Annotated in this window: 41 protein-coding genes, 12 tRNA genes and 1 rRNA gene; 9 read left to right on the top strand and 45 right to left on the bottom strand. The window is 46.7% G+C overall.

The features are described from left to right. From AC1DLM_RS24630 to AC1DLM_RS24620, 3 genes are all read right to left on the bottom strand, one after another. Positions 1–219, bottom strand: a 219-nt coding sequence (locus AC1DLM_RS24630) for a transposase (RefSeq protein ID WP_477571441.1), incomplete at its 3' end; no start/stop codon positions are given. A gap of 285 nt (positions 220–504) precedes the next feature. Further along, complete coding sequence (locus AC1DLM_RS24625; RefSeq protein WP_477571440.1) at positions 505–3,759, bottom strand: response regulator; 3,255 nt, start codon at positions 3,757–3,759, stop codon at positions 505–507. Between the two features lie 77 nt (positions 3,760–3,836). Then, positions 3,837–5,075 carry a GGDEF/EAL domain-containing response regulator gene (locus AC1DLM_RS24620; protein WP_477571439.1) on the bottom strand — a complete coding sequence of 413 codons (1,239 nt, stop codon included), beginning with the start codon at positions 5,073–5,075 and terminating at the stop codon, positions 3,837–3,839. Positions 5,076–5,375: 300 nt separating this feature from the next. On the opposite strand from AC1DLM_RS24620, the gene AC1DLM_RS24615 reads away from it, so the two are divergent. From AC1DLM_RS24615 to AC1DLM_RS24600, 4 genes are all read left to right on the top strand, one after another. Next, a complete protein-coding gene (locus tag AC1DLM_RS24615; protein WP_171637030.1) occupies positions 5,376–6,089 on the top strand; it encodes a response regulator transcription factor in 714 nt (237 codons plus the stop codon). Between the two features lie 174 nt (positions 6,090–6,263). Continuing rightward, positions 6,264–6,890, top strand: a complete 627-nt coding sequence (locus tag AC1DLM_RS24610; RefSeq protein WP_477571438.1) for a hypothetical protein — start codon at positions 6,264–6,266, stop codon at positions 6,888–6,890. Between the two features lie 63 nt (positions 6,891–6,953). After that, positions 6,954–7,160 (top strand): MarR family winged helix-turn-helix transcriptional regulator, encoded by a 207-nt coding sequence (locus tag AC1DLM_RS24605; RefSeq protein WP_477571443.1) that lies wholly within the window; start codon positions 6,954–6,956, stop codon positions 7,158–7,160. A gap of 403 nt (positions 7,161–7,563) precedes the next feature. Beyond that, positions 7,564–7,848, top strand: coding sequence for a hypothetical protein (locus tag AC1DLM_RS24600; RefSeq protein ID WP_477571437.1), 285 nt, complete (start codon positions 7,564–7,566; stop codon positions 7,846–7,848). A 368-nt stretch (positions 7,849–8,216) separates the two neighbouring features. Here the strand turns inward: AC1DLM_RS24600 and AC1DLM_RS24595 are convergent, their stop codons facing one another. The 3 genes from AC1DLM_RS24595 to AC1DLM_RS24585 form a co-directional block, all read right to left on the bottom strand. After that, complete coding sequence (locus tag AC1DLM_RS24595) at positions 8,217–9,524, bottom strand: voltage-gated chloride channel family protein (protein ID WP_477571436.1); 1,308 nt, start codon at positions 9,522–9,524, stop codon at positions 8,217–8,219. A gap of 27 nt (positions 9,525–9,551) precedes the next feature. Next, entirely contained in the window at positions 9,552–10,994 is a 1,443-nt protein-coding gene (locus AC1DLM_RS24590) for a SulP family inorganic anion transporter (protein ID WP_477571442.1), read from the bottom strand. Positions 10,995–11,170: 176 nt separating this feature from the next. Next, the gene (locus AC1DLM_RS24585) at positions 11,171–12,661 is read right to left on the bottom strand and encodes a DHA2 family efflux MFS transporter permease subunit (protein ID WP_477571435.1); all 1,491 of its coding nucleotides are present in this window, start codon (positions 12,659–12,661) and stop codon (positions 11,171–11,173) included. A gap of 229 nt (positions 12,662–12,890) precedes the next feature. Between AC1DLM_RS24585 and AC1DLM_RS24580 the strand changes: the two genes are divergently transcribed. Next, positions 12,891–13,463 (top strand): TetR/AcrR family transcriptional regulator, encoded by a 573-nt coding sequence (locus AC1DLM_RS24580; RefSeq protein ID WP_477571434.1) that lies wholly within the window; start codon positions 12,891–12,893, stop codon positions 13,461–13,463. 105 nt (positions 13,464–13,568) lie between these two features. On the opposite strand, the gene AC1DLM_RS24575 is transcribed toward AC1DLM_RS24580, so the two are convergent. The 11 genes from AC1DLM_RS24575 to AC1DLM_RS24525 all read right to left on the bottom strand — a co-directional run bounded on the left by AC1DLM_RS24575 (position 13,569) and on the right by AC1DLM_RS24525 (position 28,881). Continuing rightward, the gene (locus AC1DLM_RS24575; RefSeq protein ID WP_477571433.1) at positions 13,569–15,218 is read right to left on the bottom strand and encodes an extracellular solute-binding protein; all 1,650 of its coding nucleotides are present in this window, start codon (positions 15,216–15,218) and stop codon (positions 13,569–13,571) included. Positions 15,219–15,397: 179 nt separating this feature from the next. Next, on the bottom strand, positions 15,398–16,318 hold the full coding sequence (locus tag AC1DLM_RS24570; RefSeq protein WP_171638509.1) for a carbohydrate ABC transporter permease: 921 nt from the start codon (positions 16,316–16,318) through the stop codon (positions 15,398–15,400). A 27-nt stretch (positions 16,319–16,345) separates the two neighbouring features. Further along, positions 16,346–17,305: an ABC transporter permease gene (locus tag AC1DLM_RS24565; RefSeq protein ID WP_441991472.1), complete on the bottom strand. Its 960-nt coding sequence runs from the start codon at positions 17,303–17,305 to the stop codon at positions 16,346–16,348. Between the two features lie 191 nt (positions 17,306–17,496). Next, on the bottom strand, positions 17,497–18,897 hold the full coding sequence (locus AC1DLM_RS24560; protein WP_477571432.1) for a Sapep family Mn(2+)-dependent dipeptidase: 1,401 nt from the start codon (positions 18,895–18,897) through the stop codon (positions 17,497–17,499). A gap of 38 nt (positions 18,898–18,935) precedes the next feature. After that, positions 18,936–20,009, bottom strand: a complete 1,074-nt coding sequence (bglB, locus tag AC1DLM_RS24555) for a beta-galactosidase BglB (RefSeq protein ID WP_441991474.1) — start codon at positions 20,007–20,009, stop codon at positions 18,936–18,938. Positions 20,010–20,102: 93 nt separating this feature from the next. Then, positions 20,103–21,737: a response regulator transcription factor gene (locus AC1DLM_RS24550; protein WP_477571431.1), complete on the bottom strand. Its 1,635-nt coding sequence runs from the start codon at positions 21,735–21,737 to the stop codon at positions 20,103–20,105. Beyond that, positions 21,734–23,524, bottom strand: coding sequence for a sensor histidine kinase (locus AC1DLM_RS24545; protein ID WP_477571430.1), 1,791 nt, complete (start codon positions 23,522–23,524; stop codon positions 21,734–21,736). Before AC1DLM_RS24545 ends, AC1DLM_RS24550 begins: the two co-directional genes overlap by 4 nt. Before the next feature lie 109 nt (positions 23,525–23,633). Continuing rightward, on the bottom strand, positions 23,634–24,977 hold the full coding sequence (locus tag AC1DLM_RS24540; protein WP_441991477.1) for a DUF455 family protein: 1,344 nt from the start codon (positions 24,975–24,977) through the stop codon (positions 23,634–23,636). Between the two features lie 31 nt (positions 24,978–25,008). After that, positions 25,009–26,859, bottom strand: coding sequence for a heparinase II/III domain-containing protein (locus tag AC1DLM_RS24535; RefSeq protein ID WP_477571429.1), 1,851 nt, complete (start codon positions 26,857–26,859; stop codon positions 25,009–25,011). A gap of 58 nt (positions 26,860–26,917) precedes the next feature. Further along, entirely contained in the window at positions 26,918–28,069 is a 1,152-nt protein-coding gene (locus AC1DLM_RS24530) for a trans-sulfuration enzyme family protein (protein WP_477571428.1), read from the bottom strand. 14 nt (positions 28,070–28,083) lie between these two features. Beyond that, positions 28,084–28,881, bottom strand: a complete 798-nt coding sequence (locus AC1DLM_RS24525; protein WP_056618113.1) for a phytanoyl-CoA dioxygenase family protein — start codon at positions 28,879–28,881, stop codon at positions 28,084–28,086. Positions 28,882–29,060: 179 nt separating this feature from the next. Here AC1DLM_RS24525 and AC1DLM_RS24520 point away from each other — a divergent pair, with 179 nt between their 5' ends. Beyond that, a complete protein-coding gene (locus AC1DLM_RS24520) occupies positions 29,061–29,945 on the top strand; it encodes a helix-turn-helix domain-containing protein (protein ID WP_477571427.1) in 885 nt (294 codons plus the stop codon). A gap of 34 nt (positions 29,946–29,979) precedes the next feature. On the opposite strand, the gene AC1DLM_RS24515 is transcribed toward AC1DLM_RS24520, so the two are convergent. From AC1DLM_RS24515 to AC1DLM_RS24505, 3 genes are read right to left on the bottom strand one after another with little or no spacing between them, the layout of a single operon-like run. Then, complete coding sequence (locus tag AC1DLM_RS24515; protein WP_477571426.1) at positions 29,980–32,826, bottom strand: family 78 glycoside hydrolase catalytic domain; 2,847 nt, start codon at positions 32,824–32,826, stop codon at positions 29,980–29,982. Between the two features lie 26 nt (positions 32,827–32,852). Beyond that, complete coding sequence (locus AC1DLM_RS24510) at positions 32,853–33,566, bottom strand: SGNH/GDSL hydrolase family protein (RefSeq protein WP_477571425.1); 714 nt, start codon at positions 33,564–33,566, stop codon at positions 32,853–32,855. Further along, positions 33,563–34,573: an aldo/keto reductase gene (locus tag AC1DLM_RS24505; protein ID WP_441991484.1), complete on the bottom strand. Its 1,011-nt coding sequence runs from the start codon at positions 34,571–34,573 to the stop codon at positions 33,563–33,565. The genes AC1DLM_RS24510 and AC1DLM_RS24505 overlap by 4 nt, the downstream gene beginning before the upstream one ends. A gap of 204 nt (positions 34,574–34,777) precedes the next feature. Between AC1DLM_RS24505 and AC1DLM_RS24500 the strand changes: the two genes are divergently transcribed. Beyond that, a complete protein-coding gene (locus AC1DLM_RS24500; protein ID WP_441991485.1) occupies positions 34,778–36,004 on the top strand; it encodes a BNR-4 repeat-containing protein in 1,227 nt (408 codons plus the stop codon). Between the two features lie 481 nt (positions 36,005–36,485). On the opposite strand, the gene AC1DLM_RS24495 is transcribed toward AC1DLM_RS24500, so the two are convergent. The 3 genes from AC1DLM_RS24495 to AC1DLM_RS24485 are packed head-to-tail and all read right to left on the bottom strand — an operon-like array spanning position 36,486 to position 40,040. Next, positions 36,486–37,355: a hypothetical protein gene (locus AC1DLM_RS24495; RefSeq protein WP_477571424.1), complete on the bottom strand. Its 870-nt coding sequence runs from the start codon at positions 37,353–37,355 to the stop codon at positions 36,486–36,488. Between the two features lie 19 nt (positions 37,356–37,374). Continuing rightward, positions 37,375–39,828, bottom strand: a complete 2,454-nt coding sequence (locus tag AC1DLM_RS24490) for a heavy metal translocating P-type ATPase (protein WP_477571423.1) — start codon at positions 39,826–39,828, stop codon at positions 37,375–37,377. Between the two features lie 11 nt (positions 39,829–39,839). Beyond that, positions 39,840–40,040 (bottom strand): copper ion binding protein, encoded by a 201-nt coding sequence (locus AC1DLM_RS24485; protein ID WP_477571422.1) that lies wholly within the window; start codon positions 40,038–40,040, stop codon positions 39,840–39,842. A 343-nt stretch (positions 40,041–40,383) separates the two neighbouring features. Here AC1DLM_RS24485 and AC1DLM_RS24480 point away from each other — a divergent pair, with 343 nt between their 5' ends. Continuing rightward, on the top strand, positions 40,384–40,542 hold the full coding sequence (locus tag AC1DLM_RS24480; protein WP_171638530.1) for a hypothetical protein: 159 nt from the start codon (positions 40,384–40,386) through the stop codon (positions 40,540–40,542). 86 nt (positions 40,543–40,628) lie between these two features. Here the strand turns inward: AC1DLM_RS24480 and AC1DLM_RS24475 are convergent, their stop codons facing one another. Beyond that, on the bottom strand, positions 40,629–40,952 hold the full coding sequence (locus tag AC1DLM_RS24475) for a metal-sensitive transcriptional regulator (protein WP_441991489.1): 324 nt from the start codon (positions 40,950–40,952) through the stop codon (positions 40,629–40,631). Between the two features lie 228 nt (positions 40,953–41,180). Here AC1DLM_RS24475 and AC1DLM_RS24470 point away from each other — a divergent pair, with 228 nt between their 5' ends. Next, positions 41,181–41,309 carry a hypothetical protein gene (locus AC1DLM_RS24470; protein WP_441991490.1) on the top strand — a complete coding sequence of 43 codons (129 nt, stop codon included), beginning with the start codon at positions 41,181–41,183 and terminating at the stop codon, positions 41,307–41,309. A gap of 83 nt (positions 41,310–41,392) precedes the next feature. Here AC1DLM_RS24470 and glmS read toward each other — a convergent pair whose 3' ends face one another. The 21 genes from glmS to rrf all read right to left on the bottom strand — a co-directional run bounded on the left by glmS (position 41,393) and on the right by rrf (position 54,058). Beyond that, the gene (glmS, locus tag AC1DLM_RS24465; RefSeq protein WP_477571421.1) at positions 41,393–43,222 is read right to left on the bottom strand and encodes a glutamine--fructose-6-phosphate transaminase (isomerizing); all 1,830 of its coding nucleotides are present in this window, start codon (positions 43,220–43,222) and stop codon (positions 41,393–41,395) included. A 457-nt stretch (positions 43,223–43,679) separates the two neighbouring features. Further along, positions 43,680–45,020 carry a phosphoglucosamine mutase gene (gene glmM / locus AC1DLM_RS24460; RefSeq protein ID WP_477571420.1) on the bottom strand — a complete coding sequence of 447 codons (1,341 nt, stop codon included), beginning with the start codon at positions 45,018–45,020 and terminating at the stop codon, positions 43,680–43,682. Positions 45,021–45,050: 30 nt separating this feature from the next. Then, the gene (locus AC1DLM_RS24455) at positions 45,051–46,295 is read right to left on the bottom strand and encodes a CdaR family protein (RefSeq protein WP_441991493.1); all 1,245 of its coding nucleotides are present in this window, start codon (positions 46,293–46,295) and stop codon (positions 45,051–45,053) included. Further along, positions 46,288–47,109 (bottom strand): diadenylate cyclase CdaA, encoded by an 822-nt coding sequence (gene cdaA / locus AC1DLM_RS24450; RefSeq protein WP_173119988.1) that lies wholly within the window; start codon positions 47,107–47,109, stop codon positions 46,288–46,290. Before cdaA ends, AC1DLM_RS24455 begins: the two co-directional genes overlap by 8 nt. Before the next feature lie 168 nt (positions 47,110–47,277). Next, positions 47,278–47,883, bottom strand: coding sequence for a zf-HC2 domain-containing protein (locus AC1DLM_RS24445; protein ID WP_477571419.1), 606 nt, complete (start codon positions 47,881–47,883; stop codon positions 47,278–47,280). A gap of 69 nt (positions 47,884–47,952) precedes the next feature. After that, complete coding sequence (sigW, locus tag AC1DLM_RS24440; RefSeq protein ID WP_441991495.1) at positions 47,953–48,549, bottom strand: RNA polymerase sigma factor SigW; 597 nt, start codon at positions 48,547–48,549, stop codon at positions 47,953–47,955. An 80-nt stretch (positions 48,550–48,629) separates the two neighbouring features. Continuing rightward, complete coding sequence (locus tag AC1DLM_RS24435; RefSeq protein WP_477571418.1) at positions 48,630–49,499, bottom strand: DMT family transporter; 870 nt, start codon at positions 49,497–49,499, stop codon at positions 48,630–48,632. Between the two features lie 118 nt (positions 49,500–49,617). Further along, positions 49,618–52,404: a phosphoenolpyruvate carboxylase gene (ppc, locus tag AC1DLM_RS24430; protein ID WP_477571417.1), complete on the bottom strand. Its 2,787-nt coding sequence runs from the start codon at positions 52,402–52,404 to the stop codon at positions 49,618–49,620. 448 nt (positions 52,405–52,852) lie between these two features. Further along, positions 52,853–52,923, bottom strand: a tRNA-Gly gene (locus tag AC1DLM_RS24425). A 16-nt stretch (positions 52,924–52,939) separates the two neighbouring features. Then, positions 52,940–53,013, bottom strand: a tRNA-Pro gene (locus AC1DLM_RS24420). Between the two features lie 26 nt (positions 53,014–53,039). Next, positions 53,040–53,116 (bottom strand) — tRNA-Arg (locus tag AC1DLM_RS24415). A 9-nt stretch (positions 53,117–53,125) separates the two neighbouring features. Continuing rightward, a tRNA-Gly gene (locus tag AC1DLM_RS24410) sits at positions 53,126–53,200 on the bottom strand. A gap of 38 nt (positions 53,201–53,238) precedes the next feature. Next, a tRNA-Leu gene (locus AC1DLM_RS24405) sits at positions 53,239–53,318 on the bottom strand. 19 nt (positions 53,319–53,337) lie between these two features. After that, positions 53,338–53,413: transfer RNA gene (locus AC1DLM_RS24400), tRNA-Lys, on the bottom strand. A gap of 18 nt (positions 53,414–53,431) precedes the next feature. Continuing rightward, positions 53,432–53,506: transfer RNA gene (locus AC1DLM_RS24395), tRNA-Gln, on the bottom strand. 9 nt (positions 53,507–53,515) lie between these two features. After that, positions 53,516–53,588 (bottom strand) — tRNA-Thr (locus AC1DLM_RS24390). 12 nt (positions 53,589–53,600) lie between these two features. Beyond that, positions 53,601–53,676: transfer RNA gene (locus AC1DLM_RS24385), tRNA-Val, on the bottom strand. A 15-nt stretch (positions 53,677–53,691) separates the two neighbouring features. Then, positions 53,692–53,766 (bottom strand) — tRNA-Glu (locus tag AC1DLM_RS24380). Between the two features lie 16 nt (positions 53,767–53,782). After that, positions 53,783–53,858 (bottom strand) — tRNA-Thr (locus tag AC1DLM_RS24375). A gap of 2 nt (positions 53,859–53,860) precedes the next feature. Next, a tRNA-Asn gene (locus AC1DLM_RS24370) sits at positions 53,861–53,936 on the bottom strand. Positions 53,937–53,941: 5 nt separating this feature from the next. After that, positions 53,942–54,058: ribosomal RNA gene (gene rrf / locus AC1DLM_RS24365) — 5S ribosomal RNA — on the bottom strand. Between the last annotated feature and the right edge of the window lie 15 nt (positions 54,059–54,073).

Here is a 54,073-nt window from a genome sequence, read left to right as displayed (position 1 = left end):
TTCTTTCTCTTTCAAGAGCTGCTCCAATTGACGGACCTTCTCAGGACTGGCAAGGGATTCACTTTCAAATTGGCGATACTTCGCCACCCATTGATGAAGCGTTCCCGCAGGAATGTTAAGCTCTTCAGCTATTTCCGTTACCGATTTCGTTTGTTCTTGAATAAATTTTACCGTTTGTTGTTTAAATTCATCATTGTACCTTTGCCGTTGTTCACCCATTGTGAACACCTCCTCGTTATGTCTATTATCTTAAATCTGTTAACGAGGTGTCCACTTTTATTCTAGCTGCAGTTCTCCATCTATTAAGTCATTGATCGGAAAATCTCGAAATATAACTGTATAAAATCCATCTATTTGCTTGGAGCACCATATATTTGCGAAACTTACAGCCAGCATATACGCATCTTCACGCCCTATGGCGAAAAAACAGAAGCCTGATGTACGTCTACCGTCTACTCGGTATCAACGTCAACATCAGGCCTCTTAGCCGCATTTTTCACATGCTCAATGAGCTTCACTTAACACGATGCTAGGATTGTTGCCCTGTCCAAGAATTGCATCGATCTCATGCTGAATTTGCTTCAGAATGTGTAAGGCTTCCTGTGGATGGGTGCCATTCTCCAGTTCCTTCTCCATAGCGAGCACCTCCGTCACCAGCGCATCTGCGTAGAAATTCACAGCGATCCCTTTCAGGGTGTGGATCTTTCTTCTAACGGCAACAAGCTCCCCGCCATCTATAAATGGGATCAACTGATCATAGAAGTGATGGTAATCCTGCTTAAATTTCTCCATCATATACTGGAAAATATGCAGCTTCTGATCAATATTCTGCAGCAATTGCTCCACACCAACGCCTGGGTATTGGTTCAACAAGCTCAATTGATTCCATTTCCCTAACATATCTGTCAGCTGCCGTTCCGTAATCGGTTTAATTAGCAAATCATTCATGCCGAGCTTCAGTAGCTGCATGCGATCCTGCATAAGCATATTCGCCGTGAGTGCTACGATCGGCACGAGATTCAAATGCTTGCGCTGTCTCAGCTTCTGGGTAGCCTCATAGCCATCCATCTCTGGCATATGTACATCCATGAGAATCAGCTTCCATGGCTGGCTGTCAGCTAATTCTAAAGCTTCGAGGCCATTCTGTGCGATCACCGTGTGATAGCCCAATTGCTTCAATTGCTCAGAGATGACGAGTTGATTGATCTCATTGTCCTCAACCACGAGAATGCTCCCTTTGGACTCCGTTGCCTGCTCCGCTTCCGTGTGAGTCATGGGAGTAGTTTCCGATGCAACCGTTCGGACCTCCCTCTGAGCTAACTCCTCGATAGCCAGCTTCAGATTCGATCTACTTACAGGCTTCACGAGCACAACATCCGCTTGCAAAGCCTCTGGTAGCTCTGACATCCATTCTCTGCCATCTAGTGTCGTATAAGCGATTATCTTCGTACGTGAACGGTCAATAGGCGCGATCACTCGCTCTAACCCATCCTGGTACTCGAGATTTTCCATTTGCATATCGAGAAGCACATAGTCAACAGGCGAGTCGTTCCACGCATCCTTTTCTAACGCAGCTACTAATTCCGACGCTGTCGCTACGCGATCTGTCTTCAAGTGCATCGCTTCGAGTAATTCCGCGATATGCTTAGCAACTAGAGGATGATCTTCGGCAATCCGAATTCGCTGACTCTGACAAGAATTAAGCTTCGTCTGTACGTTAGCAGGCTGCAATTCCTCTTCGGCATGGACTTTCCCTAGCACTAAATTGAAATAGAATCGGCTGCCTTGACCGATGGTCGATTCAACTTGCAGGACACCGCCCATAGACTGTACTAAATGTTGGCAGATGACAAGCCCTAAGCCTGTCCCCCCATATCGCCGACTCATCGACGTATCTGCTTGCGAGAACGGAACGAAGAGCTTCGAGAGCTGCTCCTTAGAGATTCCGATGCCCGTATCCTCCATGGAGAACGAGAGTAAATAACCCTCATCTGATCTTTCCTCTAGAGCGACTTTCAATCGCAAATAGCCCCTCTTGGTAAACTTAATGGCATTATTCGTTAGATTAATGAGCACTTGCTCTAACCGAAACGGATCCCCACTGACGCGATCAGGCAGGTCCTCCGACGTTTCGAGTATAATCTCGATTCGGTTTTTGCCTAGCGATACACTCGTCAGATCAACTACCTTTTGGAGTGATGCCTCCAGAGAGAAATCTACCGTTTCAAGTGACATTTTACCCGCTTCAAGTTTCGAGAAGTCAAGAATATCATTAATCGTAGCCAACAGAACGTTAGAGGATGAATCGATTTTGCTTAAATAATCCTGCTGAATGGTCGTTAGCTCTGTCCTTTGTAAAAGCAAAGACAAACCGATGATCCCGTTGAGCGGCGTACGTATTTCATGACTCATCCTAGCTAAGAACTGACTCTTCGCCCTGTTGGACTGATCCGCTTCTTCCCGCTTCTTCAAATCCGTAATATCGTGGACCGTTCCCGTCACACCATCAATTTCCTTCTCACCTTCCGTGAATAGAGGCGACAACGTCACATTATAGGCATGCTCGGACCCATCCGGATGCAGGAGGTGAATACCGAACTGTTGCGTTTTTCGCTCCAGAATGGTTTGCTCGAACCCTATTTCCCATGTTTCTGGCTCGTCCATTTGGACCAATTCTGTTAGCCGTTTTCCTTTCACCTGGTCGGCATCCAACTGATACGTCAGATACATCTTACTATTGGACGAAGCAATGGTACCATCCAATTGAAATCGAAATATGAAATCTTCCGAGTTTTCTACCAAAGTCCGATACTGTTCATCCCTTGCTCTTGCTTTAATTAATGCAGCGCGTTGCTCCGTAACATCACAAGCAGAAGCGATCAATTCAATCACGTGACCATATTTATAGATGGGCTGTAGACTGACTAGGATTGTAAAACCGTTATAGTCATACTCATAATTGACTCGTTCGCCCTGCCATGCCTTTTCGTAATATTGTTGGATACGAGCCATAAAAGATTCGTTAAATACATTCACTTCACTGAATTTCTTGCCAATAAATTGGCTGGGTTTCAGACCTAACATCTCCAGCAGCTGTCCTTCAATAACGATATACACGAATTCATCGCGGTGTTTATGCAGCTTAAACGTGAATCCCGGTTGAAACCGCAGCATGTCCAGCATCTCTTCCTCAACCTGTCGAATCTGCCCTTTATATTCCCGATTTCGAAGCATATACCGCATGAAGCAAGCGATTACAAAAACACACATGAACTGATAACTGACGTATTTCAAGATAACATCCAGCGATGTCCCGAATACGAGCCATATCATGGCATAATAAAAGACAAAAAAGAACGTAGACGCATACAGCCATCTCATCCAATACGTTTTTACTTGGGCGAAAATGATGCCAGTTCCAGTAATCGCTGCAAGGCCAATGAACAAAAGCGGCAACGAAATCGCACCTTCGACGACAAACCTAGCTATCCATACGCAAGCAAACGTAATGAATAGAGAAACTATTCCTCCCATATAGGCAGCTAGCAGCAGACCGACACCACGGAAATTCAGACTCACCTGTGGCGCCATTTGAATACTGAAATTCATCAAGATGACCACAAGCGCACCATGTGCCAATCCGATATAGACTTTATGTAACCAGGTTGGCCTCTGATCCAGCTTCATGACAAGGAAGAAATGTTCCACAACTACGACAAAGACCGTTATTAACGCAAAATTGACAATCAAATCACGCAACAGAACAATCACCAACCCGTTTCTGACTCTAGTGCGGATACGCTTCTAACTTATCCTTCATCATTCTATCATTTCGGTTAGGCTAGTTGATACAACATTTCTTCAATATGTCTAACTTCCACTGGTTTGCTAAAATAATAGCCTTGAACGAAGCGGCAGCCATACTCGCGCAGCACCTGCAATTCTTCTTCGGTTTCAACGCCTTCTGCAACGACAGAGAGGTTCAACTGCTTCGCCATGGAGAGCATGGTACTCACAATAATTGCGTTCACTTGGCCGTGTTGTAACCCTTTAATAAAAGATTGATCTATCTTTATTTTATCCACCGGGAGGTCACGCAGGTAGCCAAGCGAGCTATAACCTGTTCCGAAATCATCCATGGCAATGCGCAGACCCAGCTCTTTGAGTTTCCCTATTGTGTCCGCGGCTAGTCTGGCATCCACACTTAGGCTCTCTGTAATTTCAATTTCTAAGTACTGGGGCTCTAAGCCGGTTTCCTCCAAGATCGTTGCTATGATTCCACTTAAGCGACAATCATTGAACTGCTTGCGTGATAAATTAACAGCTACAAACATCGGTGGCAAGCCCGAAAGCTGCCATTTTCGGTTCTGTCTGCATGCTTCTCGCAGCACCCACTCTCCAATATCGTGGATAAGCCCGCTTTCTTCAGCAATCGAAATAAATTCCGAAGGCGGGACAAAGCCGACATCAACATTGTCCCAGCGTAGTAGACACTCCATCCCGACAACACAACTTGTACTAATATCAACAACAGGTTGATAGACAAGATTAAATTCTTCCTTCGAGATGGCATGTCGAAGATGCGATTCAATATCCATCCGTCTCTGCAGTAATGCGCCATTAATTAACGGAGCACCCGGCTGCAAGCTATCCATGTAACCGTCTGTGTGTGTGGTTGCAGGATATACGCCTTTAACGCCATTTTGAACGGCAAGCTTGCAACGTTCGAGGAAGTAGGTGACTACCCCTCCTCCCTCCAAACCCGAAACCAACATCTCTTTATGGAAATAATCGACTGCGCCAAAACGCATCGCTTGGATCGTTTGAGCCGAGCCTTCTGATGTCAGTGTACTTAATATGATTACAGGAATAGGACTATGGTCCATGATTAATTGAAGCGCCGAAAGTCCCAGTAAATCAGGTAAGTCCATATCAATGAGGATCAAGTCCGGCCTGTCACGAAACACACATGCTAGTGCGGCACTGCCATCTGCTACAACCTCTGACAGTATAAGCTGTTCATCCTGCTTTAATATGGTCGCAATGACCCCCTGCGTTCGTTCCAACCTACTCACTAGTAGTACTCCATGCCTGCCTATCAGACTCATTTTCCCCGCCACCTCTTCAAGCCATTCTTACTTATACTACCAGTATACTTTCCACTTATTAGGTTACTTACTTAAATCTTATGAATTTCACACCTCCTTTTCGCTAATATTTTACTAACATTTTTTTGAATTTCCTAGATGAAAACGGTTTACTCTTAAAATTCGACAGCGTATAATAGAATTATTAGCTAAATATTAGCAACATCACTCACCTCATCACTTTTACGAATTTCAAATTAGAAAACTATGCGTTAGGGGGAACTTCTAATGGACAGAGTTCTATTAATTGAGGACGATGATATTATAGGTGAGATGATCTGCATGTATCTGAAGGAGGAAGATTTCTTAGTTCTCAGGTGCCACAATGGACAGGAGGGTCTAACGGCCTTACACAATTTCCAACCCGATCTGATTCTACTTGATCTTATTCTTCCAGACTTTGAAGGTACAGAGCTATGCAATTCCTTACGAGGGCTAACACCTGTTCCGATTATTATCATCTCCTCTAATTCCAAAGTCAGCGAGAAAATCGAAGCCTTTACCGTTGGTGCCGATGATTATTTATGCAAACCATTCAGTATGCATGAAATGAAGGCACGCATCCAAGTCCTATTACGCCGCTTCAAAAAGGAACTACCCGCTGAGCAGCAACTTGCTACTCCTACCCCGATTCGCCAACGGATTACCGTTCCCGCCATGGAGCTCCAAATTAATTTAGAGAAACGAACCTTGCACGTACGAGGTGAATCGATCGAAATGACCTTCTCTGAGTTTGAGCTCATTCGATTGCTAGTTGAACATCCTGAACGGGTATACCGTCGCGAGGACCTGATCAATGCTTTACGCGGATTCGACTCCTACATAAATGAACGGGCGATCGATGTACATATTACGAATTTGCGCAGGAAAATCGAGATCAATCCCAAAGAGCCAAAATATATTAAGACCGTATGGGGCGTAGGCTATAAATTTGTCATCTAAGCCAATTACATATTGACCTGATCCAAGAGTGGATTGGGTCTTATTTTTTGTTTTAATTATTAAAATTAGTAAAAAATGGGTTGACTTTCCAGTTCCATACCTTTATCATTTAAATTCTGAACCGCTGCCGTAAGCGGTAATTATAACTATGTAACTTACAGGTGAGGTATTCGAATGCACAATGATAAGTACATGAGGAAGCTAGATACGCTAGGTCAAGAAAAGAACAAATTATCCGATTTGTTAGCCGACAGCACAGTGCACGCTGAGCATAGAACGGAAGATCATCTAGCTGCTCTGAAGAAGCCTGTCTGGGCTGCAGGAATTCCGAACCATCTCGATATCATTCATGTGGGGGAAAATCATATACATATCTTGAGCTCCTCACTAGAAACCCTCCATGTCATTCCCAACKGCATCCTCGATCTGAATCATCAATTCAACTTACGAAGGGCTCCTAACCAAAGGCAGATCGCACTGTGTATCAAATGGCTGTCTTGTCGCTTGCCGCCTACCTTACAGACTTTCGCTTGTATCGGCAGAGGACTTCATGCCCTGCAACAATCAGCCATTGAGCTTGAACAGGATCGCTATTGCTTACGCGAGGATTTCCTTCTATTTGCGCAGCAATTGGCCCTTCAAGAGTTTCATACCTTTGCTGCTAATTCCCCTTCGAAACCAGTATGGGTGCAGGAGATTATTGCCTTGCACTGCGTTATTCTAGCGGGATTGTTCAAATCAGGTGCCTCTAAATTCATGCCACACACGTTGGAATCCAATTCATTAACGGGGCTAATCTAAGTAAATTCAACACGGGAATATGCGTTGTTAAAGTCACTTGTCAGGGTGGCTTTTATTTTGTGCATGTGGACATTCGGGGATGGACTTACGCAGAAAGTGTTGCATGAGAAGCTTCAGATCCGTCCAGCCTCCTTGACCAATCTGATCGACACGCTCGTTGCAGGAGGCTGGGTGTTACGCAAGTCTGATGATCAAGATGCACGGGTAAAGCGCGTCTATTTAACTGAAACCGGGCATGGCCATGATCACCGAGCTGGAGTAGCATCTTAGGGATAGCTTGCACCAGAGGAAGCGTCCCTCCTTCTTGTTTGGATGAAGAAGATCCACGCACATCTTCCGAAGGATTCTTAATGGACCCTATCTGCGATAGAACCAGCCTTAAACGAGGTCGTTTATTGGGAATGACCTCGTTTAAGGTATTTAATTAACCAGGTATTTCTCCGCCCCATTATTTAGGTAAGCTAAATATAAGTAGGGAATTATGAGACAATTTCACAATCTCAAACCCGCACCAAGTCTAGCTTTTTTCTCACAAAAAAAGGGACTACCTCCCCAAATCTCGAAGTAAAAGGCGTCGAAACCAACAACCCGAGATGAAGAAAGGTATTCCCTATGTATTCTATTCAACAGCAAGAATTGTTTTCCATCCAACAATTACTGGAAATTAAGCCCGATGACTGGTACGCTCCCATACTTGAACATCTGGATCCCTACTCCCGCTCATAGCGCAGGGCAATTGACCTTGCTGCTGCCGAAGCAAGGCGGCGTGATGTTCGCCGCGGATGCAGCGGCCAATATGATGGGCCTTGGCTGGAGCATCGGCCGCGAGAACTTCGCGCAAGCGAAGCAGGACTTGATCCGCCTAGGGAAGGCGGAGTTAAATGTCGCTTGCTTCGGCCACGGCAAGCCGTTGCTCGAGAAGGCTTCGCAAACGTTTCGAGCCAAGAGGGTTCACTGAAGCATTAGAGTTAGTCGATTATTTCGACTAACTCCTCTGCATTCGCTCTGTTACGCCCGAGATAGTCGATTATTTCGACTATCTCCTCTGCATTAGTTCGATTTTGCCGAATTAATCTCACCGCGCGCGCCAATAAATCTCAATTAGTCCGAAATGACCCAACTAAATCGCCTCAAACAACCCACACGCCAGGAAAATGGCTAAATAGTTCGGCATAATCGGACTATTCCTCCATTTTCACAAGCAATCTTCGTTTTAGTTCGGAGAAATCGGACTAAATCGAGGATTTCAACAAATAAAACAGGCCATCCACAAGTAGACTTCTCTACTTTACAGGACGACCTGTTACCACTCAATCACTCAATCACTCATTCCTTCTTCTTCACCTTGATTGAAGCCAGTGTGGCTCCCTCAGGCACAGCGTGTCCTCTCGATTTGGACAATCCGATTCGCTGTGACGTGTAGATTCCTGAGTGGCCGGAGAACAAATAGCTCACGATGCACGCCATGAACATGTAAAGGATCCCCTCGGAACCGAACAGCTCCACGCCCATGATGAAGCATGCTAGCGGCGTGTTCGTCGCGCCACTGAATACCGCGATTAGCCCAAGCGCTGCTAAGAATGGCGCGGAAAGCCCCAACAGATCGGCTAGCGAATTGCCCAGCGTAGCGCCAATGACGAACAGTGGGGTTACTTCCCCGCCGAGATAACCAGCACCGAGAGTAAGCGAGGTGAACAACGTTTTCCATAAGAAGGCCAAATGCGCAACGGGCTCTTCAAAGGATTGCTGCAGCAGCGGAATGCCCAGCCCCAGGTAATCCCTCGTTTTGAATACCGCAACAAGCGCAATAATCACAAGGCCGCCGACAAACGCTCGCAGCACTGGGTTCGCAAATAGCCGCGTATACAGCTTTTTCACCCCATGCGTTAGCTCGCTAAATAGGATGCTGGCTAATCCGAATAGAATTGACGCCATCACGACCTTGAGTATAACCCCTGTGGATAACTCAGGGACGCTCCCCATCACATAGTGAATATGCTGAATCCCCCCTGCCGTGGTCACGAGGTGGGCCACCAAGCTGGCAATAAAACAAGGGATCAGCGCCTGATATCTCACCATCCCAATGGCGACCACTTCCAGGCCGAAGACAGTTCCCGCAAGCGGCGTCCCAAACACAGAGCCAAACCCGCTGCTAATGCCGCAAATGAGCAGGATTTTCCGATCAGCCTCATCCACTCGGAAGATGCGCCCTATCCATTCGGCGAAGCTTCCCCCCATTTGAACAGCCGTCCCTTCGCGACCTGCTGATCCGCCAAATACATGCGTGACAAGGGTCCCTATGAGAACCAACGGTGCCATCCGGAAAGGAATCACTTCCTTGCCATCATGCAGCTGTTCGAGGATCAGGTTATTCCCCCTGCCCGAATTTTTGCCCATTTTCAGATAGACATAAGCCATCAGCGCCCCGCCTAAGGGTAATAGAAACAACAACCACGGATGGTGCAATCGTTTCTCAGTTACAAGGTCTAAGCTGGCTAGGAACAGCGCAGAAGCGGAACCCGTCACAATGCCGACTAGGCTTCCATAGAAAATCCATTTGATGAATGAACCTATTAATGCAACATGTAGGAATGTAGCAGCATACTCTGCGAGTGCCTTTAGACGATGTTTCAACGTAATTCTCACCCCTCATTGAAAGGCCTAGTGTTGCAAGGGTCCGACTCGATCCAACAGATGCTTGCTTTCCGCGTTCAAGCCAATCATCGTTACGGTTTTATTGATTTGCTCGTATCTTTGCATGGTTTTGGCAATCGCCGTCACGGCCGAATGATCCCAAACATGAGATGAGCTGAAATCGATAACGATGGATTCCGGGTCATTTTTATAATCGAAAAGCTCAACGAAATGCGCCATCGTACCAAAAAACAACTGTCCCGTGATACGATATACCTTGGTCCCATTTTTCTCGATCGTCGTGTGAGCCTTGATTCTTGCTGATCGCCAGCCGTACACCAACGCGCTTAATATTACGCCTGATACAACACCAATCGCCAAATCGGATGTGGCCACAACGATGGCAACCGTCACAATCATAATAAGCGCATCACTCCGTGGGATTCTAGCCAATGTTCTTATCGAGTTCCAATCGAAGGTCCCGATGGATACCATGAACATCACGCCAACCAGCGCCCCCATAGGAATTTGCTTCACGACATCGCCGAGAACAAGAATAAGGAAGAGCAGAAACACCCCGGATACGAACGTCGATAACCGCGCTCTTCCTCCGGATTTCACATTAATAACCGTTTGCCCGATCATGGCACAGCCTGCCATCCCGCCAAACAACCCTGAGACCACGTTCGCGATCCCTTGGCCTTTTACCTCTTTGTTTTTGTCGCTTTTGGTCTCTGTCATTTCATCCACAATCGTGGCCGTCATCAGGGATTCCGTCATGCCGACAACCGCAAGTGCTAAGGAGAACGGCAGCATGCGCCAGATCAGTTCGAAAGACAATTCAATTTGTGGAATATGGAAAAAAGGCAGCTCTTGCGTAATTTTGCCCATATCTCCTACCGTCCGAAGATCTAGATGCAAACTCGTAGAAATGATAGTCATTACAATGATCGCCACAAGTGGCGAGGGCACCGCCTGTGTGAATCTCGGCAATATATAGATAATCGCAAGGGTACCAGCAATCATCAACGGCATTTGCCAATTCGCCCCTTCAAAGCTTGGGATCTGCGCCATAAAAATAATGATCGCCAATGCATTCACGAATCCCGTCATGACCGAATGGGGGATAAATGTAATGAATCTGCCAAATTTCAAAAGCCCCATCACATACTGGAGAATGCCCGTAAGTATCGTCGCGGCGAATAAATACTCGATCCCGTATTTCGCCACAACAGGTCCCATCAACGAAGCCATTGCCCCTGTAGCAGCCGAAATCATTCCTCTACGCCCGCCTACAATAGATATCGTAACGGCAATACAAAAAGAGGCGTACAACCCCACCATCGGGTCTACACCCGCTAAGATCGAAAAGGCAATAGCCTCAGGAATCAGCGCTAAAGCCACCGTTATGCCTGCGAGAACATCCTTACGGACGTTCGAGAACCACGCCATTTTAAACTGCTGAACCAACAACCTATCTCCACTCCTTCCACGTACTTCTTGACCTTTCAGTCTCAGAAAAGTCGGGTCCGTTCGTCAACTTGTCTCATTATACACAAATATTCGACATCCCTCTAGATGAAAAAGAAAAAGCACAGCACACTCCAAAGGAGCGTACTGTACTTATCCGCGAGCTTCTATTTGTCTTACGATGCACGAACTGGTTTGCGATTTGTAACAACTTCTGTTTCTTCTTCCGCTTGACCTACACGTTTGATAAAGAAGGAAAGCACCAAGCCAACAACTCCGATTCCAATAATAACGAGATAAGAATCATTAATACCCTGAATCGATGCTTCTTTAATCATTTCTTTCGTAGCAGTCGCTGCTTTACCTGTCGTCATGATCTCGATGAGATGAGATTTCGTTCTAGTTGTCATAACGGTAATCAATAGTGCCGTACCAACGCCTCCCGCCACTTGCTTGATGGTATTGGATATCGCCGTACCATGCGCATTCAGCCTTGCAGGCAATTGATTGAGTCCCGCCGTCGTGATCGGCATTAAGAATAGCGCCATCCCGAAGCGTCGACCTGTCGACATGAGAACTAAATAGGTATAACTTGTAGAATCCGTCAAATTGATGAATCCTAGTGTGGTTACGATCGTAATGACCATACCGATAATGGACAACCACTTCGCTCCGAATTTATCGAAAAGCTTACCAGCTATTGGCATCATCAAGCCCATAAGCAGTGCGCCAGGGAGCATAAGGATACCTGATTCCAACGCGGTATAGCCGCGAGCATTTTGCAAATACAACGGAAGCAGCATCATATCCGCATACATGACCATTGTTACTGCGATGTTGATTAAAGTGGTCAAGGTAAACATGTTGTGTTTAAACGCTCTAAGATCTAATAGTGGTTCTTTGATAACGAGTTGACGCCATGTAAATAGAATTAAGGCAACTACACCAACAATGATAGATACGATAACTTCCGCACTGGACCAGCCTTTGCCACCAGCACTGCTGAAACCGTAAAGAAGGAAACCGAATCCGACGGTTGAAAGAATGGCACCCCACGTATCAATTTTGGGATACTGACGTTCAGAAACATTTTTCAGATAGATAAAAGCAACAGCAATAACTAAAACAACAATAGGGATGATACCATAGAAAAGAGTACGCCACGAATAATGTTCCAAAATATAACCAGCAAGAGCAGGGCCGACTGCAGGGGCAAAAATGATTGCCAATCCAACCATGCCCATAGCTCCTCCACGCTTATCTGCCGGGAAGATCGTCAAAATAACATTCATCAGAAGCGGCATGATAATACCTGCCCCAGCTGCTTGAATCAGACGACCCGTCAACAACACCTCAAAGCCTGGCGCCACGGCTGATACAATGGTTCCAATGAGGAAAATAATCATGGACGCTTGGAACAGCTCCCGCGTCGTAAAGCGTTGCATCAGGAACGCTGTGATCGGAATCAAAACACCGTTAACCAACATATAACCAGTGGTCAACCATTGTCCTGTTGAAGCGGCAATATTGAACTCGACCATGAGTGGCGGCAAGGCAACGCTCATAATCGTCTGATTCAGAACAGCGATGAATGCCCCCAGAATCATAACAAATAATAGGGGACCTTTTTTAATAGAACTAGGGTCAAATGCTGCAATTTTACTCATTTCACATATTCCTTTCAAATTCAATTTCTAACTAATTGACAATGTGTTGTATAATAAACTCGATGTAAATAGTATTATAGTCATCAATCCTTATGTTCACAAGCAACAGCTTTTTTATAAATGTTTATTAGTTAACAGTTTTTTATTAATGTGTCGTCTACTCTATACATAATCCACAAATATTGCAGGAATTGTCGTCTATCCTTAGGTAAGAAGGAAGTGTTTAATTATGTCAACAAAAGTACAACGAACTGATCCTCGTGTGCTTCGTACGAGGCTTTTGATCCGAGAAGCATTCATTGAATTACTTCAAGAGCTTGAAGTTGAGAAAATAACCGTGAATCGCATTGCGGAGCGAGCGACGATCAATCGCGTCACCTTCTATCTTCATTATCGAGATATTCCAGATATGATTGATAAGTTAGCAGATGAGATGATCCATGAAATCCATGAGATTTTGCATGAAGCTCCGAACTTGAAAGGTTTTAACATGCAGATCATCATCAACATACTCGAACATATCGCGGTGAACTCGAAATTTTACAAGATCTTGCTAGCTTCCAAGCGGATTCCCGTGTTCACAGAACGACTCATGAAGCTCATCTCTGACTATATCACTAGTCGCATAGACAAGTTGGAAACATCCTCCACTTTGAACGTCCAGAAAGATATCGCAATCTGGTACGGCTCCTCTGCCATCATTGGTACGATTGTCTTCTGGCTCCGCAATGATTTGCCCTACACGCCAGTATTCTTGGCTGCACAGCTCGCTGAGCTTCTGCATTTGCCCAAACCCGAATAGTCCATCATTCATCCGGGCATATTATTTGGCAGACACATTAACAGCAGTTTGTAAAAACAAAAGGAGCGAACCAGAAATCTGTTCGCTCCCCTGCATGCAACCTCGTTACTTCTTCATCGTTTTATAAGCTTCGCTAATCTCTTTGTCGTAATCTTTTCCTCCGGCTCTTTCCCATGCGCCAAGCATCTCCGCATACGTCTTCTCGAAATCCGTAGAAATAATCACTTTGGAAACCCCTTCATACAGGCTCTTCTCGATGGTTGCAACGGTCTTCTGAGCTACAGGTCGTGGTGAGTCGATCACCGTGTTCGGTTTGCCGAATTTCTTGAAAATATCATAATAGGTTACGAATGAATTGGCATACTCTTCTCGCTGCTTCTCATCCGGAAGTGAAAGGGCTACTGACTTAATGAGTTGTTCTTTGTTTAATGCGGGTCCCCCTTGTTGAACAATAGCAAGGTCTCCCGCCAGAGATACCCATGTAGTTTTCTTATTCAGTTCAGGATCAATCTGGACTTTAACGCCACCGTCATCCTTCCAGTTCACTCCCTCAATTCCGCTTTGTACGGTCGCAAGGTTCTTCGGTTGAACCATCCAGTTCAGATACTTCAAGACAGCATCCGGATTCTTGCTGGATTTCGGAACTGCGACAAGCATAGAGAAATCCGATACCTTTGACATAAGCTGAGTTCCGTCCGGACGTTTAAAGGGTTCTACAGGTACCCAATTGGCTGTTGGGACCGATTTGCGTGTGGCCACATTCAGGTTCCACGGTGTGTCATTGGAATCTACGAAGCCAGCAACACCACTATTAACCTGTTGCGTAAACTGCTGAGAGTTCACATCCGTGACAAATTCCTTGGAAATCAGCCCCTCTTTGTACACTTTGTTCATCCATTGGTAATAGGCTTTACCTTCAGGTGTAGCAACGGAAGAGGTGAAGACACCATTCTTATAGTTGCCATCTGGTGCATAGAACTGGTTACTCGGGCCGTCCATATTGACGCCGAAGCCAAACATCGGACCATAGTAGAATGCTTTCATAGATTGGTTGATGGCAGGAAGCGCCCATGGGATTACTTTGTCTTTCCCTACGTTGCCCGGGTCTTTCTCTTTAAAGGCTTTCAGTACCTGATATAATTCTTCGTTCGTAGTCGGATTCTTCATCCCTAGCGCATCAAGCCAGTCTTTACGAATTTTCATGTTGGGGCCGGAGTATGTGTTCGCCTTCAGGGCAGGAATCGCATACCTTTTACCTTTGTACATGCCCACTTGGTCAAGCGCTAGTTTGTTATTCTTAATCAAGTCTGGATACTTGGCTAGATAGGAATCCAGCTCCCATAATCCGCCTTGTTCCGCGTATTTGAAGATCGTATCCATGGAGTAGGTTAGAATAATGTCAGGTGCTTCACCGGAAGCCATCCATACGTTCAGTTTCTCCGATTCCTGCGCTCTAGGCAGGGAGACGAATTCCACGTCGAGACCTACCTTCTTCGTTTCATCAATAACATATTTAATAATCGGGTTATTGCCTAGGTTTTGCCCCTCTGGCGCATTCGCGCGGTCCCACAATGTGACACGGATTTTGGCTGGTTTTTCAGGTTCCTTGCTTGGTGTTGTTGTGTTACTGCCACTAGGTGAAGTTGTTGCTGTGCTTCCGCCCTCATCTTTGTTGGAGCAAGCAACCAAGAAACCCGAAAGCATGAGCATAACAGCCATACTTCCTAATACCCCTTTTTTAAGTACCTTTACCATAACGCTTCCTCCCTAGTATGAAATTTCAGGCCTACTCGTTGAACTGGGATTTCACCCATATCTGGTTGGGAATGCATGTAACTTAAGCGCTTGCATTGTAAATATAGGCGCTTTCATTCGGCGTTTCTATTCTATAAATTTGACATTTTGATAGTTTTTTTGTTATTCACCTTTGTTCTTCATCCTTTAACTGATCCGAGGAACGACCCCTTCACAAAATACTTTTGCAGGAAAGGGTATACGATCAGAATCGGAACCGTGGCGAAGACAATCGTAGCTCCCTTCAGTGACTCCTCAATGACGTTGAGATTATCCAACGATTGCATCGTTTCCAATGAAGTATCCATCTGGGCAAGCAGCAGTATGTTCCTCAGTTTCACCTGTAACGTATAGAGCGCCGAATCGTCGATGTACAGGACGGCTGCAAAATAGGCGTTCCAATGGCCAACCGCATAAAACAGGCTTATCGTTGCCAATACGGCACCGGATAGGGGAAGCACGACCTGTGCTAAGTAACGCAAATTGCCACAGCCGTCCATGACGGCCGCCTCACGCAGCTCTTCAGGGAGATCCTGAAAAAAGGATTTCATGATAATAACGTTAAACGCGCTGATTAATCCTGGTAGCATCAACGCCCATAAGCTGTTCAACAGCCCTAGCGACTTGATCAACAAGTAGCTGGGAATCATACCGCCGCTGAAAACCATGGTCACAATCATGAAATTCATAAAATATTTGCGTCCCTTCAAGTCCTTCCTGGAGAGAGGATAAGCCGTTGTAATCGAGAATAGCATGTTAAGAGCAGTACCGACCACCGTAATATAGATGGTTACCCCTAACGATCTGATGATATTGGAATCTGTGACGACCGATTTCATCGCATCAAGCTGAAATTCGACAGGCCAAAGCACAACTTTACCCGTCTGTATGGCGTGGCTGCTGCTGAAGGCATTAGCTAACGTATTAATGAAGGGAAATATACATATGAAAGTAAATAGGATCAGCAGGGTATAATTAAAAATGTTAAAACTTACATCCCATCCCGAGTACTTGCCGAATAAGCTGCGTCTATTTCCATGTTTGTGTGCAGTAGCCGCCATATCTCTACTCTCCTACTCATTCGAATTTTACCAAAGTCCTTCTTTACCCAGACGCTTGGCAAAATAATTCGCACCAAGCACAAGAATAAGATTAATAATCGATTGCGACATTCCGATGGCCGTCGTAATTCCGAATTGCCCCTGTTTAATCCCCGAGGAGTACACGTATGTGCTAATGACCTCCGAAATATTCGTAACAACAGGATTCTGCAAGGCAAAAGGATGCTCGAAACCGATGGATACCATATGACCGATATTGAGGATCAACAGGATAATCACAGTCGGCATAATTCCTGGCAGCGTAATATGTACGATTTTTTTCCATCTGCCTGCACCATCCATAACAGCTGCTTCGTACAAAGAAGGATCGATCATCGTCATCGCTGCAAGATAAATAATCGTTCCCCATCCCGCTCCTGCCCATACGCTGGACAATGTGTAGATGATGACCCACCAGGTCTCCTCGATCATGAAATAGATCTCTTCCATCCCAAGGAATCTCATCATACTATTGACAATCCCATATTTTGGGGAAAGCAGATTATAAATAATCCCGCCCATGATGACCCAAGACATAAAGTGTGGCAAATACAGAAGCGATTGCGATATTTTCTTGAAATATTTCGCCCTGATTTCATTCAGCATTAGCGCCAGAATAATCGGTGCTGGAAATCCAACAATAAGGCCTAGAACATTAAGCAGCAGGGTATTGCGGACGATCCGATAGAAATCCTGAATCTGTAGCATCTCTTTGAAATGGTGCAGCCCTATCCAATCCGAATCGAAGATCCCTTTGAAGATGTTATAATCCTTAAAAGCAACGACAAGCCCGAACATCGGAATATAACAAAAAACAAAGAAGAAGATAATGCCTGGGACAAGCAGTAAGTACAAATCGTAATTTTTGAACAGCTCTTTGGTAAAAGCGTTTCTTGGTTTACTGTCCGTCTGTGCAATTACATGGCGTTTATGTGATTGTACTTCCATACCCTTGCTCCTTTCTCCAAATACGAAACCCCTTAATTGAAAGCGTTTTCTATACAGTTAAAATAATTCGCTGCACAGCCTATTCTTCTAGGTATGTTGCAAGTGTACTCGCTTGTGAAACTGATTGACATGCTAGAAATTTTACTTTTTATTAGTTTTCTTTACTTCATCTTTATATCTCTTACTCTCGGTCAATCGATCAATAATTCGTACATGCCCTGTAAGCAGATTTCGGCATGCTGCATCATATCGTCAATAAAGATGAATTCGTCTGCTTGATGTACATGGGTGTCGACGCCCCCAGGTAGCCCCGCACCGAATGCGACACCATTGTTCCGCATTTTACGGGCATAGGTGCCAGCGCCCATACGCAGCAGCACGGCTTCATCTCCGGTGATTTTCTTGTAAGCGCGGCTTAACCGGACAATGACCGGATGGCTCTCTGGTACATAAACGGGAAGTAGATGTCGCGTCAACTCAATATGGATGCCATTCTTGCCCGCTAGACCGTCAACCGCAGATAATATACCAGCGCCGTCATGGCTGACTGGATACCGAATATTACACAGTGCTTCCGCACGATGGAGATCACAGGAAATGGTGCGCAAATATACGACCAGTGCGCCTGAGAAGCTATCGCTACAAGCGATACCGAGCGACTGCCCGCCTTTCTCCGCGCCTATCTTACTATTGAGGAAGTGCAAGAGGCTGTCCCAATTGGTAGTCAGTCCTTGTCCACTTAGGTAAGCAACCATGTTTGCGATGGCATTTCGCGATCCTGTTGGACTGTCAGCCAGAAACTCGCTTCCTGCTGTTAACACCAAACCGCCATCCTCGTCGTATGCGACCGACATATTCGCCTGAATGTTGATCGCAGCGTGAAAATTTGCCACCTGGCTATCGGTAAGCTGCGCCAGAGAAAGCGACGCCGTGCACTTCTCCGGAATGAGTGTAAGCATATTACCACCCTTCAGAGACAAGATCGTCAGCTGCGGTTTCGTGGAAGACAATTCTTGTTCACTGGAGAACACCACGTTCATACTGCCCATTTCCACATTGAAAATTGGGTAGCCAGCATCAGGCGCAAATGCCATTGCTGGAAGCTGTTCCCTCTCGAAATAGTAGTCGAGGTCTTTCATGCCACTCTCCTCATTCGTACCAAAGATCAATCGGAGACGGCGATTGCCGGTAATGCCTAGATCCATCAGCGTTTTCAGCGCATAGAGAGCAACTACGGCTGGTCCTTTGTTATCGGATGCACCTCTTCCGATGATCTTGCCATTCTCAATGACGCCGCCAAACGCCGGGAACGTCCATCCCTCTCCTTCTTCTACTGTATCCAGATGAACAAGCACGGCAGCGATCTCCTCGCCTTGTCCGTATTCGGCATGACCTGCATACCCGTCCACATTAGTCACTTCGAACCCTAACGATTCAGCCAGGCTGAGCATATATTGCAAAGCACGATCAACGCCAGCCCCGAACGGTTTTCCCGGCTCTGGGGTGGCCATGACGCTTCTTATTTGTACGAGTTCAGAAATACCAGCCGTGATTGCATCCCGATATTTGTGGATTTCGTTCCCAATAATCATAGGTTTACCTCCCACCTTCCCACATTCGCTTCCAACGGTTAGTCGACATGATGAAGGCTTTCCACCAACATCAGCAATGTCATCGATTGCCCATAGGGCATCGGACATATCGGGATTTCGCGATAGAACTGTAGCGTACGCCCCATGCGCGTACCGTAAGATACGCCGTGAACGGCTCCTTTTACGTCAACCTTATTCATGACCGCCTGCAATGCCTTCAACCCGACTTCTTTGTAAACTTCGCTGATATAGCCTTTGCGAACTGCCTTTAGAATGCCGTATGCAAAACCTGCAGTTGCTGAGGTCTCCTCGTAGGATGTCGGATCGTTCAGCAATGTCGTCCACATCCCGCTCGGTCTTTGCAGCTCAGTCAGCTTCTGAATCTGACGTTCTAGCGAAGAAAGCAAGAATACTTCCACACCTAGCGGTATCTTGACGATATCTAAGTAGTCGACCAACCCAGCCGTGTACCACGCATTACCGCGACCCCAGAGCGCTTCCGCGAAATTATGACCCTCCATGAAACTCCAGCCATGGAAAAACAGTCCCGTTTTCTTGTCCGTCAAATACTTCAGATGGACGAGGAATTGACGGATACTTTCTTGTACATAGTGATCCTTGGTCAACAAAATGCCCATCCGGCCCATGAACAGCGCCGTCATATAGAGCGTATCGTCCCACAACTCGCCTTCGTTCGCGTTATCGATCGTCTCGTGCGTGATCCCAAACTCAGGCGTGCGGGGCATCTCATCTGCCGCATAACTAACCCACTCTTCACATATCCGTAGATACTCTGGATTACGCGTTTCCTCGTACAGGTAGCTTAGTGTCAGCAGCGGACACATCGTATTGACATTCTTCGGTGGCAGCCCCTCACGAATCCGACTGTCGAACCAATCGGTTAAATACGTAAACACATCACGATTCTGGGTTTCCTTGTAATACAAATATAGAGAGAACAAGCCGACTCCCTGGGACCAATCCCATTTATCCATCGTAATGATGCTGATTGGCGTGTCTTCCTGGATCGTTGCCTCCAGATTTTTCATTCCGCTAATGACTTTATGAATCAAGATCTCTATCTCTTGCCGCTGTATTTGCGCGATAGTCACGGTAAGCACCTCCTAGTACGCACTATAAAGTGCTTATAACCATAATGTATCGCACACGTCCAGCAGTTTACATACGAGAATCTTACCTTTTTATTAGATTTCTTTACCTCTGTTCTTATATTCTTTKGGTGACTGACCTTCAAGCCTCTTGAAAACCTGATAGAAATAAGCGTATTCCTTATACCCTACCATTTCGCCGACTTCATTTACCTTATTTTTGGGATCCATCAGCAGACGCTTGGCGGTTTCAATTCGAGCCTTAGAGACAAGGTCTACGAAATTAATACCGGTTTCTGTACGCAGCAACCTGCTCAGATAACTCGAACTCAGACCAAAATGTTCCGCGGTTGACGTCAAGTTAATGGTATCAGCGATATGACTGTTGATATAATCGATAACCTTTTTGACAACAAGGGAATACACCTTTTCCCCGCCTTCAAGCTTCTTTTTGACTGTCCCAATAAACGTTGTGAGGTAGGTAGAAGCTTCCTTCATACTCGTCAGCCGGTATACATCCTCGAGAATTTGGTCGATGCTTTTACCAAGACCGAACTCATCGCCGGTTACACGGAAATAGTAGCGTGCCACCGCAAGACAAACTTCAGAGAGCAAGCCCTTCACGACAAGAATATTGCCTTCACTATAGGCGGTAATTTGTTGTAGAAAACGCTCCAAATAAGCCATCACATCTTCGCTGGATTTGTCCTCCAACATTTGGTTGAACTGCTCCAAATCCTGAATAATCGAATATTTCCCCAGTTCCTTCTCTGGCTGGCTATGATCCGGGAATAACACACTTTCCTCCATCCGGAAAAAGCTTGAATCCATAATCAAAGAAGCTTCCCGGAAAGCTTCCGGCAGCTCTAGAAGTGATTTATACACGGAACTAACCGCGATATGACAGGAAACCCGCTCCCTCACATGGGCTATATCAATAAACTCATTGCAGAAGCTCTGCAGCTTCATTCTGAACTCCCTCTGCGACAATACCCTCGGGAACAGACTTACAAATATAAGATCGTTATTCCGCAGGGACTCAATAACATAGAAATCACGCTTCGCAGTCAACTCATGCGCTTGTTCGGATAGACGGAGCTGCATCTGCTGCTTAACCTTGACCGTGTTCGCTGCACTAGACGGATCCCTGCTATTAGCTGTACGGACAATTTGCACAACGAATCGACTGTACAGGATATCTAGTTTCTTCACCTGTTCCTGCATATCGTCTGTTCCTGTAATCAAATCACCGATCAGTTTGCTTCTAAGCGAGGGCATGGCATCAATATGCTGCTTCTCCAACTCGACGAAAGCCGATGTAATCTTGACCGTGTGCTCATTCTCTCTGCGCTTGTTATCGATCTCTACGACAGCCCCCCCGATTACTCGGCTTAGCTCTTCGTAGTTAATCGGTTTGACGATAAAATCAAATACACCGAGTCGGACAGCCCTCTTCGCATATTCAAAATCCTGATAGCCAGTAATTAGAATTGTTTTGGCCAAAGGAAAGTCCGTATTCATCTCTTCAGCTAAATCGAGCCCGCTTAAACCGGGCATTTTGATGTCCGTCACGAGAATATCTGGCTGCAGCTCCCTGATTAAACGTTTACCCTCGATACCATCCTCCGCTTGACCGACTACGGTGCAATTCAGCTTATCCCAGGCGATGGTTTGCACAATCGCTTGCCGGATCAGCGGCTTATCGTCTATCACCACTACTTTGTATGTCATCTGGAGCCCTCCTCCGTTAGGATTGGAAGACGAATCCGAATCGTTGTCCCCTGATCCATTTCACTCATAATGCTTAAACCATATGCTTCTCCAAATAAAATTTGAATCCGTTTGTGCACACTGATGATCCCGACGTTCGTATGCTTATCCTTCTGTTTCAGTTTCGAGTGCTCTGGTGGGTCGAGCAAGTGTTCCTTCGTTTCTTCATCGATGCCTACGCCGTTATCGGATACTTCAAGATACAGAACGTCTTCCTTCATCCAGCAGCCGATACTGACAATTCCTTTACCTACCTTCTCTTCAATGCCATGCTTGATCGAGTTTTCTACGAGTGGCTGCAGAATGAACTTAGGAACCCTAAATGCCATCAGGCTCGTGTCAAAATAATAATTGACCTCTATTCTATTGCCATAGATGATTTGATGAATAGATAAATAACTCCTAATGAAGTCCACTTCTTCCTGCAGGTAGATAATATCCCCCTTCTTGCTGATACTCTCTCGCAGCAGCTTTCCGAGAAGGTAGATCATTTCACTGACTTGTTCGTCTCCACGCAGCTTGGCTAAGCTATGAATCGACTCCAATGTATTATAGAGAAAATGGGGATCAATCTGGGCCTGCAGCGCTTTATATTCGAACTGCAGCGTGCGATACTCCGCTTTTTGCTTAAGCAGCTTCTCCTCATAGACGGTATGGATTAACTCGCTAATCTTCTGAGCCATCGAATTGAATTTCTCCGCTAGCAGCCCTACTTCATCTCTGCTTCTGGGAACGATGACCTTATGGGTGAAGTCCACAGAGAAGTGGGTCATGCTCTGGAGCAGCAGTCGAACGTTTCCAGTGATGTTTCTAGAAATGATCACCGCTAGGATGAACGCTAGGAGTAGCGAGACGAGAATGGTGCTTAATGTCCATAATTTGATGACTTCTGTGCCACGTGTTAATTCGTTAACAGCGATGACTTGGATAATCATCCACTTGTCATAGGGTGTTGAAATTATAGTGGAAATGTACGTCTGCCCTTCAAATTGAAAACCCTGATTGAGACTGGGCTTCTGAGCGTACATCTTGTTTTCGATGAAATAGCGGGTCGGCTCGGAAACAAGCCTGTCAAACATCAGCGGTTCCAATCCCTCATTCAAGATGACGATGTTCCCCTTCGTAAGTTCGTCCACATTCGTGTAGATGCTGCCGATCAGATTAATGTCCACACCAACGATAATAATGCCCACATAACGGCTAGACGTGACATCATATACAGCCTTCTCCATGAAGATGACGTTGCTATTTCCCGGAACCCAGGAAGTGCGGCCACGCTGATCTTTAATCTTCTCGATATCGAGGTTCATCAGGTCTTTGTTGTAGTTTTGAGTCGCACTGCGTTCGAACCCGTAGGGGTTACCTGCCGTATCGACGACCATAACCGACAAATAATAATCTTTGGAAAATACTAAATCTTTCATAAACTCACTAATGACCTTATTTTTGATATACAAATCAGATTCACTTGCATCTTCGGAAATACCTAGCGTCGTATTCAGCGTGGAATTACGGAATTGTTGGAATACATGCTCCTCGATGTCCTTGGTCCGTTTTTCGAGGTTAATCCCTATTTGTTCAATTAAATATTGAGAATAAACGGACGTATTCTGTTTAATTACGCTGACAGAAACGTAGTAATTAACGAAGCTAATCATAAGCACTGTTAATAAGATCATAACGGTGAAGGACAGCAGAAACTTCGTACGCAGCTTCAAATTCAGAAATTTGGAAATGACAGTAGACAAACACTTCACCTGCATTCTGATGGAATGGCAAGTGCGTGAGCCAGCAGCTCACGCACGTATTGTTAGCATTATAAACCTTTCCACGGTAATCGGCTATGGATTGCGTGCATTAATACTTATCGTAATTGAGTTCCATTGTTGCAAATCCACAGAACTCTGGAAAGCTGTGCAGCACTTTGTTAATCTCATCCTGGCTATAGCCCATTTTGCGAAGATGCATCTGTTTGACTGTTTCAGCGGCATTCTGTGCAGAGATGAAATCCTCCATATGCTCGAATAGCTTTGCACCCCATTTCTGCCCGAATCCAACATGAAGACGCTCGTCGGCGATATCATATTCGGATTGGATAGATGATAAGGGATCACCGTGCTTCATGAAGGCAGCAATCGACTTCCGTTTCTTAATGAAGGAACAGGGCTCCATAACCATGGTCAAACTGGAATAAAACTCTGGAAACACCTGCTTCATCGTTTCCGGCGTCGGCGCTGTGGATGGATGCCAAGAGAAATCCTCCGTGCGATAGCCCATCTGCTTTAACCGTCGAACCCCCATTTGACTATGACGGACCTCATCCCACGTATGCCGTGCTACATCCAGGTAGAAATCGACTGGCATTTTCTGCACGCCGTAGTACAGATAGGTCAGGCTTTCCACTGCCGACATTTCACTGGCATTGATGAAGATCATATGTTTCAAGCTGTCGTAAGTGGGAGATTTCGGATCGAACATCGCGCTTTTATATTTCGTCAGATCGACATGCGGATACTTCGGATCGTTAGCAGGCTTCAGTGGAATCGGGCCCGCTGGCTCGAGAACCGGATGGTCTGGCCAATCGATCTTTTTCTTCGACGATGATTGTTCGAGCACCTTCCATACCTGATCGATATAACCTAACCAACTATGATACGCATCACGTTTCTCTTGATCTTCAACATAAGCAAACTTCACGTAAGGAATGCCCCAGGAAATCATCTGTTCCTTATCTATCTCGATATATCGCAGTTTATCAAACGTCGGTCCGTCCAGGATCGGATCGAGCGTTTCATGAAATGTGGTATACTGCTCATAAAGTTTCTGAACGATGAACTTATAACCCGCAGCAAATTCAATCAGTCCTCCCGCTTGCGTAATACGCTGGCAAGCTTCTTGGAGGCCACTCGGCGTCCATGCTTTATCATTGATATCCGCGCCAGGCAACTCGCTGATCCGTTCACGCAGATGGACCATATGCTGCGTGTGCAGGTACGACAATCGCACAAGCTCCCCCTTCAGTTCCCAGTCTGGCACAGACGAGACCCATCCCATCGTCATTCGGGACAGCTCGAACTCTAACCAGAAGCACATCTTAAGCAATTTTGCGGTATCTATCGGTCGCAGCAGCGAGCCTCTATACGAAGATGCAGCTTCAAGGAAGCTGTAGTCCGTTACGTCCACTTCAATTCTCTTCGCCATTGATGTTTACCCCCATAAGAAGAAATGACTTTCACTCTATCGTGTAAACGGCACGATAGACTGCTCCACACCCGTGCCTTCTTACCAATACACCAGACCGTTTCTTAGCCGTTGTATCTTCGTACCCCTCGAATACATAAATATCAGTTCCCGCGCACCCTTCCATCCGAAGCGTTAACGTTCGTTCTGCCATTACCCAGCGTATCGACCAGCTATCACTAGTCGTGCATACACGTAGATTCATGAGGTGCTGATAGCCAAACTCACTCCCGATGGGCGCACATGGCTGCGTTTCGAACTCCGTCTCCATCTTCCCTTGGCAGTGAAACAGCCAATCTGTCTGATGTTCGTCTGCGCTGATGACCTCAAACGTATCCGAGATGTATCCTTCTTGAAGATGGATCTCGCGGACATAATCGACGCCAGGATACACATCTTTAGCTTTGGCTCGGATGCGGTTCCTCTCCGGTTCGAATTGTTCGACAACTCCCAGCTCCGAACAGATCTGATCGACACCATCGACGATGACCGTATTATGAGCGATGGTCTTCCGTTGCCATTCTAGAAATAAGAAAGAACCATACCCATTCGAGGAAATATCGTGAGACCATAAGCAATCCGCGTCGAACAACTCGATATTCATTAAATCAGGGTGTGCATGGCTCTTCGTATTCAGTCCGTATTTCATAAATAAAGCCGTTTTCCCTGCGCGTAACGAGCAAATATTCGAAGCAGGATAATTTTTCGTTGCACGGAGCATCTCTTCCCCAGCATATTTTCCTTTGCCGAAGAGGAGGCGCTGAACCCACCCCTCAGGTGAATTCTCGATCATTCCTCCATAAGCCATCGTTGGCCGGTAGTACGCTTCGTAAGATCTGGAAAGTGCATACTCGAAGGCTGGATCTGGAAACAATCGATTCGCGTACTCGTACTGACCCGCATAGTGAGTCAGCGCGATATTCGGCCAGCCGTCATTCGGATTGGGGAAAACACCGTTATCAAACACAAGCTCAGCTGGGAACACATACATCCGTTTAACGATCTCATCCATTCCTATGCATGCCACATCATACATACGGGCGAACAACAGGAAATACGTGAACGGTTCTACGCAATAGAAATGATAGTGAAACGAACCTTCGTACCAGAATCCTTCCGCAGTTACACCTTCCTGCAATTGCCGCAGCAAGCCGAAAGGTCCCTCCAAGGCTCTCTCAACGTAGCTGAGATCACCGAAGAACATCCCCGTCATGCCCACTGCTGCCTTCATCCAACACGAAATGTTGTGAATACTCGTACAGTGGCTGTCGAGCAGCTCTACTTGGGGGGCGAATAGCTTGCTTTTGTAGTGCCGCAGCTCTGCGGCGCTTAACGTCTCCTTAATCATCTCCATTCCCTGCAGCAGCCAAATCATGCCAACCGCATCGCAGAGATCGATGCCGGCTATTTTGCCTACATAGCCTGGCGGAACATCTACCTGGAGCTGTTTATAATGATCACAATAAAATGACAGCACGCTGCGGATGTAGGTCGGATAACGATCATCGCCTGTGAGTCTGTACAGCACCCCTGCGTAAAATACATGCTTATGCGCTTCATCTCGGTACAAATAATTCCATGCTTGATCAAAGCGGGCACCCTTATTGGCGTGGCCACAGCTTCGGCAGCTGTTCACATGAGGCGCTTCCCTCTGGAAATCAATCCTGCTCCCGCAAGCTTCGCAGAAATAATTGTGACCCCATCCCGTAATTCTCCCTGGATCATCTGCGTAATGATGGAGCCACCACTCTGTGGTCTCCAGCAGGGTGTCATAGATGCTCTTCGCCCAAGCTTCCGTCCGAATCTTCTCTTGAACAGCCTGCCAGTCCTGTACATAGCTCACGTTAACACTCGTCCCCTTCATACTTGGTACAATTCACGATCGACGGTTCCCCTAACGGCTACCGTGTCATTCCGATCAATGCGCGATCTAGATCTTCGATAATCGAATCTGCACTTTCCAGTCCAACTGAAATGCGCATTAGACCGATCGGAATTCCTGTTAGGAGGGATGTCTCCTCGTTGACCCATAGACCAGGTGAATTGATGAGACTCTCAAAACCACCCCAGCTTGGGCCTTCTTCAAAATAGCGCAAGCTTTTCATCATCTTCATAATCTGCTGTTTATCGCCCTTAGGCACGAAGCTCATCAAACCGGAGTAACCGGACATCTGCCTGCACCCAAGCTCGTATTGCGGATGGCTGGGCAAGCCTGGATAGTAAACAGCGGATACTTGAGCATGGCCTTCAAGGAAAGCGGCGACCTTCCTACCATTCTCCTGATGCTGCCTCATCCGAACCGAGAGAGTGCGCAGGCTCCGGATGAGCAGCCAAGATTGGTGGGGATCCATAACAGCCCCAAACAAACTTCTTTCGTTATTTGTAATCGATTCCAGAACCTGCTTGCTGCCTATGATGACACCACCCAGAATATCGCTGTGTCCACCCAAATACTTCGATGCGGAGTGAACCACGAGATCAATGCCATAGGCAAGGGGATTCTGATAAAGCGGCGTCGCCCATGTATTATCAATGATCGTCGCAATCCCGTAAGATTTCGCCAACGCTGAGATGGCCTTCAGATCCTGGAGCGAGAAAATGTTCGATAGTGGACTTTCCAAATATATAACTTTCGTATTAGGGCGGATGGCTTGCTCGAATTCTTCGATGCTTTCCCCTGATACGAGCGTAACCTCACAGCCGAACTTCTTCATGTAGGTTTCTAGAAAAGCTTTCGCTGGCACGTAGGCCGCACGAGGACAAATCACATGGCTATCTTTCTCCAGATAGTAGGACAGGGCAGCGCTTATAGCAGCCATTCCCGATGAGAAACAACGTGCTTCCTCCCCACCCTCGAGCGATGCGATTTTCATTTCGGCTATCTCCGTCGTTGGGTTTGCAACCCGCGTATACGTATACCCGTGATTGATTGTTTTCCTTGTAAACAGCGAGTTTTGAAAAATAGGGGGCACGATGGCACCCAAATAACGGTCATAATCGTCACCGAGATGAGCAAGTACGTCTTCCTTACTTTTAATATCATCCTTATCCATATCTGCTCTCCTCCTTACGATCTGGAGGCTAATAGTGGGAACATTCGACCTGCCAGCGGTTGATTTTCCTGCAAGTTCAGATCCATCGTGATCGCATGCTTCTTCCCGTTAAAGGTCGTTCCGTCCGGCATGTAAATGATCGCTAGCGCACGTCTCGGTTTATCCGTTACATTCGAGTGTGCATAGTGAAAGGTAAGTCCATTATGAAACGTACAGCTTCCTGCTTTTAACGGCACCTTCACAGGCTTCGCATTCTCATAATCGGTCCCCTTCACAAACTCGAATAGATCTTGCGGATTGGCCAAATCGATATGGTTCAGTTTACCGGCATTTTGCGATTTCGGTACGAACATCATGCAACCATTCGACTCATCCACATCATCGAGTGCGATCCATATCGACATAGCTCCCTGCTCCGTCATCGGCCAATAAGGGTAATCTTGATGCCATGGGGTCGGTTTCGAATCGCCTGGCATTTTCCACAGGGCATGATCGTGAAAGAGACGGATTCCACTTGCACCCGTAAGTTCAAGTGCCATCTGCGCAAACCGCGGGTTGAATGAATACTTATGCATGCCGGCATGGTCCCGCCAGACGTTAACACGCTGGTTAAGCACGCGGTAATAGCTGCCGCCTTTTTTATCCGTTTGCAAGGACAGCGACGCAGACTCCTCGACCATCACTTCTTCCATACATTGACGGAGCTCAATTAATTCTTGCTCATTCAGGACATTATCGACTTGTACGAACCCGTTCTCTTGATAAAATGTGCGTTGCTCCAAGGTTAATAGCGATTGAATTGCGTTGGTCATGGCAGCCAGCTCCTTTTGTACTTTCTGTACTTTAATCTCACTTTATCATGCGTACAAGGGAGCAGACTTGGTGAATCCGTCAGAGTTTCAAGGTGATTTGCCAGCTTTCCTTCTAGATGGAAATAATCTATGATAAAAAGAAATAAAGCACTTATCTTCCTTTCCGGAGGTCTTGCCCGATGACCCGATTTGACAATGAAAGTTACTTGGAAGCGTATGACTTTCCCTTTCATCTCGAGCAGTACACGTTCAAAAAAAAAGAATCCGTCAAGCCACATTCACACGAATTCGTCGAGTTTGTGTATGTGGTAGAGGGATCGGGTCGCCATATCTATGCAGGATCGGAATATCTTATTCAGGAAGGTGATGTCTTCGTCATCGAGCCGGATGTCGAGCATGCTTATTTCGTGGATGAGCATCTTATCGTGTACAACATCCTGTTTGCTCCTTCCATCTTGAGTCACGAGCTGCAATCGTTATCCAACGTAACGTCGTTCGTCGACTTCTTCTACGTGGAGCCTTTTCTGCGGCAGTCCGTGCATTTCCAGTCCCATCTCAGGCTGAATCCACACCAACGGATCGAGATGAAACAGCTGCTTGACCGCATCCTTAGCGAATACACCGAGAAGATGCTCGGTTATCGCCTGCTCGTGAAGACTAGGCTAATCGAAATGTTCGTATTCCTCAGCCGGTGTTACGACCAAATGCTGCACAAACCGATGACAGCGCTAGCCTCTGAGCATAAAATCATTGAGCGTGTTGCTGAGTTTATCGAGCTGCACCACGCCAACCCGCTGTCACTTGCCCAAGTCAGCCAAATGTGCGGCATGAGCCAGTCTGCCTTCACATCTAGATTTAAGCAGTACATGGGCAAGACCTTCATTGAATTCCGTAATGAAATTCGTATACGGATAGCGAAAGAGCTGATGCTTTCTACGAATAGCAACATTTTACAGATTGCCCAAGAGGTCGGCTTCGACGACTTGAGTTTTTTCAATAAACTTTTTAAACAGATGCATGGAATCTCGCCCGGCAAATTCCGCAAAAGTCAGAAGGAAGCTTAACCGTCAGCACCTGCCTGAACAGATCCATTCCGATCTAGCCGATCACATGAATCTGAATGTCCCAATCCGCCAACTGCTCAGGGATTCCCTCTACTTGAATATCGCGTGGAACTGTTATGTGCATGACTCGTTTTCCCTCTTCCTTCGACCATGAAACATCGATACGCCCATAAGCAGTCGGAACGCTTCCCTCTGCCCAGAGCAGTTCCGTCACAGGCGGGACGATTCGAATTTTCTGGTAGCCCTCCTCTACTTTCTCAATGCCCAATAGCTGATTCCCAAGGACAAAAGCCGGCGCAGCCGACCATGCATGCGCATGACTCCTTGGGAATACTTGAAAGGTTTCCCACGTGGTGGTAGCACCGTGTCGGATCATTTGGCCCCAGTCGGTCTTGATCTGCGCCAAAGTGCGATCGAGTTCACCGAAACGCTTCCATACTTCAAACAAATAGAATGAGAAGAAGGGAGAGCCAATTTGAATCCACTCCTCCGGTGGATTCAGCAGCTGAKGCTCGATAATAGCCGCCTGCCGCTCTCCAAGACAGTCCGCCAGATAAAGTAACACATGTGTCTGGAGACTTGTCGTTGTCGAAAGCTTACCGTTACGATAGATACCGTCTAGGTAGACTTGAGCATCATCGTCCCATAAATGTTCATCAATAGCCCTCTTCAACTGCTCCGTGTGATGAAGCAGACTCTCCGCATCGCTGAATAGTCCCAGCGATTCCGCCATCTCCGCTGCGATTCGGTGGCATTGGGCCAGCTGCGCCTGCTGCGCTGTGACTACACCAACAGAGGGAATATCGATTGGCGCCCAATCGAGCATATTCCAAGAACTCGTATCAAACAGGCCATCTTCGTTGAGAAATCCCCTATATGCATCAAGGGTTATCCTAATTTCCGGATAGATGGCCTCAATGAATGTATGATCTCCGCTATAGTCGACATACTCCTTACAGGCGATAATCCAACTAAAGGTCCACATCGGAATCGCTGCCTGCCAATCCGTAGGAAATAAGGCAAGCAGAAGCGGACTTTGACTCCGCGAACGCGGCACCATTTCCAAGCAATGCCTGACAAGCTCGTAGGAACCGAACAACTGATAGTTCACAAGTGCGCTCACTCGGCAGTCCCCTACCCAGAATACCTGCTCATAGGTGGGACAATCGACGAACGTATCCTCCATGCACATGTGCGACGTATGCCTGGAAATTTCCCAAATATCATTCAGCAAGGGATCTGAGCAGCGGAATAGCGCTTTATCCGTAGCTGGATAGCTAGACTGCTGCAGCTGGATTCGGTGCAGATGGACCTGCGTATCCGCTTGGCGCACGGTGACGATCAAATACCGGAAGCCCATCCGGGTGAAGCTCTTAAACACCTGTCTACCTTCACAACATATGTACCGGAATGAATTATTGCAGCCTGATGTATAGGCATTGACGCCATTGACACGGTTTTCGAATCCGTAGACATCGAGCACCGTTCCTAGAGCCGCATCAATCTCTAATTCAATCGTCCCTACGTATATTTTCCCGAAATCCAATATGAATTCGAGATCCCCGCCTTCTACGGTATCGGGAAGCACAGTCGGCAGCAGATGGTCATGGAGCATTCGCTCCAGACGGTTCGTAATGGGATAGTGCTTGACGAATCGTTTGCGCATCATCAACGAATAAATCATTTTATTTACGAGTACATGCCTAGGATGAACCGTCTTGCACATGTCATGGTACGCCTCGAATGCCTTCAAGGTGGAGCAAGCTCCGATTTCCAGCAGCAGCGGATGCTCATGATTCAAACCCGTTCGCTTCTCAACGCCCCCGTATACAGGCTGAAAGCCGTCGGCATACGACTCGATCGTCTCGAATGGGCCAATGGTTACGAATGAGGCGGCTTGATCGCCACCAGTAGGATGTGCGAACCGCAGCTCTGTATCGAAATTGAATTCCAAATGGCTGAACAAATCATTATGAACACCGCAAATTTCCATCATGAATAGATGCTCACCGGCCGCCAGCCGTATCTCGTCATTATGAACATACCAGCGGTCATCTATCTTGAAGCGTCCCTGAACACTGTTCCATTTGGAATGTGCGAACGTTAGACGACCTTTAGTTTCTGCCTCAGCCACCAGCCTAACGGCCAAAAATCCGCTGAATATCTTCGCATTCGCATCCCGCGAGCCTGGATACAGATTATCCCGCATATTAACGGATATCACTTGGCGGATGGGTACAATTTCACTAAGTGCGAGGATCTGCTTCGGCCTGACGATCTGTGTGGACAACGGCTCAATGACTCGGGGGTACAGTCCGCCCCAAGGCGCGCCTCCGTAAGGAGCAACAACTTCACTTCTCACCCAACAACTCTCGTCATCGTAGGATGGGAGCACCCATTGTTCGCTCATCGCGTTCGCATCGTATATTTCCATCCACCCCAGATTCACATTTCGCTTGACGACATCAGCATCATATCCCTCATKCCTACAACAAAGCCATGTTTCATCTGTTCCGATCACTTGAATACCGGCGGAGCCGTGCAAGGATAACTCAGCAATAAGTCCCGCTTCATTCTCAATGTATTGATAATTGGAATGACCATAGTGCCAGACCTGCACGGCAATTACATTCATAACTGGTCGCAATAGGTGAGTAATATCAAACTCATCATAATACCAATGATCCGCTGTGGAACGAATTGGGCCTTCTCCAAGCTCCGCTCCATTCACCCATAACCTAAACTTGGTATCCGCAGAGATAGACAGTATAGCTCGATTAGCTACCTCTACCTCGTATGTAAACGTTTTCCGAAAAAGGATGTGCTCATTAATCGGTCTTCGGTCTCCCGACTTCCATATCCACTTCGCCTGATCGAACATGAGGCGCTCCCCACTTTCTGTTGAAGTTAATCGTGTTCTTCGAATATCCGAGCTTCGATCCGTTCAGCCAATTGGACATGCAGGGCACGATCCGGGTGATTGATGCCATTGGCTAATCTAACATGAGGCGCTTGCCCCTCCAGCAACCAGTTCTCGAATAGCGCATACATATCCACGTATGCCAGCTTTTCTTGCTCCATATACTCCCTCAGCGCAAGGGTATACAGCCGCAAATATCCCTTCTCCGCCGTATCTGAGAAGCGAGACACAACCGTTCTATCCCTCTCATGCATGGAATCGTTATCATGCAACATCATCATGTTCGGCGTAAGCAACAGAAGATCTGCTTCTGTATCCCGCTTCACAGTTCGCACGAACGCGTCCATTTTTTCCAAATATGGCTTAAGCCCCGCCTCCCCGGCATGACAATCATTCACACCGAAGCCAATGGTAACGAGATCCGGTTGATACGCAATCACATCCCGCTGCCATCTCGGCTCCGACTTCACTGCCGTATCACCAGATACACCAGCATTGATGACATTCAGAATCGTCGTAGGATACCGTTTCACGATGCGATTCTTAAGCAGATTGTGGTAGACTTGCTCATGCTCGATGGTCGCGTATTCCATACATCCTTGGGTCACACTATCACCGAAAGCCACGTAAGTGACGGGACGAGCCCGAACATCGTCCGCTTTCTCCTTAAGACGCTTCTGGAATCGGGCAAAAGCACTCATAACGGATCCACCAACGTATCCGGATTATGATAATTGCGTGGCCAATTGAACACTTTCAATTGCTGCAGCAGCTCTGTCGGCAACGGCTGCCCATCTGAAACTTTGAGATTGGCTTCCACTTCCTCCACGTTGCGCATCCCCGGAATGACGCAGCTTACAGCTTCATCTGACAGACAGAACCGAAGTGCAACTTCGGCAAGCGTCATCGTCGCATCGTATTCACGGATCATCCGTTTGATCACATCCACCTTCTCCAGCGTCCGCAGAAAACGTTCGCCCTTGAAATAGCTCCGTCTAACATCGCCTGGAGCGAAAGTCTCGTAGGTTTCTGGCACCCAGCTGCCGATCAGCGAACCTTCATCGAAGGGAACTCGGGCAAGGACAGCCACGCCATTCTTCTTACATACAGGTAACAGCTCCTCTGCTGGCCTCTGTTCAAAAATATTATAAACAACCTGCTCAGCTTGGATCAGCCCCGCCTCTGCTAGCGCAATACCGTCCTGCGGGCGATAATCGCGAATAGACACGCCGAATTCTCGGATTTTTCCTTCTTTCTGGAGCTCCATCAACGCCTCATGCCATTCGCGATCCTCCAACCCCCTAGGGAACCAACCATGCAACTGATACAAATCAATGGTATCCACCCCGAGCCTGGTCAAGCTGTCTTCGCACTGTTTGCGAATGTGAGCTTTGGGATAGCGCCCTGTCATAGTTGGATCAAGCTCATTTGGATGCGGCCATTGAACTGGTTGCACCTTGGAAGCGATATAAATATGATTGTGGTGCCATTCCTTGAGTGCCTTGCCGATAACTTCCTCCGAGTGGCCTTTCCCATACATTTGAGCTGTATCTACCAGGTTGACACCCCGATCCCAGGCTTCAAGCAGGGTTTTAACTGAATGACGATCATCCACTTGTCCGAAAGCTCCGCCGCCGCCAATCTGCCAGCCTCCGAAACCGATTTCCGAAACATCCCATTGTGTATGGCCAAATTTCCGATATTGCATAAGAAGCATTCTCCTCCCTCGAATCACCTTTCAGTATAAGGCGTTTATGAAGAGACTTTCTTGGTCGATCTGCCAGAAAAAGCAYGCCAAATTCGAACTTCACAGCTCAGAATGGATGATGTAGAATGTAGGAAATTCCGGACATTTCCACGTATCCCGCGTCCGAATGCATGAAGGGACGAAAAGCATATGAAGGAGGAATGGATGGCTATGCGAGGAGAACATCATTTAAGTTTTACTGAGGATGGGGCGTGGTGTTTCTTCGCTGACCCACGAGCAGTCCGTTATGTCGGGCAGCAGGACCGAACCTATGTCGGATGGTTAACGAAACAGGGCCACGTCATGATCGGTACCTATGATCATCGTGACGGTTCAGTTAACTCCCTTATGATTAAGCCAAGTTTGCAGAAAGATGATCATGCGAATCCCTCGCTGTATATCCCTACCGATGGACGTGCAATTATCTACTACTCTGCTCATAATGGAAAGACGATGTATTACCGTCAAATGGAAACGGCAGAGGAAATCGCATCCTTTGGCGCTGAGCAAGAACTTCCAGAGAATACGAGCGGCATGCATGGATATACATACCCCAATCCGATTCATCTCCGTCAGGAACACAAGCAGTATTTGTTCTGGCGTGGCGGTAATTTCAAACCCAATTTCAGTTCCTTACCCGATAAAGAGGGGACATGGTCGGAACCTCAAACCTTAATCATGGGAGAAGGAGCCCGCCCCTACGTCAAATATACAAGCAATGGCGAGGATACCATCTGGTTTGCTTTTACCGACGGACACCCCAATATAGAACCGCACAACAGCATCTACTGCGGTTGCATCCAAGATGGCAACCTCTCTCATGCGGACGGTTCAACCATTAAATCACTAGCTAATCTGCCTATGCTTCCCCGTGAAGCCGATGTCGTGTTCGACGGAACCCTGCATGGTGCGAAGGCTTGGATCTGGGATATTGCCGTGGATGCCAAAGGGCATCCCGCTATCGTATACGCCGTTTTCCACGCCAATACAGACCACCGTTATTGGTACAGCTATTGGAACGGCGACTCCTGGGAGAGTCATGAAATGACAGTCGGCGGGTCCTGGTTCCCGCAGACCGAGCAAGGCGCCGTGGAACGGGAGCCCTTCTACTCGGGCGGCCTTATACTGGATCATGACAACCCGGCCAACGTATATCTGTCGCGTTCAGTCAATGGGATATTCGAAATTGAGCATTGGCACACGACCAATTATGGTAAAACGTGGGATTCAACAGCCGTGACTACCGGTTCTTCTCACAACAACGTGAGACCCGTCCTAGCCAAGAACAACGGGCAAGAAGATGCGCTCCTTCTGTGGATGCATGGGGATTATGTTCATTTTACTAACTATGAGACGGCTTTGAAGATGAAGTCGGTTACGGGGAAACGATAGGAATAGGATTTCGATCATTCTATTTAGGCTTTTTTATTCTTAGCCAAAGGGATAGTGAGAATAGGCGCCTTATAACCAAACGATGATGGCCTAGTAAGCGGAGCATAACCCGACCGTTCACCAAGCAGCAGCTGCCTGCCTAATCTACTGAACACACTAACCAAGAGCCAATAGTCCGAAACATCCTACTTAAAAACAACAAGTAGACCAAAAATCGCACGATAATTCGATTTTTCCGAACTAATCGACAGATTTTCACAGTGACAGCTGGTTTAGGGCATTTTAATTGGGGGAAATCGAACTACTCGTACGAATCTCCACGAACGATCACTAATAGGTGGGTAAATTCGAACTATAACCCTCACTACGTGCACATTCGACTATTCCAGTGTAAAAGGGAAGCCCTAAACCCTCAAATTTAAATAAGCCCCCATCCTTCTTATGGAAGGACGAAAGGGCTTATTCTTGTGCGTATACGGACTCATTTCACATTAACGACGAAAGGCACTGTAAACACCTCTCCGTTATGCTGGAACTGGCCCCACAGCTTATAGACTCCCGCTTCTGGGAATGAGGTTGCAAACTTAGCAATAGGACCCGTCGCCTTCTCCTCAAGCGGATGTACATGAATGTATTGCTCGGCATCAGCTGACAGAATCACAACATGGCCTACAGCGCCTAAGTAAGGCTGCAGATTCGTGATCTCTTTGTTCGTCTGAGCGTCTCGAATCATAAAACTAAGCGTAACATCTTCGTTGGCTTTTAAACTGCTCAAGGAAAGTTCAACAGCTTTACCGCTAACCACTTGCTGAAGCTTGGCATCCGCTTTAAGCACGGTATGTTCCGCCTCTTTACCGGCAACCTTCACCCATTGACTGAGCGTAGTGCTCGTTCCGCCACTAGGAATAAAATCAGCAATGAGCTTATAATCCCCACCTGCATCGAAGCTTGTGCTGACCGTAAACTTGCCATTTCCTTGGTAAGTCGGATGGATATGTTGAAAGGACGATAGATTGTGATTCACAATTATCAAATGCAGCAACTTCTCATGATTTACTTGAAAATCAGTAACTGGTTTGCCGGCACCGTCCGCAATTTGGATCGTTAATTCTGAACTCTCATTCGCTTTCAGATTTGCCGATCCGAAGGTGAACGATGCGTTCACCTTCGGGGATGCCTTCGGCGTTTCGCCCCCATGTCCACTATGTCCATCGGCACTTGCTGGGCTGGAGGCTGCCTCATGGCTGCCATGCTGACTCTTGCTCGAGGAGGCTTCTCTGACACTGCCGCATGCGCTCAGAAACAGTACCGCGAGCATAGCTGAGATAAGCCCTATTTTATGCATATACATGCGCTACTCTCTCCTATATTTAGGTCAATTCTTTATGGATCTTCACACGTTGAAGACGCAGTGCATTAAGAACAACAGAAACTGAGCTTAATGCCATGGCTAGGCCCGCCACCCAAGGCGCTAATAAGCCAAGCGCAGCAATAGGTATACCTAACGTGTTGTATCCGAGTGCCCAGACCAAATTTTGTTTGATGTTGCGCATCGTTTGGCGGCTCATGTAGATCGCATCCGGAATACTGGCTAAGTCCCCGCGCATGAGTGTCACATCGGCAGCCTCCATGGCCACATCCGTACCCGTTCCGATCGCCATCCCGATATCAGCCGTCGCTAGCGCCGGTGCATCGTTAATACCATCTCCAACCATCGCCACTTTCTTTCCTTGCGCTTGAAGTTTTTTCACTTCTTCCGCTTTGCCTTCGGGTAGAACCTCCGCACGAACATGCTCAATACCCACTTGAGCTGCGATCGCTCTGGCTGTCCGCTCGTTATCACCAGTGATCATGATGACCTGTAGGCCCATAGCCTTCAAACGGCTAACCGCGGCATGTGACGTTTCTTTCACGGTATCGGCTACAGCTACTATACCCCCGTACCCTTTATCAATGGCAACAAGCATCGCTGTTTTACCGGACTCCTCCAGCTTCGACATCATGTCGTCATCAGCTTCCTTCACATCTACACCGAATTGCTCCATGAGACGCCGCGTCCCGATGAGTAGCTCTTTCCCTTCAACGACAGCTTTAATACCATACCCAGGGATAGCTTCGAATGATTCTACGGCGGTTAGTTCAATACCCATGTCTCTAATCCCTGCAACAATCGCTTCTGCGAGGGGATGCTCCGAGTTTCTCTCCGCGGCGCCTACAAGCCGTAGGAATTCGGCTTCGTCACCTTCGGCGTACACATCGGTAAGTGCTGGCTTTCCTTGGGTGACTGTACCTGTTTTATCTAAAATGATTACATCAATCTGATGGGTCTTCTCCAGATGCTCGCCGCCTTTGAACAAAATACCCAGTTCGGCTGCGCGCCCTGATCCCGCCATAATCGAAGTCGGTGTCGCTAAGCCCAGCGCACAAGGACAGGCAATAACCAAGATGGCTATGGCTTTCTCCAAAGCCCCAGCAAAATCGCCCGGCGTCACGATGAAATACCAGACTAGGAAGGAGACAAGTGAAATACCCACAACAATGGGAACGAATATCCCCGAAATAACATCGGCTACCCGTTGAATCGGTGCTTTCGAACCTTGCGCTTCTTCGACGACTTTAATAATTTGTGCCAGTGCAGTATCTTTCCCAACCTTGGTCGCTTGCATGCGAAGCCTTCCATTTTTATTGATGGTTGCTCCGATTACCGCATCACCAGGTTTCTTGGTTACGGGCAGACTTTCTCCGGTGAGCATCGATTCGTCAACAGAGGATTGACCTTCTAGCACTTCTCCGTCTACCGGAATTTTATCTCCTGGACGGACAAGCACGATATCCCCCGTCACCACTTCTTCAATGGGTATGTTGAGCTCTTGGCCTTCGCGGATAACCAGCGCAGTCTTCGCTTGCAGCCCCATCAAAGACTTAATCGCTTCTGATGTCCGTCCTTTAGCCAGAGATTCAAACAATTTGCCCATGATGACTAACGTAATCAGCACAGCACTTGTTTCATAGTACAGAGACGGCCCATGATGCATGCTGGCGCCACCGATCACCCAGTCGATCGTCAAATACAGACTATAGAAGTAGGCGGCTGAAGTCCCCAGTGAAACCAGTACATCCATGTTGGCAGAGCCATTTCGCAGCGCTTTATAAGCACCTTCGTAGAATTGTCTACCAATGTAGAATTGAACCGGCGTTGCCATAATCAATTGAAACCACGGGTTCATGAACAATTCCGGTATCCAAATCCATGAAGTAAACGAAAAGTGGCTGACCATCGACCACAGCAACGGCAACGATAAGATCGCAGATAACAGAAGCTTGCGCTTTTGCTTACTAATCTCCTGCTGCCTATGCTCTGAGGGGTCGCCTTGCTCTTGTTTTGGGATCGCTTTGTAACCGAGTTTCTCCACCCGCTTCTGCATATCCGATACCGCAAGCTCGGCTGAATTGTATACGACATGGGCCGTTTCCATTGCAAAATTTACCGTAGCTGCTCTCACACCAGGCAACTTGTTTAGGGTCTTCTCAATCCGTTGGGCACAAGCCGCGCAGGTCATGCCTTCAAGCTGCAAATCAACGGCTTCCTTCGCCGTGTCATAGCCTAGCTTCTGAATGCTTTGTTCCATCTTCGCAGCATCGATTCGATTAGGATCATAAGTTACTGTTGCTCGTTCCATCGCGAAGTTAACATTGGCTTCCGTGACCCCTTCCAACTTGTTCAAACCCTTTTCAATGCGATTCGCACAAGCGGCGCATGTCATTCCCGTTATCTGCAGTGATGTTTGCTTCGTATTTGTTGCAGCATCAGCATTTTCCATCATCTACACCTCTTTTAGTTGACGTCGTAGCCTTGCTCTTCAATCGCTTCTTTGATCGCATCTTGCGTTAGCTTATTTTCATCAAATTCCACATGGACCGTTCCGTTCGCTAAGTCAACTTTCCCTGAAGCACCTATTGTTTTCAAAGCACCCTCAACGGAATTCACACAGTGGTTACAGGACATGCCTGCTACTTTCAACGTTACATTTTGCATCGTTTCATTCTCCTTTATATGTTGAATTTAATTTCTTCTTGGTAAAAGGTTACCGACTACTTCAGTATGGCCAACTTGAAATTGTTCAACAACCAGATCTTGTTTTTAGTATACCCCCCTACCCTATATTAGTCAAGTCGGAAATTAATTTTGTCTGAGGGGTTCCCTAGGCATGCACATGTGTTCCCACAGTCCTATACGATTCTCGGTTATATCTGACTTTACGAGGATGAATTCATACCCTTGCGCATATCCTATTCCATAGAACACCTTCGGAACATCTTGCCTAATTCGTTTAAAAAGCAATAAATCCGTGTAAATAAAACACAGGAGGTGTTTTATTATGAAGATCATGATCACAGCTGCAGAGGCTATAGAAAAGGGCGTGTGGCTAGAGCTCCTTCGTCTCTTCGGCAGAGATAAAGATGAGGATATTTGGCCTCAACAGGAGTTTATTCTAACGGAACAACAGGCGATTAAGTTGAACCTTATCAAGAAATAAGCACATAGCGTTTAACTCACATAAGGACCTCACCTATTTGGTGAAGTCCTTTTAGCTACGTTGGTATGATCCCCAGATCAGATCCGTCATTTCATGAGTTTATTGATCGTTGTTAGTAACTCGGTTATTACTTCTTCATCGCCTTCTTGGATGCGATCAATCACACAGCTTTTCATATGATGCTCAAGTAATTGCTTACTTACCCCATTTAACGCGGATTGGATGGATGAAATCTGATTCAGCACATCGTCACAGTACGTATCTTTCTCAATAAGCCCCTTAACCCCACGAATTTGCCCCTCGATCCGGTTCAATCGGGTGATTAGATTACTCTTGGCTTTATCGGAATGGTGACTCTTTCGTTCGCTTGAAGTTGCACACATGTCGTGTGAGTTGCTCTCCTCCGTCATCCCAATCACTCCTTTATTGATTGCATTTTATCATAGCCCCCCACCCTATGCAAACGGAATAAAACACAACCCACACTAACGTCATCGTTTATCCAATCGGCTTCGGCGTTACAGGTGCTGACACCATCGCCATACGGTTTTTCATCGAAAGGAATAAGGTAAGGAGTGCAAGGAAAGCCACAACGATAGACAGGATCCAAATCGCGTTGCTGAAACCGAAAAAATCGTATGAATGGCTTCCATGGTGTTGTCTGGTCGCTCGTTATCGCGGATGCCGTTGCCTTCTTGGTCGGGGCGGTCATGCTCTATGTGCTGCGAAATAAACTTCAGCCTGATTTAGAGCAATTGGTGCATTAGACTTTAACAAAAAAACGATCCTGAGATATGTCTCAGGATCGTTCGATTTGATATAAATAATATAAGGAGGAATATGATTTATCCTACTCCACCGTCACACTCTTCGCCAAATTCCTAGGCTTATCAACGTCATTTCCACGCGCCAACGACGCGTAGTAAGACAACAACTGCAAAGGAATGACAGACAACGCAGGCGTCAATACATCCAACGTTTTTGGAATAATGAACGTACTATCAACTGACTTCTGCAGCTCCGTCTCACCTTCCACAGCAATACCCAGCACGTTCGCGCCACGCGCCTTCACTTCTTTAATATTGCTCACGGTTTTCTCCAGCAGCTCGTGTTGTGTTGCTAACGCGATCACCGGAATATCATCCTCGATCAACGCAAGTGTTCCGTGCTTCAACTCACCAGCTGCATACGCCTCGGAGTGGATGTACGAGATCTCTTTCAACTTCAAAGAACCTTCAAGCGCTACCGCATAATCCAAACCTCTGCCGATAAAGAACAGATTATCATGCTTTGCCATCTCTTCAGCTACAACCTTCAAAGCTTCCGCTTGCTCGAGGATCTCGCTAACTTGCGCAGGCAATTCCTTCATCGCTGCAATCACTTCAGCAATTTCCTCAGGCGTTTGCGTGCCCAATGTTTGCGCTAGGTGCAAGCCCAAGAGGTAGAACGCGATCAATTGTGACGTGTACGCTTTCGTCGAAGCTACCGCAATTTCCGGTCCTGCCCATGTTGTAATGATATCGTTCGCCTCACGCGCAACGGAACTTCCTACAACATTCGTAATCGCCAACACATGTGCGCCACAGCGTTTCGCCTCACGAAGTGCTGCCAACGTATCCGCCGTTTCACCGGATTGGCTTACGACAATCACAAGCGTATCCTTTGTGATAATCGGGGAACGATAACGATATTCAGACGCTACATCCGTTTCCACCGGAATACGCGCCATTTTCTCAATAACATACTTTCCAACCATACCAGCATGGAATGCTGTACCACACGCGACGATATGCACACGACTGATATTACGAATCGCCTCCGGCGTAATCGTAAGCTCATTCAACATCACACTCTTACCGTCAGGCGAAATACGACTTCCCATCGTATCGCGGTACGCCTTCGGTTGGTCATAGATTTCTTTCAACATGAAATGATCAAATCCGGCTTTTTCCGCCGTAACAATGTCCCAATCGACATGGAACATTTCCCTGGAAATAAAATTCCCCTCTAACGTCATTAATTCGACAGCATCACGCGTTAATAGCGCCATTTCGCCATCATTCAGAATGAACACGTTACGTGTATACTCTAGAATCGCTGGAATATCTGAACCAATGAAGTTCTCGCCTTCGCCAATCCCGATAATAAGCGGGCTAGCTTGACGCACAGCAACGAGGCGGTCTGGTTCGAACTCTGTCAAAACACCAAGCGCAAACGCTCCTGTCATGTGCTTCACGGCCTTCTGAACCGCTTTGAGGATATCGCCCTCGTACAAACTCGCGATCAAATGCGAAATAACCTCTGTATCCGTCTCCGATACGAAAACATGGCCTTTCGCGATCAACTCTTCTTTCAGCGTAATATAATTCTCAATAATCCCGTTATGCACAACGGAGAATTTCAAAGAATTATCGGTGTGCGGATGCGAATTCACGTCCGATGGCTTACCGTGTGTCGCCCAACGTGTGTGCCCGATGCCAACGCTTCCGTTCAATGGCGTTTCATCCAGCTTCGACTCTAAGTTCGCAATACGGCCTTTAGCCTTCTTAATTTGCAATCCATCCGCCGTATACACCGCAACCCCAGCAGAATCATAGCCTCTGTACTCTAGCTTTTTGAGGCCTTCCAATAGAATCTCCTGAGAATTACGCTTTCCAATATAACCAACAATACCGCACATAGTTACAACCTCCAAATTTTTATAAGCCTCTTCTACAAGGGCTGTTTGTCAAGGATCTACTTTCACTATTAAACATAACTAAATAAACCATCTATAAGGGCGTTCATTACGTGTACATGTGAGAAAAACATTAATAGATGTTGGATACTTGTCTGCCCGGTCGCCCGAACGATTTTGCTCTCCAACTTAACGGCACTCCTCGTGCCGGAAGGTCCCCGCCGAATGTTTCGAACACCTTCACCTCGTCAACTCACCGCGTAGTAGCAGCCGTTTGGCTACATTTCCGTCCCGCTTGCGAGTTCTGGCGCTATTTAGTACTAACAACCTCTGCCCTGCCTTTCCTTCTTGAGTAACTTCATCATATGCATTTTGACCCCGTAATGCAACTTGTTTTTGGCATGCCGGATCCCCCATCTCCCTATTTTCTAGCAAAATGAGGGACTAGCAACCTATGAAATTAGACTAATTGCTCTTGAATTACCTTCGCAATATCGTGAACGTATGCTTCCACTTGTTCCTTGTCTGGGCCTTCCGCCATAACACGAATCAAGGACTCTGTGCCTGAAGGACGAACCAACACGCGGCCGTTATCGCCAAGCTCATCTTCAACTTTACGGATCGCTTCTTCGATTACTGCATTGTCCTTCAACTTGCTTTTATCCGCTACACGGATGTTAACAAGTAATTGCGGGAATTTACGCATAATCCCTTTCAAATCGCTCAGCTTCCGCCCAGATTCAACTAGCGTATTTACCAATTGCAAAGCCGTTAGAATGCCATCACCTGTCGAGATGTAATCTAAGAAAATAACATGACCCGACTGCTCCCCGCCTAGGTTGTAGCCGCCTTTACGCATTTCTTCCATCACGTAGCGATCGCCTACAGCCGTTTGCAGAGCCTTCAAGCCCGCTTTTTCAATGCCTTTGAAAAAGCCAATATTCGCCATCACCGTCGTCACAATGGTGCCGTGGTTCAGCTTCCCTTTGCGATTCAGCGCATCGCCAAGGATACTCAAGATGAAGTCGCCGTCGACTTCATCGCCCTTCTCATCGATCGCGATCAGACGATCCGCATCGCCGTCAAAAGCCAACCCGATGGCTGCGCCATGCTTAACCACCTCGTCGCGTAGCGTCTCTGGGTGAGTGGATCCGCAATCATCGTTGATGTTGCGCCCATTCGGCTCCGCGCCGATGGTGATCACTTCCGCTCCGAGCTCGCGGAAAATCAAAGGCGCCAGCTCATAGGCTGAGCCATTCGCACAATCAAGAACAACCTTCACGCCCTCGAATGACTTCGATACCGTCTCCTTTAAGAACGCCAGATAAAGGTGCTTCGCATCTGGCTGATCCGAAACCGTACCGATCTCGCCGCCAACCGGGCGAGGAAGTTCATCCACCGCTGCATCGAGCAGCTGTTCAATCTCAAGCTCCGTCTCATCCAATAGCTTGAAGCCGTCGCCTCCAAAGAACTTAATCCCGTTATCTTCAACCGGATTATGGGAAGCGGAGATCATAACGCCTGCGTCTGCGCCTAGCTTTTTCGTCAAATAAGCAACCGCTGGCGTACTCACCACACCAATACGAATGACCTCAACACCAATCGATAACAATCCTGCTACAAGGGATGCTTCCAGCATTGGCCCCGAAATACGTGTATCTCTCCCGATCACGACTTTCGGATGTTTAGCCTGTCTTGTTAACACATAACCACCGCAGCGTCCTACCTTATAAGCCAATTCTGGTGTGAGTTCGCCATTCGCGACACCACGCACACCATCTGTACCAAAATATTTCCCCATTTTTGTATTCTCCTCTTTCTCTATTCCCCATTATGGCTTTGCTGCTTTAACATTTTTCTCGCTGATTTCTACGATCGCCTTCACTTCTTGCGGAAGTCCTAACTTCACGAAAGTAGGCAAATTTAAAGTTACTTTCAATTCATGCTTACCAGGTGGCAAATTACTAACATCTAGTATCGCTTGAATATCTTGAACTTTCAATTGATCAATAATGGCAGGAGCACCTTCTACCGTAATATTCAAGGTAGCCGAGGCTGGCTGCGTCACTTTGGTTTCGTAATTTTCATTTTGACCAATAATCGTAATCGGTATGTTCTCTACAGCTTTCGTGATTGAAGGCACAACCTCGACATGAACCGTGACCTTCGCAGGATCTAATTGTGTTACTTTATTCCTGAGAGGAATGTCCAGTGAAAAATCTTTCGTTTCCTTCACATCCTGCAGACTAAGCTGCGGCCCTTGATAGAATTCTAGGCGGTCTACGACATCTTGTGCGCCGTATACGGTCACCTTATCAGGGGTTTGCGTGATCATTGCGATAGCAAATCCTGCAGGAGGTTCACCGCTTACTTTGATCTGCAACGGAATGGTTTGGAACGGGCTTGTGATAGGCACCTCGACATCGACGACCGAAGGATTAATGTTAAGGGTTACTTCTTTGCCTTCCTTGTCAAAAGCCTGCAATCTGACCTGCTTCGTCACCGCTGATTGTGCTTTATCCACAGATACCTCGCCGCGGACATTCTCAATCTGATCGAGTTTACTCGTCTGTGCCGTAATGTACACCTTGCCTGGCTTCACAATAGGTTGTCCCGCTTTGAGGCCTGCTGCAGGCGTTCCTTTGACATTAATGACGACAGGTACTTCTTTCATCTGCAGCTCTTCAATCACGACGTGGACCGTTCTAGGAACGATCTCCACACCCACATCTGAAGGTATCCCTACCGGTGAAAGGGTAACCTGATGGTCGCCTTTGCCGACCTGCGTCAAATCCAATTGAATTTGATACGTATTGCTAGCCGTCACTTTCTTAACGGACGATTCCTTCCCTTTCAGAATCACCTGTACATTCGCGGGATTCATCGACGAGATGAAGTAGTGCGTTTCATCATATTTGGTTGTGATGGAGACATTATTAATCGTTTCCACTCGCTCACGAAGCGCTGTGTTCCCGGATATATTCGTTTCTTCCATATGGACGACTACCCATAGCAGTATCCCGACAACAAGCGCAACAATCCGTACCACGTTTGTATTACGTAACCATTTATCCATTCGAACGCCCTCCCCACCATTTCATGAAAGGGTTCTTTTCATTTGTTTTCGCTTTAGGCTTTAACTCTTCAAAAAGCTTAGAAATCAACGATTCCTCTTTAATATCCCGTACGATATGTCCGTTCATCGTTAGTGATATTTGACCAGTCTCTTCCGAAACAATCACACACATCGCATCCGAAACTTCACTCATACCGATCGCTGCACGATGCCGAGTCCCCAGTTCTTTCGAAATGAAAGGATTTTCAGACAGAGGCAAATAACAACCCGCGGCCATCAACTGCCCTTGCCGAATAATAACTGCGCCATCATGAAGAGGGGTATTTGGGATAAAAATATTAATTAACAGCTCTCCGCTGATTTTGCTCTCTATGGCAATACCGGATTCGACATAGTCGGTAAGTCCCGTATCTTTCTCAAACACAATCAAAGCTCCAATTTTACGTTTGGCCAAATAATTTGCAGCCCGAATCACTTCGCTGATTCTTTTATTCACATCTTGATCCTCTTCTGAAGAAGATCGACTCCCGAATATCTTACCTCGACCTAACTGCTCCAAGGCTCGTCTTAGCTCCGGTTGAAAAATAATAATAACCCCAAGCACCCCGAACGTAAAGGCTTGATTCACCATCCATTGCAATGTACTTAACTGAAACCAAATACTAATGACCCAGGTAATGACGACCACCAGGATACCCTTCATCAGTTGAATAGCCCTTGTCCCACGCACCACTAGGATCAATTTATAAATCACATAGCTAACGATGAGTATATCGACAATATCCTTAGCCGAGATGCTCGTGAGCAAATCCATTGTATTCTCCCCCAGGCGACTAAACAAAGTTCTCTCTATATAGGAATCATAACATAAAGCTAAGTATACTTCTATTTATCTAGACTCATCGCGCGAGAATTGGTTCATTTTTCCTATGTAAAAAACGAAGAAAGCCCCCTATAGTCTCAGCTATAAGGGGACATTCCGTTATGGCGTGATTTTTCCTACGAATTCACCTAATTTGTACCAGACCCAGCTCAATGCTTCATCGACTTGTTTGACTTCTCCAGAAATGTGCGCCGTTGAGGCTAGGTTGACTGAACCATCGATCACGACGACATTCCCCGTTACATCGCCTTCAACCTTCAGTTCCCCGCGTTTGACCACAAGATCACCATTTACAGTATGTCCTTGCGGCACAATCACTGTATCCCCTTGAATAACGACATCCTGAAGGTTACTTCCCTGCACCATAAGATTCTGATCGTCATCCCACATCGATATGAAGCTTCCGAACATGACCGTTCCGAAAACCACAGCAACCGATACAGCAGGGTGTCTGCGAATCCAATCCGTCCAGGTATTCTTCTTTTTCATCGGTGGTAAGCCGCTCATAATCTGTGCAGTTAACGTATCAGGTACTTTAATGGAGGGCAGCATTCTAACCAAAGCATCCGTTTTCTCCAGCTGTTTGAAAGTGTTATGACACGCCTGACAGGCTATCAAATGTTCTTTCAAAGGTAGAGCATCCGTCTTTGGTAAATCACCGTCGAGATATTCATGTATGAGCGGGAGGGCTTCTTTACAATTCACGTTACAGCCACCCCTTTCTTAGACTTTTGCATATTGTGATATACCATACGTTTTGATTTCAAATATGTTTCAGATTCGAACAGGATTTGTACTAACAACTTGTTCCTCCTGCTCCAGTCGTTTTCGTAAGTACTCCCGCCCCCTGTGGACACGCGTTTTGATCGTGGTGACGGGCATGTCGAGCACATCACTAATTTCCTGTAGTGACATATCGTGCAGATACCTGAGAATGACAACCGATTTATATTTCTCTGGCAGCGTCTCAATCGCTCGGTGAATCTGTGCCTGCGTTTCAGAGACCATCAGTTGTTTCTCTGGTGTATCCTCATCGCTAGGTAGCATCGCATAATAATCATTGCCTTCGCCATCTGTCATTTCAGCATCCAGCGAATACGTTTGCTTTCTTCGTCGCAGCTTATCAATACATAAGTTTGTCCCGATTCGAAAAATCCACGTCGAAAACTTCTGATTCTCATCATATCGATGTAAATTCGTATACACGCGCAAGAACGTTTCTTGCACGGCATCTTCGGCTTCTTGCTTGTTATTCAGCATGCGGTAAGCCAAATGAAAGATCTTGTCTTTATAGAGCTCCACGAGCTCTGCAAAAGCATTGCGATCCCCATTACTGGCCAGCTTAGCCAGTCGTGCTTCAACAAAGTTCAATTGGTTTTCCTCCGGCTTCTCGACAATTCAACAACCATTTATTGATATTAAAATTCCCTCTACTACTATATACGCAGAAATTACGATTTGTTTTCAGAAATTATAATTCCACCTAGAATCAGGGCCATGCCTCCCCATTGTAACCCCGAAATCGGTTCCCCAATGAGTAAATAAGCCGCAAGAATAGCCACTGGAAGCTCTACAGATCCAAGCATGGCTGCAAGTGCACTTCCGATCTTGGGAATTCCGATATTAAATGAAACGGTCGGTACAACCTGGCCTAGGAACCCGAGCAGCAACCCCCATAGCAACAGCATACCACCATTGTCATGAACAAAAACCGTCGGCGGATACAAAACGTACATAATCGGCAGCGCAGCCGTCAGCATGATCGCAGAATTCATGAGCGGAGGCAGTGAACTTTCGACTTGTCCCGTGAAAAACAGAAAAACACTATACGCTAACGCAGAGATAAGTCCATATAGTATACCCAGAATACTGAGCTCTCCCCAGTTGGTATCAAACACATTCACTGCAAKAATCGTCCCTGCCAGAATTAGCGCAATCGCAATCCCTTCCATGCGTTTAGGCAATCTCCGTTTCACGATACAATCCATAGCAATCGTCATCCACGTAAATTGAAAGAGAAGAATAATGCATAAGGAAGCTTCTAACTCTTGCAGCGCAATATTATACACGACCGTCGTTAACGACAGTCCAAAAATACCAATCAACCCCAACTTGATCCAAGGACCTCTAAACGGATTTACCCACGACTTTTTGTGAAAAAGAATCAATACCCATACGAATACGGTCCCCATCGTCATCTGAGCAGGTGTAATTTGTCCATCTGTGAAACCTTGATCATAGGCCATTTTAATATATGAAGAAAGCAAGCCGTAGCTTGAAGCCCCAATAAGGACAAGGACTATTGCCAACCATCGCCCCATGCTGCCGCGCACCCCCTGACTTGGGCAATTCCCGTAATTACAGGAAAAGCCGAGCTGCCTGCATTGCTGCAAGCCCCCGACTTTATCATCCTGTTGTTTTCTTATGTTGTCGTAAGGATCAGCCCGTATTCCGAAGTCCCGCGGCAATCCCGTTGATTGTAAGTAGTACTTCACGAAGCAGAATCGCATCGTCCTCATTGTTTTCTCTCAGTGCACGCAGCTCAGTAAGCAACTCAACCTGCATGTAACTAAGCGGATCCACGTATGGGTTACGTAATTTGATGGATTCTTGAATAACAGGAACATTATCCAGAATCTCTTGCTGACCTGTAATTTGCAAAATAATCGAGGACGTCAACTCATACTCGTCTTTGATCAGATTGAAAATACGCTCTGCAATCGCGGACTCCTTCACCAAGCTGCCGTATTCCTTCGCGATGAGAAGATCTGCTTTCGCTAACGCCATTTGCAGATTATCAATCATTGTGCGGAAGAATGACCAATCCCCATACATCTCTTTGAGGACTGCTAGGTTGCTTTCATTGCCTTGAGCAAAGCTTTGCAAGCCTGTGCCCGCTGCATACCATGCTGGTAGCAGGTATCTCGTTTGCGTCCATGAGAATACCCATGGAATCGCACGCAGATCTTCGAACTTATCGCTATTTTTACGCTTAGATGGACGGGAACCGATATTCAGCTCGCCAATCTCCGGTAGCGGTGTAGATTCTTTGAAGAATGTTAAGAAGTCTTCGTCTCTGAAAATAAGATCTTGATACTTCGTCTGTGCTTGCTCCGAAATACCACGCATAATGTTTTCCCACTTATCTTCAAGCGGGTGTCTTTGTGGGGAACGGGACAACTTCGATGCTGTGATCAAAGCAAATGTCGCCTGCTCCAAACTACGGTAAGCAATCCCTTGCAGGGAATAACGGGAAGAAAGTACTTCACCTTGCTCTGTAATCTTAATGCCGCCACCAAGCGTTTCAACCGGTTGAGCTAGAATGCTTCGGTTAAGTGGCATGCCGCCACGTCCGAGTGCACCGCCACGTCCATGGAAGAACTTCAACTTCACGCCGAATTTCTTTGCCGCTTCTGTGATATCTTGAAGCGCCATACGCAGCTCCCAGTTCGCTGTAATCACACCGCCGTCTTTATTACTGTCGGAATAGCCCAGCATAATTTCGTGCATCTGTGTTTCAGGATCAAGGCTATCTCGGTATGCAGGGATCGCTAACAATGTGCTCATGATACCAGGCGCCGCGTGCAGGTCGTCAATCGTTTCAAAAAGCGGAACAGACTGAACAGTACTCGTAACGGTTCCATCGCTCTCTCTGCGGTATAGGCCCGCCTCTTTGGCAAACACAACAACCTCAAGCATGTCACTTGCACCTTGCGTCATCGAAATCAAGTAACTATTAATACAATTACGTCCGAATTCCTTCTGCGCTTTACCTACTGTGCGATACACATCTAGGCATTCTTTCGTACCTTCTGTGTAATCCAAGTACGTAGACGTGATAGGACGTGGATCATTCAAAACATTCGTGAGCAGTGAAATTTTCTCATCTTCCGAAAGCTTGCTATAATCCGGCGTAATACCCATCTTCGCCAAAATTTCCGTCATCGCATTCTCATGCTCTTTACTATGCTGTCTGATATCTAGAGCAGCTAAGTGGAAACCAAACAACTCAACTTGGCGTATTAACTTCTTAATATATTTATCAGCCACATAGTCTGCAAAATGCGCACGTAAACTAGTTTCCATAACTTGCAAATCTTGAATAAACTCTTCAGGGCTATTGTACTTCTGTACAGCAGGAACATTCGCATTGCCCGTATTATGAATCTTCTCGATCATATAAGTTGTCTTGATGCGGTATGGTTCTTTCTCATTGCGCCATACATCCTGAACATTCCCCATCGCTTCGCGATCACATTGGATCGAATCGATTAGAGCTTCGCTCACATTCACAATGTTCTTGCTAAAGCTCATGTGTGCTAAAGATTCTCTCAAGATTTCCTCATACTTTTGCAAAGCCAACTGGCGGTGTAGACCAAGCGTCTCCCATGTCACATTGGCTCTAACAGATGGATTTCCGTCACGGTCTCCGCCGATCCAAGATCCAAATTTCAAGAAAGACGGTACATGCCATTTGTCTTCTGGGTAGTATTTATTTAGACAACGCTCAAGCTCATGGTACACTTCTGGCAATACATCGAATAACGTCTCGTCAAAATAATACAAGCCGTTACGCACTTCGTCGATAACCGTCGGTTTACGATCACGCAGCTCATCGGTTTGCCACAAGTTAAGCACTTCACCCAACAACTTCTCACGCAATTGCTCACGCTCACGGTACGTTAAGTTAGGGTTGTCCAGCTTCATCATGTCGTCAGAGATGCGCAGATTAATATCAAGCACTGCACGACGCATAGCTTCCGTTGGATGAGCCGTCATTACGAGCTCTAGAGAGATCGCTTTAAGTATTTCTTGTACCTCGGAATAAGGCACATTCGTATTCTTAAGCTCTTGTACGATGCTTTCAATCGAACCTGGTTGTACAGATTCCCCTGATGAGCGCTCGTAGTCACGTTTACGGCGAATACGATGGTTTTGTTCAGCAATATTAACTAGTTGGAAGTATATAGCAAAAGCGCGTATCACTTGATGGCGAATTTCCGGATCTAGTGAAGATATCGTTTTCTTAAACTCATCATAGATCTCAATAACATAGTGTGCTCTTAACGACTTGCTCATTTCGCGAATTCGTTCAACGACATCCAGCAGATCATTGCCGCCTTGATGTACAAGAACTTCGCCTAGTATGTGTCCAAGAAACCGAATATCTCTACGCAGCAGGTTATTCGTACTTTGTTTTTGTTGGACGATCTCACTCTCTACCATGACTCTCCACCCCATCTATTCACTATGATGCATTAATGCTTCTCTCTGCAAAAGCTAGTCGCTATAAAAACTCATTTCAGAATATTTTACCACAATCTGTCCGCTACACATAGTATTAAAATAAAAAAACCGTACGTTTTTCGGTGGTAATTAATGTATTGATAAGATTCTGTTCTGCATTGATTTGTATTATTTCCTAATTAGAAGGAGTTAGACGCTATATTGGGATAAAAGAAAAAGCCACCCGAAGGTGGCTCTTTCTTGGTAAGCGGGCGGCGGGAATACTCCAAATCCGGATTTAAATTGCTTCCTACGGAAGCCACTGGCGGTATATTTGGACGCTCGTCCTATTTGGGTTGTTTCATAGATGATTATACGGACGGTCGAACCCTTGGTTCAATTCCCTTGATAAAAGAAAAAGCCACCCGGAGGCGGCTCTTTCTTGGTAAGCGGGCGGCGGGAATCGAACCCGCGCGATCAGCTTGGAAGGCTGAAGTTCTACCATTAAACTACGCCCGCGTAGTTTAAGAAATGATCGGGACGACACGATTTGAACATGCGACCCCCTGCTCCCAAAGCAGGTGCTCTACCAAGCTGAGCTACGTCCCGATACGTTTATAACTTATAATGAAGAATGGCGCGCCCTGAGAGATTCGAACTCCCGACCTTTTGATTCGTAGTCAAATACTCTATCCAGCTGAGCTAAGGGCGCATAAAACTTTGGAGCGGAAGACGGGGATCGAACCCGCGACCCTCGCCTTGGCAAGGCGATGCTCTACCGCTGAGCCACTTCCGCAGGGTACCTCAATTGTATGAATACAAGTGAGGATTTAATGCGCGTAGAGGGACTTGAACCCCCACGGTCACCCGCTAGATCCTAAGTCTAGTGCGTCTGCCAATTCCGCCATACGCGCATGTTGTAAATAAGGCAAATGGTGAGTCATGTAGGATTCGAACCTACGACACCCTGATTAAAAGTCAGGTGCTCTACCAACTGAGCTAATGACTCATGTGTTGTAAAAAAAAATGGCTGGGGATCAAGGATTTGAACCTTGGCATGACGGAGTCAAAGTCCGTTGCCTTACCGCTTGGCTAATCCCCAATAATAACATGCCGTCGAGAGGACTTGAACCCCCAACCTACTGATTACAAGTCAGTTGCTCTACCAGTTGAGCTACAACGGCATATAAAGTTAATGGTGGAGGCTGACGGGATCGAACCGCCGACCCTCTGCTTGTAAGGCAGATGCTCTCCCAGCTGAGCTAAGCCTCCATGGGAAATGAAAAATGGTGACCCGTAGGGGACTCGAACCCCTGTTACCTCCGTGAAAGGGAGGTGTCTTAACCACTTGACCAACGGGCCTTACTTAAAAAATTACTGGAGCTTCCAACCGGAATCGAACCGGTGACCTCATCCTTACCATGGATGCACTCTACCGACTGAGCTATGGAAGCAATGGCTCCCCGAACAGGACTCGAACCTGTGACAACTCGATTAACAGTCGAGTGCTCTACCAACTGAGCTATCAGGGAACAATGCTTGGCAACGTTCTACTCTCCCAGAACCCTGCGGTTCAAGTACCATCGACGCTGGAGGGCTTAACGGTCGTGTTCGAGATGGGAACGCGTGGGTCCCCTCCGCCATCATCACCAAACAGTCAAAGCGTTTG

It is taken from the genome of Paenibacillus sp. 01T442 (genome assembly GCF_056398345.1).
Note: the sequence above shows the minus strand (reverse complement) of the source record. Positions and strands in the feature narration are given on the sequence as shown.

Bases quoted from the DNA above. Each gene is read 5' to 3' on its own strand.
- AC1DLM_RS24615 (WP_171637030.1), top strand. From the start codon at position 5,376: ATGGACAGAGTTCTATTAATTGAGGACGATGATATTATAGGTGAGATG.
- AC1DLM_RS24605 (WP_477571443.1), top strand. From the start codon at position 6,954: ATGTGGACATTCGGGGATGGACTTACGCAGAAAGTGTTGCATGAGAAG.
- AC1DLM_RS24600 (WP_477571437.1), top strand. From the start codon at position 7,564: ATGACTGGTACGCTCCCATACTTGAACATCTGGATCCCTACTCCCGCT.
- AC1DLM_RS24585 (WP_477571435.1), bottom strand. From the start codon at position 12,661: ATGAGTAAAATTGCAGCATTTGACCCTAGTTCTATTAAAAAAGGTCCC.
- AC1DLM_RS24580 (WP_477571434.1), top strand. From the start codon at position 12,891: ATGTCAACAAAAGTACAACGAACTGATCCTCGTGTGCTTCGTACGAGG.
- AC1DLM_RS24575 (WP_477571433.1), bottom strand. From the start codon at position 15,218: ATGGTAAAGGTACTTAAAAAAGGGGTATTAGGAAGTATGGCTGTTATG.
- AC1DLM_RS24570 (WP_171638509.1), bottom strand. From the start codon at position 16,318: ATGGCGGCTACTGCACACAAACATGGAAATAGACGCAGCTTATTCGGC.
- AC1DLM_RS24565 (WP_441991472.1), bottom strand. From the start codon at position 17,305: ATGGAAGTACAATCACATAAACGCCATGTAATTGCACAGACGGACAGT.
- AC1DLM_RS24560 (WP_477571432.1), bottom strand. From the start codon at position 18,897: ATGATTATTGGGAACGAAATCCACAAATATCGGGATGCAATCACGGCT.
- AC1DLM_RS24540 (WP_441991477.1), bottom strand. From the start codon at position 24,977: ATGGCGAAGAGAATTGAAGTGGACGTAACGGACTACAGCTTCCTTGAA.
- AC1DLM_RS24530 (WP_477571428.1), bottom strand. From the start codon at position 28,069: ATGGATAAGGATGATATTAAAAGTAAGGAAGACGTACTTGCTCATCTC.
- AC1DLM_RS24525 (WP_056618113.1), bottom strand. From the start codon at position 28,881: ATGACCAACGCAATTCAATCGCTATTAACCTTGGAGCAACGCACATTT.
- AC1DLM_RS24520 (WP_477571427.1), top strand. From the start codon at position 29,061: ATGACCCGATTTGACAATGAAAGTTACTTGGAAGCGTATGACTTTCCC.
- AC1DLM_RS24510 (WP_477571425.1), bottom strand. From the start codon at position 33,566: ATGAGTGCTTTTGCCCGATTCCAGAAGCGTCTTAAGGAGAAAGCGGAC.
- AC1DLM_RS24505 (WP_441991484.1), bottom strand. From the start codon at position 34,573: ATGCAATATCGGAAATTTGGCCATACACAATGGGATGTTTCGGAAATC.
- AC1DLM_RS24500 (WP_441991485.1), top strand. From the start codon at position 34,778: ATGGCTATGCGAGGAGAACATCATTTAAGTTTTACTGAGGATGGGGCG.
- AC1DLM_RS24495 (WP_477571424.1), bottom strand. From the start codon at position 37,355: ATGTATATGCATAAAATAGGGCTTATCTCAGCTATGCTCGCGGTACTG.
- AC1DLM_RS24490 (WP_477571423.1), bottom strand. From the start codon at position 39,828: ATGATGGAAAATGCTGATGCTGCAACAAATACGAAGCAAACATCACTG.
- AC1DLM_RS24485 (WP_477571422.1), bottom strand. From the start codon at position 40,040: ATGCAAAATGTAACGTTGAAAGTAGCAGGCATGTCCTGTAACCACTGT.
- AC1DLM_RS24480 (WP_171638530.1), top strand. From the start codon at position 40,384: ATGAAGATCATGATCACAGCTGCAGAGGCTATAGAAAAGGGCGTGTGG.
- AC1DLM_RS24475 (WP_441991489.1), bottom strand. From the start codon at position 40,952: ATGACGGAGGAGAGCAACTCACACGACATGTGTGCAACTTCAAGCGAA.
- AC1DLM_RS24470 (WP_441991490.1), top strand. From the start codon at position 41,181: ATGAATGGCTTCCATGGTGTTGTCTGGTCGCTCGTTATCGCGGATGCC.
- glmS (WP_477571421.1), bottom strand. From the start codon at position 43,222: ATGTGCGGTATTGTTGGTTATATTGGAAAGCGTAATTCTCAGGAGATT.
- glmM (WP_477571420.1), bottom strand. From the start codon at position 45,020: ATGGGGAAATATTTTGGTACAGATGGTGTGCGTGGTGTCGCGAATGGC.
- AC1DLM_RS24455 (WP_441991493.1), bottom strand. From the start codon at position 46,295: ATGGATAAATGGTTACGTAATACAAACGTGGTACGGATTGTTGCGCTT.
- cdaA (WP_173119988.1), bottom strand. From the start codon at position 47,109: ATGGATTTGCTCACGAGCATCTCGGCTAAGGATATTGTCGATATACTC.
- ppc (WP_477571417.1), bottom strand. From the start codon at position 52,404: ATGGTAGAGAGTGAGATCGTCCAACAAAAACAAAGTACGAATAACCTG.